The 44,269-nt window shown below is 45.1% G+C and carries 38 protein-coding genes and 1 pseudogene; 24 read left to right on the top strand and 15 right to left on the bottom strand.

The window, feature by feature from the left end; all coding sequences use genetic code 11:
• Positions 1 to 98: 98 nt before the first annotated feature.
• The gene (locus QUB11_RS20960) at positions 99 to 464 is read right to left on the bottom strand and encodes a helix-turn-helix domain-containing protein (protein WP_333205379.1); all 366 of its coding nucleotides are present in this window, start codon (positions 462 to 464) and stop codon (positions 99 to 101) included.
• A 711-nt stretch (positions 465 to 1,175) separates the two neighbouring features.
• Between QUB11_RS20960 and QUB11_RS20955 the strand changes: the two genes are divergently transcribed.
• From QUB11_RS20955 to QUB11_RS20925, 7 genes are all read left to right on the top strand, one after another.
• Entirely contained in the window at positions 1,176 to 3,134 is a 1,959-nt protein-coding gene (locus QUB11_RS20955) for a CHASE3 domain-containing protein (RefSeq protein ID WP_333205380.1), read from the top strand.
• Positions 3,097 to 3,558 (top strand): response regulator, encoded by a 462-nt coding sequence (locus tag QUB11_RS20950; RefSeq protein ID WP_333205381.1) that lies wholly within the window; start codon positions 3,097 to 3,099, stop codon positions 3,556 to 3,558. Before QUB11_RS20955 ends, QUB11_RS20950 begins: the two co-directional genes overlap by 38 nt.
• 248 nt (positions 3,559 to 3,806) lie before the next feature.
• Positions 3,807 to 4,034, top strand: coding sequence for a response regulator (locus tag QUB11_RS20945; protein ID WP_333205382.1), 228 nt, complete (start codon positions 3,807 to 3,809; stop codon positions 4,032 to 4,034).
• A 3-nt stretch (positions 4,035 to 4,037) separates the two neighbouring features.
• Positions 4,038 to 4,196, top strand: a complete 159-nt coding sequence (locus QUB11_RS20940) for a hypothetical protein (protein WP_333205383.1) — start codon at positions 4,038 to 4,040, stop codon at positions 4,194 to 4,196.
• A 108-nt stretch (positions 4,197 to 4,304) separates the two neighbouring features.
• A complete protein-coding gene (locus QUB11_RS20935; RefSeq protein WP_333205384.1) occupies positions 4,305 to 4,607 on the top strand; it encodes an ATP-binding protein in 303 nt (100 codons plus the stop codon).
• Positions 4,608 to 5,030: 423 nt separating this feature from the next.
• A complete protein-coding gene (locus QUB11_RS20930) occupies positions 5,031 to 7,949 on the top strand; it encodes a response regulator (RefSeq protein WP_333205385.1) in 2,919 nt (972 codons plus the stop codon).
• A 345-nt stretch (positions 7,950 to 8,294) separates the two neighbouring features.
• A complete protein-coding gene (locus QUB11_RS20925; protein ID WP_333205386.1) occupies positions 8,295 to 8,792 on the top strand; it encodes a hypothetical protein in 498 nt (165 codons plus the stop codon).
• A 66-nt stretch (positions 8,793 to 8,858) separates the two neighbouring features.
• Here QUB11_RS20925 and QUB11_RS20920 read toward each other — a convergent pair whose 3' ends face one another.
• From QUB11_RS20920 to QUB11_RS20910, 3 genes are all read right to left on the bottom strand, one after another.
• A complete protein-coding gene (locus QUB11_RS20920) occupies positions 8,859 to 9,224 on the bottom strand; it encodes a response regulator transcription factor (protein WP_039886668.1) in 366 nt (121 codons plus the stop codon).
• Between the two features lie 322 nt (positions 9,225 to 9,546).
• Complete coding sequence (locus tag QUB11_RS20915; protein ID WP_333205387.1) at positions 9,547 to 11,883, bottom strand: polysaccharide biosynthesis tyrosine autokinase; 2,337 nt, start codon at positions 11,881 to 11,883, stop codon at positions 9,547 to 9,549.
• A 135-nt stretch (positions 11,884 to 12,018) separates the two neighbouring features.
• Positions 12,019 to 13,491, bottom strand: coding sequence for a polysaccharide biosynthesis/export family protein (locus QUB11_RS20910; protein WP_333205388.1), 1,473 nt, complete (start codon positions 13,489 to 13,491; stop codon positions 12,019 to 12,021).
• A 343-nt stretch (positions 13,492 to 13,834) separates the two neighbouring features.
• Between QUB11_RS20910 and QUB11_RS20905 the strand changes: the two genes are divergently transcribed.
• The 3 genes from QUB11_RS20905 (at position 13,835) to QUB11_RS20895 (ending at position 17,779) form a co-directional block, all read left to right on the top strand.
• On the top strand, positions 13,835 to 15,118 hold the full coding sequence (locus tag QUB11_RS20905) for an O-antigen ligase family protein (protein ID WP_333391619.1): 1,284 nt from the start codon (positions 13,835 to 13,837) through the stop codon (positions 15,116 to 15,118).
• Positions 15,119 to 15,248: 130 nt separating this feature from the next.
• Positions 15,249 to 16,586, top strand: coding sequence for a flippase (locus QUB11_RS20900; RefSeq protein WP_333205390.1), 1,338 nt, complete (start codon positions 15,249 to 15,251; stop codon positions 16,584 to 16,586).
• A complete protein-coding gene (locus QUB11_RS20895) occupies positions 16,583 to 17,779 on the top strand; it encodes a hypothetical protein (protein WP_333205391.1) in 1,197 nt (398 codons plus the stop codon). The genes QUB11_RS20900 and QUB11_RS20895 overlap by 4 nt, the downstream gene beginning before the upstream one ends.
• Before the next feature lie 39 nt (positions 17,780 to 17,818).
• On the opposite strand, the gene QUB11_RS20890 is transcribed toward QUB11_RS20895, so the two are convergent.
• Positions 17,819 to 18,520 (bottom strand): CatB-related O-acetyltransferase, encoded by a 702-nt coding sequence (locus QUB11_RS20890; protein ID WP_333205392.1) that lies wholly within the window; start codon positions 18,518 to 18,520, stop codon positions 17,819 to 17,821.
• A 13-nt stretch (positions 18,521 to 18,533) separates the two neighbouring features.
• The gene (locus QUB11_RS20885; protein ID WP_333205393.1) at positions 18,534 to 19,478 is read right to left on the bottom strand and encodes a glycosyltransferase family 2 protein; all 945 of its coding nucleotides are present in this window, start codon (positions 19,476 to 19,478) and stop codon (positions 18,534 to 18,536) included.
• 390 nt (positions 19,479 to 19,868) lie between these two features.
• Between QUB11_RS20885 and QUB11_RS20880 the strand changes: the two genes are divergently transcribed.
• The 9 genes from QUB11_RS20880 (at position 19,869) to QUB11_RS20840 (ending at position 28,382) form a co-directional block, all read left to right on the top strand.
• Positions 19,869 to 20,285 (top strand): glycosyltransferase, encoded by a 417-nt coding sequence (locus tag QUB11_RS20880; protein WP_333205394.1) that lies wholly within the window; start codon positions 19,869 to 19,871, stop codon positions 20,283 to 20,285.
• Between the two features lie 92 nt (positions 20,286 to 20,377).
• Positions 20,378 to 21,313 (top strand): glycosyltransferase, encoded by a 936-nt coding sequence (locus QUB11_RS20875; protein ID WP_333257196.1) that lies wholly within the window; start codon positions 20,378 to 20,380, stop codon positions 21,311 to 21,313.
• Positions 21,202 to 21,660, top strand: coding sequence for a glycosyltransferase (locus QUB11_RS20870; protein WP_333205396.1), 459 nt, complete (start codon positions 21,202 to 21,204; stop codon positions 21,658 to 21,660). The genes QUB11_RS20875 and QUB11_RS20870 overlap by 112 nt, the downstream gene beginning before the upstream one ends.
• Before the next feature lie 335 nt (positions 21,661 to 21,995).
• Positions 21,996 to 22,883, top strand: a complete 888-nt coding sequence (locus tag QUB11_RS20865; protein WP_333205397.1) for a glycosyltransferase family 2 protein — start codon at positions 21,996 to 21,998, stop codon at positions 22,881 to 22,883.
• 141 nt (positions 22,884 to 23,024) lie between these two features.
• Positions 23,025 to 23,810 (top strand): FkbM family methyltransferase, encoded by a 786-nt coding sequence (locus QUB11_RS20860; RefSeq protein ID WP_333205398.1) that lies wholly within the window; start codon positions 23,025 to 23,027, stop codon positions 23,808 to 23,810.
• A gap of 24 nt (positions 23,811 to 23,834) precedes the next feature.
• Entirely contained in the window at positions 23,835 to 24,986 is a 1,152-nt protein-coding gene (locus QUB11_RS20855) for a glycosyltransferase family 4 protein (RefSeq protein ID WP_333205399.1), read from the top strand.
• 100 nt (positions 24,987 to 25,086) lie between these two features.
• Positions 25,087 to 26,316 carry a glycosyltransferase gene (locus QUB11_RS20850; protein ID WP_333205400.1) on the top strand — a complete coding sequence of 410 codons (1,230 nt, stop codon included), beginning with the start codon at positions 25,087 to 25,089 and terminating at the stop codon, positions 26,314 to 26,316.
• A 59-nt stretch (positions 26,317 to 26,375) separates the two neighbouring features.
• Positions 26,376 to 27,458 (top strand): NAD-dependent epimerase/dehydratase family protein, encoded by a 1,083-nt coding sequence (locus tag QUB11_RS20845; RefSeq protein ID WP_333205401.1) that lies wholly within the window; start codon positions 26,376 to 26,378, stop codon positions 27,456 to 27,458.
• Between the two features lie 78 nt (positions 27,459 to 27,536).
• Complete coding sequence (locus tag QUB11_RS20840; protein WP_333391617.1) at positions 27,537 to 28,382, top strand: WecB/TagA/CpsF family glycosyltransferase; 846 nt, start codon at positions 27,537 to 27,539, stop codon at positions 28,380 to 28,382.
• Positions 28,383 to 28,867: 485 nt separating this feature from the next.
• On the opposite strand, the gene QUB11_RS20835 is transcribed toward QUB11_RS20840, so the two are convergent.
• From QUB11_RS20835 to QUB11_RS20820, 4 genes are all read right to left on the bottom strand, one after another.
• Positions 28,868 to 29,806 carry a class I SAM-dependent methyltransferase gene (locus QUB11_RS20835; RefSeq protein WP_333391615.1) on the bottom strand — a complete coding sequence of 313 codons (939 nt, stop codon included), beginning with the start codon at positions 29,804 to 29,806 and terminating at the stop codon, positions 28,868 to 28,870.
• 632 nt (positions 29,807 to 30,438) lie between these two features.
• Positions 30,439 to 31,398, bottom strand: a complete 960-nt coding sequence (locus QUB11_RS20830) for a DUF362 domain-containing protein (protein ID WP_333391613.1) — start codon at positions 31,396 to 31,398, stop codon at positions 30,439 to 30,441.
• 125 nt (positions 31,399 to 31,523) lie between these two features.
• Entirely contained in the window at positions 31,524 to 31,850 is a 327-nt protein-coding gene (locus tag QUB11_RS20825; RefSeq protein WP_333391612.1) for a hypothetical protein, read from the bottom strand.
• A gap of 172 nt (positions 31,851 to 32,022) precedes the next feature.
• On the bottom strand, positions 32,023 to 33,447 hold the full coding sequence (locus QUB11_RS20820) for an aspartate ammonia-lyase (protein ID WP_333391611.1): 1,425 nt from the start codon (positions 33,445 to 33,447) through the stop codon (positions 32,023 to 32,025).
• Positions 33,448 to 33,823: 376 nt separating this feature from the next.
• On the opposite strand from QUB11_RS20820, the gene QUB11_RS20815 reads away from it, so the two are divergent.
• Positions 33,824 to 35,689, top strand: a complete 1,866-nt coding sequence (locus QUB11_RS20815) for a hypothetical protein (RefSeq protein WP_333391609.1) — start codon at positions 33,824 to 33,826, stop codon at positions 35,687 to 35,689.
• A gap of 428 nt (positions 35,690 to 36,117) precedes the next feature.
• On the top strand, positions 36,118 to 37,803 hold the full coding sequence (locus QUB11_RS20810; protein WP_333391607.1) for a DNA repair helicase XPB: 1,686 nt from the start codon (positions 36,118 to 36,120) through the stop codon (positions 37,801 to 37,803).
• Here the strand turns inward: QUB11_RS20810 and QUB11_RS20805 are convergent, their stop codons facing one another.
• The 4 genes from QUB11_RS20805 to QUB11_RS20790 form a co-directional block, all read right to left on the bottom strand.
• Positions 37,804 to 38,448, bottom strand: a complete 645-nt coding sequence (locus tag QUB11_RS20805) for a peptidase M15 (protein WP_333391606.1) — start codon at positions 38,446 to 38,448, stop codon at positions 37,804 to 37,806. It abuts the gene before it with no gap.
• Positions 38,449 to 38,638: 190 nt separating this feature from the next.
• Entirely contained in the window at positions 38,639 to 38,845 is a 207-nt protein-coding gene (locus QUB11_RS20800; RefSeq protein ID WP_006631417.1) for a hypothetical protein, read from the bottom strand.
• A 5-nt stretch (positions 38,846 to 38,850) separates the two neighbouring features.
• Entirely contained in the window at positions 38,851 to 39,270 is a 420-nt protein-coding gene (locus tag QUB11_RS20795; protein WP_333104206.1) for a GIY-YIG nuclease family protein, read from the bottom strand.
• Positions 39,271 to 39,485: 215 nt separating this feature from the next.
• Positions 39,486 to 40,262, bottom strand: a complete 777-nt coding sequence (locus QUB11_RS20790) for a GIY-YIG nuclease family protein (RefSeq protein WP_333205410.1) — start codon at positions 40,260 to 40,262, stop codon at positions 39,486 to 39,488.
• Positions 40,263 to 40,521: 259 nt separating this feature from the next.
• On the opposite strand from QUB11_RS20790, the gene QUB11_RS20785 reads away from it, so the two are divergent.
• The 3 genes from QUB11_RS20785 (at position 40,522) to QUB11_RS20775 (ending at position 43,402) form a co-directional block, all read left to right on the top strand.
• Positions 40,522 to 40,698, top strand: a complete 177-nt coding sequence (locus tag QUB11_RS20785; protein WP_333257200.1) for an element excision factor XisI family protein — start codon at positions 40,522 to 40,524, stop codon at positions 40,696 to 40,698.
• A gap of 274 nt (positions 40,699 to 40,972) precedes the next feature.
• A complete protein-coding gene (locus QUB11_RS20780; protein ID WP_333205411.1) occupies positions 40,973 to 42,118 on the top strand; it encodes an iron-containing alcohol dehydrogenase family protein in 1,146 nt (381 codons plus the stop codon).
• Positions 42,119 to 42,217: 99 nt separating this feature from the next.
• Positions 42,218 to 43,402, top strand: coding sequence for an aspartate aminotransferase (locus QUB11_RS20775; protein ID WP_333205412.1), 1,185 nt, complete (start codon positions 42,218 to 42,220; stop codon positions 43,400 to 43,402).
• A 160-nt stretch (positions 43,403 to 43,562) separates the two neighbouring features.
• On the opposite strand, the pseudogene QUB11_RS20770 reads toward QUB11_RS20775, so the two are convergent.
• A pseudogene (locus QUB11_RS20770) lies at positions 43,563 to 44,198 on the bottom strand (hypothetical protein); the annotation flags it as partial.
• Between the last annotated feature and the right edge of the window lie 71 nt (positions 44,199 to 44,269).

Raw genomic sequence — 44,269 nt, 5'->3', positions numbered from 1 at the left:
AGTCATGCCTGAGTCTGGCAGAAGGGACTTGCACCCTTATCAGACCGAGAGTTCAGCCTTGTGGCTGGAAACGTTATGTACGGACTGATTACCGTGATTCACGTTTCAACGAATCGCACTAAGATTCTCCTTACTTGGGTACTACTCAGCTCAATTCCTGTCTTCTCTTTTAAATGTATGGCAAGTCTAGCTGTTGTCCATCTCCCGAATTCATAGCCATATTTCTCAGGTTCTACTTCAATTGTCTCTAGAAGTAAATCAATGTATTCTTCTGTAGCTTTTCGGTAGTTACCCTTCATCCTATCATCTTTAAAACTCTCTAATCGATCCGGATCACCATGAATACTCCAATAAGCTACTTTTCTGAGAGAACATCCAATTAGTTCAGCAGTTTGAGCTTGTGTATTTCCGTTATTTAGTAACAAAAAAATTAAGGCTATGAAGCCGAATGTCTGGATGATCATGCTCTTTTAATACTTGTTGAAGAGTTTCCTTTGTCTCGGAACTTAGAAAATTTTTAGCAGGCATTTACTTTTTCTGAATATCATTATGTTATATTATACCAAGATGCGTTTTAAATGCACAACAGCTTACCCGATCGCTCGCATTTCTGATTTCTCATATTCTTCACCCGCTTCATCACCTCTATAAATTTCTCCCTGCCTCCCACAGATTATTTTTTAAATAAAATATTAAAAATTCGCCTTTTTTTTTGGGGTAAAAAGCTTGACTTTGCTAGATTGACAATGTATTATTTAATAATGGGAATAGTGACAAAATTAAAATTTATGTCACCACTCCCATTATCTAAAATATACCCCAAAAATCAACAGCAGTCAATAGGTAAAAACTCTTTTCTTTACGCCGCAATTTGAAACTGCCAAAGGAACAGGAACGATACAAAAATCCATGCAAAAAAAGGCGAATTAAGCTTTGCAGGTTATCCTAGATTGTCTGGTGTCTGCCTGAATCACGAGAGGCAAGAGATCGATTTATGCCATCTCCGACTTAAGGGGGATGCGAGGAGGAGCGAGGCTAAACTAGAAACAAGATCGATCGCACATTTGATCCTTAAATTTATAGGCTTTGGCGGTCGTATCGGCCCGCGCCAAAAATTCGAGTAGTGCGTATCCAGCTAAAATAAAAAAAAGCAGGATTCGCACCCCGACTATTTCATGAAACAATCGCTGACTCCCCAAATCACCGCAGGTATCGGAATGGTTGTGGCGCTGCTAATTTGGAATGTGGCCACTTCCTACCGCAACACTCTCAAGTTAGTCCAAAACGAACGCTGGGTGGGCCACACTCACCAAGTTTTAACCGAACTCGAAGCCACGCTTTCTACCTTAAAAGATGCTGAAACCGGACAGCGCGGTTATTTGCTGACGGGAGAAGAACGTTATTTAGAACCGTATCACAGCGCGATCGACCGCATCAACGAACAAGTAGTCGGATTGCAGCAGCTAACCGCCGACAATAACCGGCAGCAACAGCGCATTCGCGACTTGAAAATTGCGATCGACTCTAAATTAGCCGAACTTGAAGGAACCATCAATCTGCGCCGCAAACAAAACTTAGCAGCAGCCGTGCGGCAAGTAAAAACCGGTAGGGGAAAGCAAATCATGGGCGACATTCGGCAGCAGATAGCCGCCATGACTGCCGAAGAAACTCAGCTATTGCAGCAGCGCGCCCGAGAATCTAAAAAAAGCGCTACTTTGACAATCGTGACTTTTACCGTTGCTGCTTTAGTAAATTTCCTGTTGATGCTATTGGTTTACTATTTGGTGAAGCGCGATCGAACTGTGCGCGACAAGGCCGAAATCAAGCAAAATCAACTGTTAGAACAGCTAGAACACGATCGCCACTTCCTACAATTAAGCGAAGAACGTTTCCGTCGCGCCATTCTCAACGCACCGCTGCCAATTATGCTGCACGCTGAAAACGGAGAAGTTTTGCAAATTAACTGCGCTTGGACAGAACTATCAGGCTACGAATACTCAGAAATTCCCACAATTGAAGATTGGACAGAAAAAGCTTACCACAGTCGCCAATCGCTAGTGCAAGCAGATATCGATCGGCTGCACCAATTAAACGCGCGCATTGCTGAAGGCGAATATATGATTGCCACAGCCAGCGGCGAAACTCGAATTTGGGACTTTTATTCCGCACCTTTAGGCCAGCTTTCCGACGGCCGAAGTTTAGTAATTAGTACCGCCATTGACATGACTGCGCGCAAGCAAGCAGAAGCGGAAATTCGGATGCTCAACGCTACCTTAGAACGGCGAGTAGAACTCCGCACCAATCAACTTCAAGCAGCTAACGAAGAATTAGAAGCTTTCACCTATACCGTCGCCCACGATTTGCGTGCTCCCCTGCGGGGAATGCAGGGATTAGCTGAAGCTTTATTAGAAGATTACCACCACATCCTCGACGAACTTGGTCAAGAATACGCCCAGCAAATTGTTAACTCTGGACACCAATTAGAAGAATTAATCCAAGATTTGCTAGCTTACAGCCGCCTGAGCCGCACTGATTTATCGCTGCAAGTTTTAGACTTAGAATCAGTTGTGGCCGAGGCAATTGCTATGGTACAAGGTGACGCTAAATCCAGGCACGCTCACATCAGTGTTCGATCGCCATTGCCTGCGGTAATTGCCCACCGCGTTACTTTAGTTCAAGTAATCGCCAATCTGCTCACCAATGCTATAAAATTTGTGGAAGGCACACCACCCCAAGTGCATATCTGGGCGCAAGAAATTGAGCAGCCTCAAGAGGGAGAGACAGAGAGCAATACAGTGGGAGAATTGACAAGGGGGACAGTGGGACAGTGGGAGCATTCCCAGTTACTTATCGCCAGCCCTCTATTGCCAGTCCGCATAATCCGTCTGTGGGTAGAAGACAACGGCATCGGTATTGCTCTAGAACATCAAAAACGCATTTTTCGCGTCTTTGAACGGCTGCACGGTATCGAGTCTTACCCGGGAACTGGTATAGGATTAGCTATTGTAAAAAAAGGAGTCGATCGCATGGGCGGTCAAGTTGGAGTGGAATCTCAAGTAGGACAAGGCAGTCGATTTTGGATACAACTGAGGAAGCATGACCCAAACGCAGACGATTTTACTGGTGGAAGATAACCCCGTGGATATTCTATTAATGCAGCGGGCATTTCGCCATGAGACTTTTGCTAATACTTCGCTGCAAATTGTTCGAGATGGAGATGCAGCGGTTTTTTATTTAAATGGGGACGGAGAATACAGCGATCGCGATCGCTATCCTTTACCTGCGATAATTTTACTAGATTTGAAATTGCCCAGACGATCCGGTCACGAAGTTCTGGTTTGGCTGAGGCAGCAGCCGGAACTAAAACGCTTGCCGGTGGTTATGCTTACTTCTTCTAGGCAAACACTTGATGTCAAGCGCGCTTACGATTTAGGGGTAAATTCTTATTTGGTTAAACCGGTCGGGTTTGCTTCTTTATTGGAAATGATGCAGAGTTTTAGCGAGTATTGGCTCAACTATAGCGAACTGCCGGAACCTAGCGAATTTTCGGGTTTGTAGTAGCGGTTTCCCGGTTTTTATTGCTTGTTTCCTCGTTACCAGGCTCTTTCGGGTAACGAGGAAATTAAGTTTCTAGTGAGTAAGCCCGTCCTGTATCATCTTAAAGGGGCGATTTCCCACATTTTTATGATGATCGATTGCCACTCTAGCTAAGCTGAAGTGCATTTAAATTGTATAGTAAAATTTAAGAAAAGTCTTGTGGGGAGTAGGGGTTGGGCCTAAGATCCTGCCCAAAAAATACAATTTAGATGCCCAACAGCTTAATAGCAAAATTATTAATTGTTACAGTGGTACACATTCTGGTAATGGACGACAACCTAACAGATAGGCTGCTGGTCAAACGCGAATTAGAGCGGCAATTCTCGCAATTGCAAATAACGGAAATTTTTGACGATAGATTATTCGGAAAAGCACGGAATCGAGGCAGATTCCATCTGGTAATTACTGATTACCAACTACGCTGGACGAACGGTTGAGTTGTGCTTAAAACTATTAAAGCCAGTTATCCAGAATGCCCGATTGTAATGTTTACAAATACTTTGATCGAAAACTTGCTAGAGTACAGCCACCTCAGCAAAGCTAACTTCGCACTAAAAGCAGTTTCTCTTCATTTAATTGTAGCTCGATCGCGCAACTAGATGCGGAAATTGCCCGAAAAAAAGCTCGGATAACGGTTGTCGAACCGCTACCTGCGGTGTTGGCACATCCTCCTACGCTGCTGCAAGTCTTGGTTAACTTGCTCTCCAATGCTCCACCAGTTCGTGCAGCCTGGGATAGCTCCCCAGGTGCGAGTTTATTCAGAAGCTGAGGAGGAATATATCTATCTTTGGGTAGAAGACAACGGCATTGGTATTGCACAAAGATTTCAAGAGAGGATTTTTGGGTTGTTCGATCGCCTGCACGGTCAAGAAGTGTATCGGGGGACGGGAATGGCGCTGGCGATAGCGAACAAAGGAGTCGATCGGATGGGGGGTGCGATCGGGCTGAAATCGACTCGGGGAATGGGTACCCGCTTCTGGGTAAAATTATTACGCAATTGCGAGAGTTGAGGAAGCAAGTTCGGCAACGCGCAGTGAATCGGGATTTAAAAGATGAGGTTCTAGGGAAGAAAGTTTTAACAGCAATATTCTGCTGTAGCTCAAAGAATCAATCAACCCGCTTGTTCACCCCCGAAGACAGAATAAACAATTAGTATAGTTATAGTTCACTACTCTCTTGCACCGTTTCCGCCTGAGCAGGCTTTCTGCTCTGTTTTAGAACAACTTACTTAATTAATTTGCTTGTGGGCACGCCCCTAAACGGCTGGTTGAAAATATTACAAGCTGTAAAATATAATAAAATACAAGCAAATACAATAAATTTATGGGCAAGTCTAATTAACCCACCAAGTAAATATTCAAATTATCGAGGTTGCTTAATAACAAATTTTTAGATTAAAGAATGTTTGCGCCAATACCAAAAGTAAAAGCCCAATGCTGTCTATTCTGTTAATCGACGACAACCCGAACGATCGCCTGATGATCGAGCGAGAACTGAGAAAAACTTTTCCAGATTTAGAAATTAAGTCCGTTATTGATATCCAAAGTCTCGAACAAATCCTGACTGCCGGGGGTTTTGATATAGTAATTACAGACTACCAACTTCACTGGAACGACGGATTAACTATTCTCCACAAAGTTCACAGTCGCTACCCCAATTGTCCGGTAATTATGTGTACTGACAGCGGCAGCGAACAAGTGGCAGTCGAAGCAATGAAAGCCGGCTTAAGCGATTACGTCTTCAAGGGGCGACACTTAAAGCGGCTGGCGGGGGCTGTGGCCGAAAGCTTGAAAAATCAGCAGTTGCGTGAGAACTACGCGAAAACGTCGGCGCAGTTGGCAATTTCAGAGGAAAGGCTGAGGTTGGCGATCGAAGCCTCGAAAATGGGAACTTGGGATTGGAATTTATTAAATGGCCAGGTCGTTTGGTCGGAGGGACACGAACAGTTATTCGGGCTGGAAAAAGGCAGTTTTGCGGGAACTTACGAAGCGTTTTTTAGCTGCATTCACCCGGATGACCAGGCCTCGATCGCCCGGGCTGTTACCTTGGCTTTAGAAAACAAAATAGAATACCAATACGAATTTAGAGTCATTTGGCCTGACGGCAGCTTGCACTGGATCGCGAGTAGGGGCAAGTTTTTTGATGATGATACGGGTAAATCGGTGCGATCGAGCGGGGTGGTTTGGGATATTACCGATCGTAAATTATCGGAAGCCAGGGTGCAAGAAAGCGAGGAAAACTTGCGCTTTGCCCTAGAAGCAGCTAATACGATCGCTTTTAGCTGGGATGTGGCATCGGGGGAAGTCCGCCGTTCGTCCAATGCCGAAACACAGAGGGGTTTGGGCCCAGACAGCACCTTTGGTACTTTTGAGCAAAAAAAGAATGCGGTGCATCCAGAAGACCGCGAAAGCTTTTTGGCAGATTTGGATGCCGCACTCAGCGGGACGGGAGTCTACGAGTCGGAATACCGCCAACTGACCCCCGACGGCTCAGTGATTTGGCTTCACGACAAAGGGCGGGTGGTTTTTGACGCATCCGGCACACCCCTTCGGCTGTTCGGGGTGGCGATCGACATTACGGATCGCAAACAATTAGAATACGATCGCTCCCGCGCCTTGGCCCGCGAGCGGTCGTATTTGCACCGCCTGCAAAAGTTAACCTCCGCGTCAGTAGCTATCAACTCCACCCTGTCGGTGGCAGAAATACTTCAGTTAGCGGCAGATAGCGCCCGCCAAATTCTGGAAGTTCACCAGGTAGCGGTGAACCTCAACCCGGCGGCAAACTGGGATGCGGGAATTAGCAAGTTTTCCATGTCAGAAAAATACGCCGCCTGGCAAGATTACTGCGAACAACCAGACGGTACGGGCATTTACCAACAAGTTTGCCAGCACCAACAGGCGATGCGAATGACTCAAAGCGAGTTAGAGGCTCACCCGGCCTGGCGGGGGTTCGGCAAGGCTGCGGGCAAGCACCCGCCGATGCGGGGCTGGCTGGCTGTACCGCTGACGGCTAGGGACGGCAGAAATCTCGGATTGATTCAGTTGTCGGACAAGTATGAGGGGGAGTTTGCCGAAGATGATGAAACTATTTTAATGCAGTTGGCTCAGGCGGTGTCGGGGGCGATCGACAATGCCCGACTTTACGAGGAATCTCAGCAAGCAAATCGCATGAAAGATGAGTTTTTGGCAACTCTTTCTCATGAGTTGCGATCGCCCTTAAACGCGATTTTGGGCTGGGCGCAACTGCTGCAGCAACGCAATTTCAATCCGGCTGCTACTGGGCGGGCTTTATCCACTATTGAGCGAAATGCTAAATTGCAAACTCAATTGATTGATGATTTGCTGGATATTTCGAGAATTATTCGCGGCAAGTTGACTTTGAATCCTTGTGCGGTAAATTTGATTTCGATGGTGGAAGCAGCGGTGAATACGGTGCGGTTGGCCGCCGATGCTAAGTCGATCGATTTACGGTTTGCAATTGTAGATTTGGGCTGGGAGACGGCAGAGTTTTCCGAAACCGGGGAGATTTCTGGCAATCCTGAATCTCAGTTAAATCCGAAATTTTGGGTATCAGGAGACCCCGGCCGCTTGCAGCAAGTAATTTGGAATTTGCTGACGAATGCGATTAAGTTTACGCCGCGCGGGGGGCGAGTTGAAATCCGACTTTCGAGAGTTGATTCGGAGGTTGAGCTGGCTGTTACCGACACGGGAATTGGGATTGCTCCGAATTTTTTGCCTTACGTGTTTGACTCTTTCCGCCAAGCGGATGCTACGATTACTCGCAATTATAGCGGTTTGGGGCTGGGTCTGGCGATCGTCCGGCAGTTGGTGGAACTCCACGGTGGCACGGTTTGGGCGAGCAGTCCGGGACTGGATATGGGATCGACTTTTACTTTCCGTCTCCCTGCGATGCAGGTAAATTCGCTCGCAAGCGAGGAAGCGCAGGTTTTGGCTGGCGCTGGTAATTTACTGGGAGTTAAGGTTTTGCTGGTTGATGACGAGATTGATTCGCGGGAATTTATGAGGTTTGTCTTGGCAGATTCCGGGGCCGCTGTCAGGGCCGCATCGTCTGCTGCTGAGGCGTTTGAGGTGGCTTCGCAGTTTGGGCCGGATGTTGTGGTCAGCGATATCGGAATGCCGGAGGAAGACGGCTATTCGCTGCTACGAAGGCTGCGTTCTTTGAACACGCAGACAGGGAAATTTTGGGCGATCGCTCTGACGGCTTATGCTAGGGATGAAGACCGCGATCGTGCTTTTGCTGCAGGTTTCGATCGGCATCTGTCTAAACCTGTGCAACCCGATGTGTTGGTAGAGACTATAGTCAAGTTGAGGCAGCAAGGGCTAACAACTTAAAAATTTGTCTTAATAATTGGGAATTGGTAAGGGAAAAGTGGTAAATAGGAATTGGGAATTGTGCTTGTAGTGACGACTTTAATCCTCGTAAAACTCGCTGGTACTTGCATTCCTCACTACCAATCTATAATGCTGATTTTACCGACACGACCTGATTAACCCCACTGGATATCGACGGAAATCGCTCAACTGAAAAATATAAAAATTTGTATTTTTCAAACTATTCAACTTCTGCTTGTGGGGCTTTGCTTCTCGCCCGCCTAAAATATGCAATTTCTATGCCGATTAGGTGATTGGTTTGTGTTAATATGCTAAAATATTAAACAACCACGCGGTAATAATTAGGTGGACAAACTTCAGACAGATATAGAGGCAATTTACTCTCAAATAGAGGAATTGCGCCTGGAACGCCAGCAGCTTAGTATTGCCGATGTTGTCCCAGCAGGTGATTCGCCCCAAGCGATCGCCGATGCTTATCGTCGTCACGCGAGGGAAACAGCACAAGTGTCGGCAGAAGTCAAGGGGATTGATGATGCGATCGCGGCTCTGTCTGCTCAACTGAGTCAGAAACAGCAGCAGTCGGTAAAGTTGCAAAGAATCACTCCGATGGAGGAGCAAGTTGAAGAAGGAAGAGTGCTCGCTCACGGACACGCGGAACGGATTAATGAACTGGCGGCGGAGCTGGCGGCGGAAGTGAAGGGACTCAAAGCCATCGCCGACCAAATTAGTCCTAGCTACTGGCAGGTTTATTACAAGCCTTTTATTACTGGTTTTAAGAGTATTTCTGTTCCCTACGTGCGATCGGACGGGGATGTTTGGACTATTGTCAATCGAGTAGTTTAGAGAGGCTGCGGGAGCAGAAATAATCAGCGCTCAAGACAATTTTTTTCCTGTCCCTATTCCTCTACCTCAACCTCGCAGCAATTGCTTAATAGTGCCGACCAATTCTTGAGGGTGAAATGGCTTGGCGATGTAAGCGTCGGCTCCTTGTTTCATTCCCCAATAGCGATCAAACTCTTCGCTTTTGCTAGAGCACATTACCACCGGCAAATTTTGGGTTTTAGGGTCGCTTTTGAGCCTGCGACAGACTTCGTAGCCGTTCATCCGGGGCATCACGATATCCAGAACCACTAAATCTGGGCGGTTAGCCTTGATTTGCTCTAGAGCTTCTACGCCATCACTCGCTACCGTGACGTTGAGTCCTCTACCTTTGAGCAAGTCGGCGATCATCTCCCGCAGAGTGACGCTATCATCAACAACCATAACTGTACTCATAGAATAATCCCTACCAAGTTTCTGGGTTGAAACGTTCACATTAACGTTTACACTAACGTTCACCTTCAAAGGTGTCTTTTCCTGATTGAGATTGCGCTCTGCTAAATGTAGTTTACCCACTTTTGCTGATTTCTCAATCATTTTCTGAGTAATTACAGCAAAATTTAAAGATCCGCGCAACCTCGGTTGACACACGAGGCTATGTCCGTTAGTCTATCATTTTCTTTCTCAAATGGTACTATTATCAAAAAATCAGGGTATAGCTTGGTTATGCGTTTCCCGTTGAGGACGGCGGCGCTCGGCCACCTGCATCAACATTTCTCTAATTAGGATTTTTCGTACCTAAAGCGGATAGTTTTTGGTCGTAGAGCGTGTCTAAAACGACCGGGCGCTGGCGGTAGCTGTGACCGGTGTTTTTGCAGCCATTAGCAACGATTCCCAAGACGGAAGCTCCAGAAATTTTTAATTCTTCTAAAACTTTGCGAACTTGCGATCGGTCTGTTTGCCCAATTTGGACGACCATAATCGTAGCGTCTGTGCGAGCTGCGATCAAGTGGGTGTCTGCCAAGCCTGCTAATGGCGGGGTGTCATAAATTACTAAGTCAAAAAATGCTTGAAATTGCTCCATCAGATACTGCATTTTTTTGGAAGAAAGAAGCTTGATGGGATCGGGGGGAATTTGACCTGCGGTGAGTACGAACAAATTTTCTTGGTTCGGGACTCGTTGAATCGCGTCGTTGAGGCTGAGATCTGTGGAGATGGCATCGCCCAGGCCACGCACGTTTGGCAGTCCTAACTTAGCGTGCAGTTGCGGGCAGCGCAAATCTGCATCTACTAACAATACTCGCTGTCCGACTGCTGCTGCTGTGGCGGCCAGGTACAAAGCTACTGTAGATTTGCCGTCTCCGGCTACGGCTGAGCCGACTAAGAGCGATCGAATTGCCGTGCCTGCACTCAGTAAGTGAATGTTCGTGTAGAGCGATCGAAATGCTTCTAAAAATTGATAGTCCAAGTCGCTCAAAATACTTGGGCCCCCGCTCATAGAACCAGTATGTCTAGCTTCGCCCGGTTCGACTACTTCGACTTTCGAGTTCGATCGAGCCGATGTTAGTTTCCTCTGTCTGGCTGGCGGTCTGCGCTTGACTTTTTTGGTAAACGGAATTACCCCGAGTATTGGCAATCTTGTGGCCATTCTCAGTGATTCAGGAGTGTGGAACACAGTATTTAGTACCTCTACCAGCAAGCCGACTGCTATGCCCAGCAGACTGCTTAAAATTACTGCCAGCGCTAACTGTTTTCTGGTTTGTTTGACGGTAGCTGTTAGAGGGTTGCCGAATTTGTCTCGCGGAATTTCCGGAGGATTTATCAGCACCCAGGGGATTTGCTCCTGAGCTGCATCAATCCGCAAGGCTTCTCGTTTTGCCAAGAAGTCCGAAAAACTCTTAGTAACTACTTGCAGTTCCCGCTGTAAATTGTCGTATTGTCGGGTTGTGACAGAAAAGTTTCTAATTTTTTGGTTGAGAGCATTTTGCAAAGCTGTCATTTCGCGATCGCGCGCTTCAACTTCTTTAATTTGGCTCTCTAAATTTCCCATCACCACTTCTCTTGCTTGTTTAGTGGCAGTTAAAATCAGTTCTTCCCGACTTTTTCGCAGCGCTAAAACTGGCAAACTGTCTTCTCTGTACTGAGCTAATTTTAATGACAATTCCGAGTCTATTCTCTGAATTTGACCTAATAGTCCGCCGTAAGCTTGCCCTTGGGTCATCAGCACCCCCTGGGGATTATTTTCGTTGAGTAGTTTTTCATAGCTTTGGTAGAGGTTTCGCATCCCTTTTAGCTGAACTCTAATTTCTACTTGCTTGCCCCGAAGGCTTTGAACTTGTTCAGACAGAGATTTTCCCTCTATCTGGGGTTCAAACAAGTTGCTCTGCTGCCGCAATCTTTGGACTTGCAGTTGCAGAACTTCCACTCTTTCTCGGAGCTTTGGCAGCTCCGTATCTATAAATTTAATACCTTGATTAATGCCCATCAGCCGTTGCTGCAAGCTGTAATCTAGATAAGCTTTAGAAATTTTGTCCAATACGCGGTAAATTTTTTTTCTGTTTGAATCTTTGTAGCGAACTTGTAAAATTTTTGTGCCTTGCTGTTTGCCATCTTTCGTGTAGCTGACTCGCTGGATAGACATTTTTGAGATCAGTTCGCTATAGTTCATTTTGGGATACGAAGCCCGCAATTCCTCAATTATTGGCTGCATCATTTTGGGACTTCGCAAAATCCTAATTTGGGTTTCGTAGTCTAGTAGGCTAATTCCTTCTATATTAATTCTTGCTAAGTCGGCAGCTTGGGTGTTGTTTAATTGTTTGGATTGCAAACCTTCAGCCGTGGCTGGTTCTACCAACAAGGAAAAGGAGCCTTCATACTCGATCGTAATCTGTTTAGACGTGAGGACGATCGCTGTTCCTGCCAGGGCGCTCAAAGCAATGGTGGCTGCTGCCATGACCAGGAAGCGACGGCGCACGACGCCTAACAGCCAGGACAAGTCTAGCTTTTCTTCTTCTCTCTCCTCTACGAAGTGATCTCTGTAGTTCTGAGCAGATAACTCCGGCAGTTTGCCGTTCGATTTGGGTGTGAAGGGTTGGTAATCTTGTCTGCTATCCATATTCAGCCAGGGTATTTTTGAGGTTGATATTTTTGAGGTTGATATTTTTGAAGTGGCCTGGTCGCGGCTGGGTAATCTTATTGTTTAGTTTATTCTAGCCTTTGCCAGGAATTATCCACCTCACCCGCCGCCTTCTTACCTGAATAAAAATCGGAGAACGTTTATAAAATTTAACACTCCCGTAGCTGGCCCGACAGGTCCGATGACAGCGTTCATGCGATCGACAAAATTGACGAGACCCCTGCGAGATACGATAATCATGTCGTTGTTGCGAAGTTGAGGATTGGTTTCTTCGTTAATTCCTTGAGTTAAATTGACTTCGATCGTCCGTTTAGTAGCTGTACCGTCGTTATTGAGGCGGACTAGCTCAACTTTATCTCTTCTAGCTCTGGTATTCTCGTAGCCAAAAAATCCTCTGGAAATTAAAGCTTGATTCAGTGTGGCATTAGCTGGGAGCCTCAAGGGATCGAGGGATGTTCTGAGTTCTCCTACTACAAAAACGTTAATGCCGACAGGGGCAAAGTTAGTGCTCGCGAGTACGCCAGCTTCTGCAGGGTTGACGATCGTAGCTTTGGGCACGATGATCGTGTCTCCCTCCTGGAGGATGGTATCTTGGGCGCCGTCCCCGGACTCTAGGAACTGCCACAGGTTGACTGGGATAATTTGTTCGCCTCTTCTGGTGACGCGCCGCACTTGGATTTGCCGGATGTCGGCATCCGAGGTGATGCCGCCAGCTAGCTGAATGGCCCGGATGACGGTGGGGAAACCTTCGCGGCTGAGGTCGTTTGTGGTGTTGCCGCCGATCACGACGTAAGCCCCGGGGCGGGTGACTTGACCAACGATGGAGATCGATCGAGGTTTTTCTGGGGGTGGCGAAAAGTTGGCCGTCGCAAATTGACGAGCTTCAGCTTGGTTGAAGTTGGCGACTGTGGGAATCACGATTGTGTCTCTGTCTTGCAAAATGATGTCTTGAGAGATGTCTCCTTCTTGCAAGAATTTCCACAGGTTGACGCTGAGCACTTGATCGGGGCCGTCTCGTTGGGGACGGCGGACGCGGATGTTGCGGATGTCGGCGACACCCGTGACGCCTTCTGCGAGTCTGATCGCTTGGGTGACGGTGGGGTACTGGACACTCGGCGTGGCTCCCGGACCAGGAGTTAGGGTAATGGTGAAGTTTCCGGGCCTGGTGACTTCTCCGATGACGCCGACGTTGAGGGGGCGGGCGGCGACGAGGCTGACTGTGACTAGGGGGTCTTTGAGGACGCGGCGGTAGGCGTTGCGGATGATGTTGGTGGCTTCTACTAAGGTGCGGCCACGGACGGAGACCAAGCCGATCTGGGGCAGGTTGACTGAACCGTCGGAAAGAACTTCGTAGCCGCGGCTGAGTTCGGGTACTTCGAGTATTTCTACTTGGATGCGATCGCCGCCGCCGAGTTTATAGCTTTCCGGCGATCTCCTAACGGGCGCAACATTCTGGGCTTGGTCTGCGCCTAGCGGGATGGGCAGTTGGGCCGGGGTGCTTCTGGCGTCAGCGAGGACACTGGAAGCAAACAAGACAACACCCACAACCGACCGGGCTATCTGTCCTGGAAAATGGGTGTTAACCATACACCACCTAATTTTATTGACTATGATTTATATAAGTGTAGCCTTTTTAGTGCTGGGCAAAAAGCTCATTATTTTAAGCGATCGCCGAAAAAAGGATGCTGTATTTTTGCTTTATCCCTAATTTCTGTGTTAGCGTGGTTGCGGGTTGACGGCTATATTTTATATCTAGATAATTTGCTCTTATTTCGGATAAAGGAAAGCAATTATGACTGAACCAGTGTCTCTACCAAATATGCTGAAAGAGCTAATTTTAGGTAGTTATTCATTGAGATGGATGCTACTTGCTATAGTCGCGATCGCCACTCTACTATTATTTCAATTCGCTAGCTATAAAAAAATAGGTTTGGCTTTAGAAAAAAGCTTTGCTGGTCTTTATATTTTTATTTCTCCCTTCCTGACACAGCCTCCTTTTAATTACTTACATTTTGTGAATCTTAAAGATCCCGAAGGTGGCATATTAAAACTCATACCTTATTTTTTTTACCCCTGGGTAGTATTAATTTTAACTTCAAGGGTTAAAATTTTTAGTAGCAATTTTATAGAAACTTTTGCTAAAATATTGATAATGAATCCTTTCTTTTTACTTTATACATTACTTCCATTACTGTCTACCTTATGGTCTATAGTTCCTGAAGAAACGCTAAGAGCAGCCCTAGCTTTTTCAGGATTTACTGCTTTCGGGTTTTACATTGCAGCCCAATATAAATGGGAGGATTTATCTCGTTTTTGGCGGTGGGGATACACGGCAATCGGTTTGGCAAGTTTTGTAATGAAACCCCCTGGAGCAGGCGAGTTTGTCGGCTTAACCCAATCAAAAAATTCTTTGGGGGGAGTCTTAGCTCTCTGTACGGCATTTTGGTATTTGCATTATTCTCAAGGAGCTAAAACTCAGAAAGAGCGCTGGATTGCTTTGGGAATGATGTTCTTTTCATTTTACCTAGTAAGGGCTAATAAATCAGGAGCGGCTCTAGTGATTACTATCATATTAATAATTGCAGTGTCTTCACTAAATCTTCTAAAAAAATTAAGTTTTCAGTGGGCTTTTACTGCGATTATATGTTTCCTGGTGCTCAGCATAATTATGACTGTTTTTATAGTAGACAACCTAGAGGATATTATTGTAGGTGGGTTAGGCAAGGACTTGACTCTAACTGGGCGGACAGAATTCTGGCCGCAGTTAATGGCTGCGGTCAATCAGCGCCCCTGGTTTGGCTACGGATACGATGGATTTTTTCAACAAGATAAGTTAGGCGCCGCTACTCCTGCTTATTTTATTTATACTCCTAATGGATTTCAACCTAAAAATCCTCACAATGGGGCGATCGGGATCTTGTTAGCCTTCGGGTGGCCGGGATTAATTTTAATGATGACTTCCTTGCTGCTCAATTTAGCTTACGCAGTTCGGTATTTGAGTCGTAGCACTCTGGAAGAAGCGGGAATACCTATTTGTTTTCTAGTCTCTATTATTATAAGCAACATCACAGAAAGTTATATTATAGAGATAGCAAATCCTTGGCTGAGTTACGCAATGTTGACGGTTCGACTTGCGATAGATAATGCTAACAATAGTTCTAACAGTAGCACCAGTAACGCTCAAAGGCGTTCTTTAGCTCGCACTGTCCATTGAAGTAACCTTTATTGGGCGGAGCGTGGAGCCAGTTGTGGTATGTTGTTATAGGATCAACCAGTCTAATTTTGCGAGATTGCCGACCCTGCTAGAACCGCGTTTGTGTTTTGTAAAGATTTAAAATATTCTGATGCTAGATAAGTTAACTGCGGTCAGTCAAAAGCTCGGCCCTAATCTGCGCCAGGTACTCAGCAACATAGCTTGGCTGTTCACTGACCAAATCTTGCAGATGGGTCTAGGTCTGTTTGTAGGCCTTTGGGTGGCTCGCTATCTTGGTCCGACACAATTTGGATTGCTCAACTACGCGCTCGCCTTTGTGTCGCTGTTTAGTTCGGTAGCAACTATGGGCTTGGGTACTCTGGTAGTGAGGAATATCGCTCGCGACCCAGAATGCAAAAATGAGACCCTGGGAACTGCCTTCGGACTGCAATTTACTGGTGGCTGCATCACTTTGGTGTTAACTGTCACCGTGATTGCGTTACTCAAGCCCAACGACACTCTGACTCGGTGGCTGGTAGGTATCATCGCAGCAGGAACTATCTTTAATGCTTTTGAAGCAATCAATTTTTGGTTTCAGTCCCAAATCCAGTCAAAATATACAGTGTTGGCTAAAAATTCAGTATGTTTTTTAGTTGCTGCTGTCAGAATTGGGTTAGTAACAATTAAAGCCCCCCTGCTTGCCTTCGCCTGGGTTCGATTGGCAGAGGTGGCATTGGTAGGAATGGCTTATGTATATTTTTATCAGCTTACGGGGAATAAAATTAAGGATTGGCATTTTAGTTGGAAACGGTGTAAGGAACTGCTATCGGAGAGTTGGCCGATAATTTTGTCGGGATTGGCAATTTATGTGTACTCAAAGACCGATCAGATAATGCTCGGTGCGATGAATCAAAATGCTCAACTGGGCTATTATGCTGCTGCTGTTAAAATTTCGGAAATCTGCGATTTTTTGCCGATGATCATATCCAGCTCTATTTTTCCCAAATTAGCGAATTTGAGAAAGACAAATTATGAAGAATATCTAAATAAATTTCAAATTTACTCGGATATTATGATATTTTTATGGTTGGGAGTTGCCATACCGATATCATTACTTTCTCCCTGGATAGTGCATCTACTTTACGGTGAAAAATATGCACAGTCAGCAGCGGTGCTTGGAATCTATGTTTGGGCGCAATTTGGCAGTAACTTTGGAGTAGCAAGGAGTACATATTTGAACATAGAAGGTCAGTTGCGCTACGGTCTTTACTTGACTGTAGTCGGCTCTATTTTTAATGTAGGGTTAAACTTTTTGCTAATTCCTAAGTATGGAGCTTTTGGAGCAACGGTGGCTACTCTGATAACTTATTTTTACGTGATTATATTAGTCAATTTCTTGATTAAGGAATTGCGCCCATTCGGAAATTTAATCTGGCGATCCCTTAACTTATACAAGGCCGCTTGTAGAATCAGAGGATTAGTAAAATGATTCAAATTAAACCTAAAATCGAACAGCGCTCGAATTGCCCCTATTGTGGAACAGAACTTAATCCAAAAAATGTTCTGTGGCAGGGTATCCACATTGTTCTAGACTCTAAGTGCGAGGGATGCGGCAGCGAGATAATCGACGATTTGAGAGTAGGTCATGGAGTGAAAAACTACATCCAAGTTAATTTAATAAAAGGAGAAATTTTTGCAGCCGATGCTTACAAGAAGGAATGGTTAGGCAAACCCTTACTTAATTCACTCCAAAATCCTCAACCGGAAAAAGTTGAGATTGTAAAAGAAATTTTTAAACACTGCAATCGGGTAATTATCTTAAACTGTATAGATCATCTTTATGGTCACTCCCTGCTCAAGTTGCTCAATGCACAAAGGCACTTAGAATGCAACTCTGACTACGGGTTAGTTGTGATAGTTCCTAAGTTCTTAAGGTGGATGGTTCCCGATGAAGTTGCAGAAATCTGGGCAGTACCTATTTCTTTAAAAAATGGTCAGAATTACTATCCCAGTTTCGCCGAGTTTGTTGAAGAAGAAAGTAAACGCTTTGATGAAATTTATGTCAGCGAAGCCCATTCTCATCCTAGCCAGTTTGACATCACGCGCTTTACTAGAGTTCCCAAACACAAATTTGATGAACCCGAAACAAGAATTACTTTTATTTGGCGGGAAGATCGTTTATTAGTTAACAGTGGGCTGTTCCGAATTCTGAAAAAGCTCAATCAACGAGAAAGGGCATTGCCCTTGCAAAATTTAAAAATTCAGCAGTTATTTGAGAAGATCAGGTTGCAAGTACCAGAAGCAAAATTTGCAGTGGCTGGTCTGGGGACAAAAACTAAGTTCCCAGAATGGATTGAAGATTACAGGGTGGATAGTTTTAATGAAAAAATTGAAAAGGAGATTTGCCACCTTTATTCAGAGAGCCGCTTAATAATTGGTCTTCACGGCTCTAATATGCTGCTACCCTCTGCTCATGCTGGTATGACAATTGATTTGATAGATGAAAGGTGGCGAAACTTTGCCCAAGATATTTTATACCAAGAAAGCGACCCGAGAATGGCGACTTTTCGCTATAGATTTTTGCCGTATCAGACTAGCAATGATACACTGGCATTCATCGCGGCTGTGATGGTTCTGAATTGGTCTAAGTTTAAATCCCAGATGACTGCTGATCTTATATAAAATCGGGCTAATTAGACATACTACAGAACCCGCGATCGTTCAACTATTTTCCGTGTTATAAATATGGATGAACTTGTCAATGTTGTGAAAGTCTTTGACATTTTTTCTTAACCATTGTTCCTCCTGGTCCCACCACTTAAACTTCAGCAGAAAATCAATTTTTTGTTCATCAAACCTATAGCGAATAAGTTTTGCCGGAATTCCTCCATATATAGCATAAGGTGGCACATCTTTTGTGACCACGGCTCCGGCTGCGATAATGGCTCCATCACCAATAGTTACACCATCTACAACAATAACATTTGAGCCAATCCAAACATCATTGCCGATATGGACTGTTTTTTCCTCTTCCTCAAAATATTTTTGGTCTACAAAGGTTGTCCCTACTAGCATCTTTGGCGAATAAAATATCGGATGGCTTGAAACAAAATTTCCCACAGGATGTAAGCCTAAGCGAATGATGCAGTTTGGCCCTATCGAACAAAAATTGCCGACAACACCATTGAAAATTCGCGTATTATCGCGCACATAAGTGTAAGAACCAATGACAGAACCTTCTATGGCTACACGACTAGACACACTAACATGGTGACTGATAGTGGAATTTGTAACCAAAGCCATATAGTCTTGATAAAAATTATTATATTTAAACTTGTTTTTCCACCAATTGACTAAAAATCGCAGATATTCAGTGATGGGATTTTTGAGTATAGAGCTGAGAAATGTTGAGATTTTAGACATGGTTACTAATTACTTAGTGAAGGTTAAATATTGTGTTACCCCATAACTTATTTATTTTTTTCTTAATACGCCTGATTAATGGGGGATGATAATCATAAAATGTATCTTGAGTGAATTGATCGGCTACAAAATTTCGGATCGCGTGGTTGGGATGCCTTAAAGGAAAGGTCATTGCTTCCGTTGGCATATTACTGTATATACTATCTTCTCCTGAAGTATGGGTGGCTTGACTGCCAAATCCAATATTAGAAATTAAATTGTTTTCGGGAATAATAGCAAGTCCATTTTGAACCCAACAAGTAAAAAGCCATCTAAAAAACCAATTGTTGACAGTTCCATCATAGGAAACCTGAAAAGCACTATCCCAAACTTTGACAGATTGAGGATTAGCTAATAAATTTTCGAGAAAACCTGCTTCCCGAAGTTGAGGCCATAACTTCATGTCAACATCATAGTATTGCCATGCTCTGCGCCAAGTCGCCCATCCCCAACAGTTACTAAAACGGGAAAAATAGTAACTGTCTTCTGTTCTTTTTCTCCCCAATTGTAAATTTACACCAGCGATTGACATAATCCGTTTGTCATCTCGATAATGCTCTAATAACTGCTCACAAAAAGGGAAGAAGTTCGGGTGTGGCAAACAGTCATCTTCGAGAATAATTGCTTCCTCTACGGTCTTAAATACCCAGTCGAAACCGCTAGAAATGCGATCCTTGCAACCAAAATTAATCTCTGAATAATTTTTCATAACTTCACAGTCCCAATCGACCCGATCGATAATTGCACGTACAGCGGCGCACTTTTCAGCTTCCCCAGGTTTGTTGGCACGAGGGCCGTCAGCAATTACTAACAGCTTAGGGGGTTTAACTTGTCGAATCGCCTCGAAGACTTTTTCAGTAGTATCCACTCGATTGAAAACCACAAAAACAATGGGAGTTTTTGTATGATAATGTGGCATTTAAACTGTTCAACTCCTACGAGTATAAATATTTTTGCTTAGTAGAACTCATCAATATTGTGAATGTGCTAGGAAGCTTGCAGGCTTCGCTTGTTAACTTAAGTTCTAAATTCCAATTTATCACCAAAAAGTTCGCGGGTCAACTATAATACAGCAATAGTTTACCCAGACAGACTTTTAGGACTGACGCTCTTAAACTCTAAAACCTTGATACCCCGCCCCGTTGCCCAAGTGGGGAACTCTTAAAGCTCCCTTGTGCAAGGGTGGGAGCGACTGCGTAAGCCCTAATTTCATTTTTGTAGCGACGGTTGCAACCGCCGAGCGAGTGGGTAAATAAAACACTGTTACTTTTAGCCTTACCTATCGTTAAAAACCGCAATACAGGGAAGAATGAACCGTACTAATATCGCCGTCCTTTTAACTTGCTTCAACCGCAAACAGAAAACATTAGCTTGCTTAGAGGCTCTTTTTAACCAGGCACTTCCAGCCAATGTAGATATTTCCACCTATATAGTCGATGATGCCAGTACCGACGGTACCAGCGAAGCAGTCCGTCAAACCTATCCTCAAGTCAAGATTTTTTCCGGCGATGGGAACCTATTATCGAACGGGGGAATGCGTGGGGCTTTCAGCGAAGCAATGAAAGATGATCCCGACTACTACCTTTGGTTAAATGATGATACTATTATTTATCCAGAAACAGTAAGTGTCTGGCTAGACACCAGTCACAAGTTATCAGAAAAAGGAGAAACAAAAGCAATCGTTGGCGGTTCTACCTGCGACCCCGAAACAGGTCAAACAACATAAGGCGGTGTCCTGCGAAATAACCCTTTGCACCCCGCGCCGCTTATAGACTTCACCAAGGTTTGCAGGGGATTGGCGTGTCTTCGCAAATGCTGGTGAAAAACAAGAAAAGTGGCGAGCCGAATGTCATCATGTCACAGAATGGCATTGCGAATAAGTTTGATAAGATTATTTCAACTATATCAAACTCGCCATTGCGACTTTACCCTGAGAGAAATCGCGGTATATTTTCTCCGGAATGGCTGCCGGACTCCCTGGCTGCTAAAGTGGCAAAAATGCAACCAGATATTATTAACCTGCACTGGGTTTGTGGGGGTTATATGCAAGTAGAAAGTGTTCCGAAGTTTAATAAACCCCTAGTATGGACGCTCCACGATATGTGGCCTTTTACAGGTGGATGCCACTACAGCGAAGAGTGCGATCGCTACACTAAATCTTGCGGTAGCTGCCCGCAACTGCACAGCACCAAAGAGTCGGATCTGTCGCGGTGGGTCTGGCAGCGGAAAGCTAAAGCTTGGAAAAATATTCACCTAACTCTGGTTAGCCCTAGTGCTTGGTTGGCTAAATGCGCTAGTTCTAGTTCTGTGTTCAAAGATTATCGAGTTGAGGTAATTCCTTACGGCATCGATATTCAAAAGTACAAGCCCATCAATAGTCAATGGGCGCGAGAAATCCTGAATTTACCTAAAGATAAACAAATTGTACTCTTTGGAATAGCAGGTGGAACTAGCAACCGCTGGAAAGGGTTTAATCTGCTAGTATCGGCTTTGCAAAGCCTGAGCAAGTCGGGCTGGAAAGATCGGATAGAGCTGCTAGTTTTTGGTTCTTCTCAACCGGAAAATGCCGTTGAAATCGGTTTTAAAGCTCACTATTTGGGTAATCTAGCAGATGATATAGCGGTTCTCAAGCGTGGTGAGGTATGCCCACGGAGGCCACGGAGGCCACGGAGGCCACGGAGGCCACGGAGGCCACGGAGGCCACGGAGGCCAGTCGTACCTCATATGAGAGCTCGAAAGGCTATATCTCCCTAGCAACAGTTTATGCAGCAGCAGATGTCTTCGTCGCCCCTTCTGTTTACGATAATTTGCCAAACACGGTGATGGAAGCTGGAGCCTGCGGCATCCCCAGCGTCGCATTCAATATCGGGGGACTGCCGGATATGATCGAACACTGCTCAAATGGCTATTTAGCTAAACCTTATGAAACAGAAGACTTAGGGCGAGGAATTGCTTGGGTTTTAGAAGATCCCGATCGGCACCAAAAACTCTGTCGCAGCGCTCGCCTCAAAGTTGAAGAGAAATTTACACTACAAGTCCAAGCTCGCGCGTACAAAAATTTATATGAAGAAATCTTGCAAGCAGCTAATGGTGTTGATTGAAGAAAGCAAGGATGAGTGGTATATTTGCTGAAAAAGCGAGGTGCTGATTTATACAACGAGGTAGACGCAATTATGCTCGGGGCAAAGTAGGGAAATCACAAAACAAATTAGCAAATTGGGTTGATGAGCGAATATAATAGCCGGGCACTGAGTGATGAAGAATACAGTTAGTAACGCTTCTGATGGTGGCCGGGTTTTAAAATAAATAAATTTATAATTAAATCTCTTGATAGTGTGGTCAAGTTAAGTTAGTAATTGAAGAGGACTCGAACTCGATCAGTATTGCCGATCGTCCGAGGACAAGTTTTTACTCGTCAGCCCAATGTTTTAGATAAATGGAGTACACCAGTATAGCAGTCCTGATGACTTGTCACAACCGCAAGTTAAAGACGTTAGTCACTCTAGAGTCGCTGTTTAACCAAACACTAACAAGTGAAATTGCGCTCAGCGTTTATCTGGTAGATGATGGCAGCACTGATGGCACGTCCGAAGGAGTACAGCAAAAATATCCTCAAGTCAAGCTTTTTTCGGGAGATGGCAATTTATTTTGGAATGGAGGAATGCGGATAGCTTTCAGCGAAGCCATGAAAGACGAGCCCGATTACTACCTCTGGCTCAACGACGATACGGTACTGGCTCCAGAGGCTTTAAATACGCTGCTGGCAACCAGTCGCGAGTTATTTGAACAAGGAGAAAAAAAGGCGATCGTTGCCGGCTCTACTTGTGATCCGGATACTGGTGTTTTCACTTACGGAGGAATGGTGCAGAGCAGGTGGTGGCACCCGATTTATTTGCGAGCGGTAGAACCGAGCGATCGCCCGCAGCCTTGTGATACTATGAACGGGAATTTTGTTTTAATTCCTAAAGAAGTAGTTCGAGCCGTCGGCAATTTAGACCCGGCTTTCGTTCACTACGCAGCCGACTATGACTACGGGTGGCGGGCAAAACAGCAAGGATGTAATGTTTGGATCGCTCCCGGTTATATCGGCACTTGCGCTCTCAATCCCAAACCTACAGAAACGCCCGCTCAGCCTTTAAGCGACCAACTGCAAAAAGTTAGCCAACCCAAAGGTTTAGCGCTGCAAGATGTAACGCTTCAACCTCTACAAGAATGGAAAGTTTACAGTCAGCGGTACGGGGGTTGGCTGTGGCCGATATATTGGCTGTTGCCATACCGCAGGTTGATTTGGATGTCTTTCATTGCTAAGTTAAAAGGAGCGTGAAAGATTTTCTTGCTTGAAGAATACAGGGTGGCGGGCGGATTTAACCAACTATAACAACTGACAATGATGCAATCAAATTCTCGTTATTTCACAACAAAATGGAACTATCTAAGAAATCACAGAGCTTTTAAAAAAGCTCCTTTGACAGCTATTTTTCGCACGATATATTGGGCCGTACTTTGCCAGTTGGGGATTCCGGCGACTGTGGAAATTCCGAAGTGGAAGTGCCGTTTTTTCTTGCCTGCTAAGTTCAAACAAGCCGGCTCGACAGGCATTTTTGTACTGCGCGAAGATTACGAGCCGGAACTGTATTATTTAGAGCGCTCACTCTCTCCTGGTTCGGTATTTGTAGACGCGGGAGCAAACACGGGAATTTATACGGTTTTAGCAGCGAAATTAGTAGGAGATGGGGGTAAAGTTCTTTCCTTCGAGCCGGGAGAAGAGAGTTATCAAAATCTCGATCGCAACGTAAAACTCAACAATTTGACTCAAGTCAAACTCTTTAAATCAGCTCTTTCAGATACAGAAGGAACAGCGAAATTCTACCATATTGACAACGCTCCCAACAGTTATTCACTAGGAGGCGATGGCAGCGAAAATACGACCTACGAAGAAGTAGCTACCACTACTATAGATAGCGTTCTGAACCGCGAAGGAATTGAAGGGGTAGATTTCATCAAAATGGACGTAGAAGGTGCAGAAGAATACGTATTGCAGGGTGCGAAGTCGCTGTTTAGCAAAATGCGACCGACAGTGCTCTTTGAAATTAACGAAAAAGCAATTGACAGATTCAAGCTCTCCGATGCCGGAGCCTGGAATTTTCTGAAAAACTTGGGTTACGAGTTTTTTACTGTTAAAGATACGGGAGAGCTGCAAAGCGTAAGCGCTCCGCAGGAAGGGAATATCCTGGCAATTCCTAAAGCTTAAAAACGAAATCGAGGGAAACATTACATGGATGATTTGCGCGTCGCTTGGCTGGTTCCCGAAGTAGAATTGGGTGCATATTGGCAGCCAGTATTGAGAGAATTTACAAAAGTATTTAAAAATACTGTTTTCTACACAGGTCGCGTTTGGCCGGGGTTCGATCCCACCCTGCCGGGAGCATCGGCAATTCAGTTGGTAGGGGAGACTAAATTTGTCGAGACGGAAAAGATAGAAACAGGATACGATCGCGGATTCATTGTAGTATCGCCTAGTATTATCGGCTATTTGCTAAAATTTAAACCTCATGTTGTGTTTCCCCAAGCTTTCTCTTTATGGACTGTAATTGTGGCGTTTTTAAAACCGCTACTGAGGTGGAAAATTGCCATTATTTACGATGGTAGTTCCCCAAATACAGACTTTCGAGATTCCAGTTTTCGGACATTTGTGCGCCGCATCCTTGTGCGGTTTGCCGATGCTTTTGTTGCCAATAGCAATGCGGGTAAAAAATATCTGATGGAAGTTCTAAATGTACCGGAGGATAAAATTTTTACCAGAACCTATCTCGTACCTGATGCGGGAGCTTTGCTGAAACGATTAGATCAAACTCAGCCTCCAAAATTGCAGTTGAAACGCCCGATTTTTCTGTATGTAGGGCGCATCACGGCTAGAAAGGGAATTAAAACGCTTTTAGAAGCTTGCGCTATTCTTAAAAATCTAGGTTATGTTGATTATTCGCTGTTGATTATTGGCAAGGGAGATCAGCGGGAAGAACTGGAAGCATTTATTAAAGATTGCGATTTTGAAGAGCAAGTAACGTGGGCTGGATGGGTAGAATATGGAAATTTAGGTGCTTATTTTCAGCAAGCTGATATTTTTGTGTTTCCTACTTTTGAGGATGTCTGGGGTATGGTTGTACCCGAAGCGATGGTTTTGGGAAAAGCAGTATTGTGTTCAAATGGTGCAGCTTCCTGTGAGTTAATTATGTCAGGCGAGAACGGTTATATTTTCGACCCTAGCAGTGCTCAAGAGTTAGCGGATCAAATGCAAATTTTTCTAGATAATCCTGATTTGATTGAGTCGATGGGAGAGCGTTCACGACAGATAATTTCTCAAAAAACGCCAGAAACAGCAGCTAAAGCTTACGTCGAAGTTACATCTTTTTTGAGGGAGAATAGGTAAACCAAGTTACGCAACGGATGAGTGTAAAGGATTTAACGGAGAGATGGAAGAGGGAAGAGGGAAAATTTAGTAATTACCAATTAGCAATTACCACTTAGTGATGAAAGTTTTATTATCTGCGTTTGCTTGCGAACCGAATCTCGGCTCCGAAGAGGGAGTAGGATGGAATACTGTTATCCAATCTGCTAAACATCACGAAAGTTGGGTATTTACTCGCACGTTTTGTCGATCGTACATTGAAGCAGAACTAGAGCGGAACCCAGTGCAAAACCTGCACTTTGTTTATTTTGATCCGTTTGGGTGGAGCGAAGATTGGAAGGGGAAACAAGGGTTGCTGCAACTTCACTACTATCTGTGGCAAATCTGGGCTTATTTTATCGCTCGGAAGCTCGATCGCGAAATTGGTTTTGACGTAGTACATCACGTAACTTATGTCAAGCATTGGTCTCCAAGTTTCCTGGCGCTGTTGCCACATCCTTTTATTTGGGGGCCGGTGGGGGGTGCAGAAGCAGCACCAAAGCCTTTTTGGCAAGATTTTAGTCGCCGGGGCAAAATTTACGAAACGCTGCGGGCATTGGCTCAAAGCGTAGGAGAACGCGATCCGTTTGTGGGTCTGACGGCGCGCCGCAGTGCGGTGGCGCTGGCAACTACGGAAGAAACCGCAGCCAGACTGCGATTTCTCAAAGCAAAAAACGTGAAGATTTTCTCGCAAGTCGGTTTATCGCAGCCGGAAATTCAAGAACTAGAGAAATTTTCTCCCCCGCCTGAGCAACCAATTAGATTCATTAGTGTTGGTCGTCTCTTACATTGGAAAGGGGTGCACTTGGGACTCCGTGCATTTGCGGAGGCGAAGCTGGAACAATCGGAATACTGGATTGTCGGAGACGGGCCCGAAAGGCAGCGCTTGGAAGCTTTGGCAAGAGAATTGGGACTGGCAAATAAAGTATTTTTTTGGGGAACTTTATCTCGCACTGAAACTCTTTTTAAAATGGGGGAGTCTCATGTTCTCCTCCATCCGAGTTTGCATGACTCTGGTGGTTTTGTGTGCACGGAAATGATGGGGGTTGGTCGTCCCACAATTTGTTTGGATTTGGGGGGCCCTGCTACTCAAGTGACGGCTCAAACGGGGATTAAAGTGGCTGCTACTGACCCCGATCGCGCTGTGCAAGGTCTAGCAGAAGCTATAGTGTGTTTAGCGCAAGATCGTGAATTGCGAGAGCGCTTGGGTCGATCGGGTCAAACGCGCGTCAGGGAAATCTATGATTGGGATGTTAAGGGTCTATTCTTTGCCCAATTGTGCGAAGATGTATTCGATGGAAAATCAGGATAACTTCTGATGGGTTCGATCGGGCAAAACACAAAAAACTATATTTTTTCAGGCGGTGAAACGTGGGCGTTGCAATCATTACTGGCTCGGCGGGTTTAATTGGCTCTGAGGCGTGTCAGTTCTTTGCCAAACAAGGCTTAGATATAGTTGGCATCGACAATAATATGCGCCAGTTCTTTTTTGGTGCTGATGGTTCTACAAACTGGAACCGCCAACTGCTCGAAAAGTCTTTGGGTACCAAGTATTATCACTTAGATGTGGACATTCGCGACTATGAAGCGATTACCAATATCTTTCAGCGGTACGGCGAGTCGATCGAATTAGTAATTCACACAGCAGCCCAGCCCAGCCATGATTGGGCTTCCCGTGCTCCGAAAATAGACTTTACCGTCAATGCCAACGGCACTCTCAATCTTCTAGAAGTAACTCGCTTGTACTGTCCGAAAGCGGTTTTCATTTTCACTTCTACCAATAAAGTATACGGGGATACGCCTAACAGTTTGCCTTTAATTGAATTAGAACACAGGTGGGAAATTGAACCCGGCCATACTTACGAAACCGGCATTCGGGAAGATATGTCAATCGATCAGTGCCTGCACAGTTTGTTTGGTGCTTCTAAGGTAGCTGCTGATGTTTTAGTTCAAGAATACGGTCGATATTTTGATATGAACACCGCTTGTTTTCGCGGCGGCTGTTTGACGGGTCCAAATCACTCGGGAGCTCAATTGCACGGCTTCCTCGCCTACTTGATGAAGTGTGCTGTCACTGGAACTCCTTACACCGTGTTTGGCTACAAAGGCAAGCAAGTTCGCGATAACATTCATAGCGCTGATTTAATTTCGGCATTTTATGAATTTTATAAAGCTCCCAAAAGCGCCCAAGTTTATAATACAGGAGGAGGCAGGTACAGCAATTGCTCGATGTTAGAAGCTATCCAGATGTGCGAGGCAATTGCGGAACGCAAGTTTAATTGGACTTATGCTGAAGGGAATCGCATTGGCGATCACATTTGGTGGATTAGCGACAATTCAAAATTTTCCAGTCACTATCCCAACTGGAAAATGAAATATAACGTTAAACAAATCCTACAGGAGATTTATGAATGTAACCGCGAGCGTTGGCTGAAAGAAGATTCCAATGAGTGATCGGTGCAAAAAGAGTGTGCTGGGAATTTCGGTAAACGATTGAAGAATACAAGGTTAAACAAATCTTAGGGGAGATTTATGAGTGTAACCGCGAGCGTTGACTTAAAGAGGTGCTCCATGATTGATAAAGGGAAAAAGAATGTACTGGGCATATTAGTAAATGCCATTAATTATGAAGCGGCTGTGAGCAAAATTATTGCGGCAGCCAGCGCCGGAAAACCAATGTCAGTTTCAGCTCTCGCGGTTCACGGGGTAATGACTGGGGTTCTCGACAGCACTCATCGTTATCGGATTAATCACATGGACTTAGTATTGCCAGACGGACAGCCGGTCAGGTGGGCGTTAAATTTCCTCTACCATACGGAATTGCCCGATCGAGTTTGCGGGCCGAATGCGATGTTACAAATCTGCGAACGTGCGGCAGAAGAAGGATTACCTATCTATTTGTACGGCTCTCAAGCTTCTGTACTGAAAGCTTTATCTCGCAATCTCTGCCAGCGTTTTCCCAAGTTAATTATTGCGGGAACTCAGCCTTCTAAATTTAGGCACGTTTCGCCCCAAGAGAAACAAGAAATTGCACAGCAAATTCGCAACAGCGGTGCAGCAATTACTTTTGTCGGTTTAGGGTGTCCACGGCAAGAAGTCTGGGCTTACGAATACCGGGACGACTTATCAATGCCGTTGATTGCTGTAGGTGCTGCTTACGATTTTCATGCGGGTAATTTGGCTAAATCTCCTGACTTTTTATCTAAAATAGGTTTGGAATGGCTGTTTCGGATGATGAAGGAACCTCGGCGCCTTTGGCAGCGGTATGTTTTTTTGAATCCGCTTTATATCTGGTTGTTTTTGCTACAAGCTTTGAAAATCAAACAGTTCGACCCCACAGACGCCACGCAGCCTGTAGAAGAAGTATTATATGGTTGAAATTTAAAAGTTTCTGGTGAATTATGGGTGATCAGAAGAAAAAAGTAAAAAAGCAAACACATCGTAACTAATCGTTGTGAGGTGCAACTGCGATCGCATATTCAATAAAATTTATATCAAATCCGGTGGCATCCTAATTAGAGTGGGAGCTTAAGAGAGCGCGATTTGGGTAGCGATATCTTAAGCTCCCACTAACATGATCCAAATATATTATTCTGATGCCACCGGAAACGATCTTACGCCAGAAAACAAATTTTACATTCTCTATGTGTTAAGCAGCAAACTGCACACATTACATACAAAGTTTGTGCGTCAGTCTCGATCGAGTCAGGTGGATTGCTGGGTCAATAGTCGCATTTGGTTTGACTGTAATCCTGCCATGGGCGATGCTGCTCAGTTACTACAGCGGCGATCGCAAAAGTATGGTGAGTGTGTAACCAAACTGGACACAAAACCAAAAGTTTATTGCCCTTCCCTCGATCTTGCTATGGCTTTTGTGCCACAATGCGGATCGAATCGTACTTGTTTTCATCAGCAGCAAAAATTGTTTTCAGTAGTAGCTTCCAAGCTTGGACTTTACTGTTTTCTTTGGGCTTTACTATCTGATGAGATGCCATTGAATCGAACACACTCAAAATTTTTCTTTCATCATTGATCCAAGTGTTGGCAAATTGGCGATAGTAGCCATTAAACTCAGTAGAAATTATCTCAAATCCCACTTTTTCACAGATAGCGCGGAAGCTCTGCGGTGTGAAGAAATACAAATGCCTTGGTACATCTAGATGCATCCATGCAATCCCTGATGACTTCAGCCCAATACAAGAGTTATTTGGTACTTCCATTACCAATTTGCCGCCATCCACGAGCAACTGCATGGCATTGCGGAGTGCAAGTAAAGGATCTCTGGTATGTTCGAGTACGTGGTTCATCACAATCATGTCGTACTGTCTAGACGTGACTTCCGGGGGCAAAGATTCAGCAGAACCATAAAATACATCAAGACCTCGCTGCTCGGCCAAAACCAAAGCTTGTCGATCGGGTTCTACGCCCCAGACTTTGTGACCATCTGCTTGCAGTTTTTGCAGCATTTGGCCGTTGGCGCAACCGATTTCTAATATCGAGCAGGAAGCAGTCCCGAACTGTTGCTTCCACCATTGACTTGTGACATCTACTCCGCGATCGAAACGCCAAGCTAGATGCGTGCGTAATTTATCCCAGAAGGAAATAGAAGAGGAAGAGTCGGAACCTGTAGAGTCTATATGATGAGTATAGTAGTCGTCAATCTCGTAGAAACTGGCGATTTTGTTGAGTTCGGGTAAAGGATGAATGCATCCAAGTTGTGACTTTTCGCACCAGTACAATTGAAAGGATTCTTTGTTTCCAGGTCTGCGCCAATCACCGGGTATCAATAGCCACGGTTTCATACTCTGTCCCGATATCGGACAGACGACGGTAGGACTTAAGCAATTTTGACTTGGCATTTTAGTTTTCATTATTTAGGTACTTGATGTACTAATAACCACTGATGTTGGATTTCAAATCCGGAAATAAATTATGTGCCAGTGACAATTGCCGAATCTGAAATACAGCGGATGACTGCCCCAAAATTATTAGGTTTCAGAAACAGGATTGCTGCGGCGTGGTTTTCAGCTTACATCGAACTTTAAGCTAACGCATTTAACTTGTTTTGTCACGTGTAATAAAAAACTACACATTCCGCGATCGGGCTGTGAGTAAGTTTTCCTATATTTAGGAATTCAGCAATAATTAAAGTATAAATTAAGTTATAAAACTGGGTAGCGATGTCGGCTGCGATCGAGACCAATAAAAACTTTCTTGCATTTGTACCTCAATAATATTGCTGAAATCTTTGGCGAAAGCGAAGTATAAAATTTGCCATTTCATATATCGGTGGGCGCAAATGTTGCGCCCGCTACTGTTCCTTGATCTGAAAATTTAGCTCCCAATTGAGTTGGGAAGCCAAACTTTTCTTTAATCTTCAGCACAAGAGCTGATTGACAAGCGGGCATTTTTATGGATTTGTAGCGAATGCCTCCTATCGATCGGCGTAAGCCCCCATCCGTTCTTTGATAAACCGGATATAAAAATGCCTGAAAGTAGACTTAATCACGCGGGGCATACCAAAGTCGATCGGCATCATATTTTCCGGCAACTTCCAATCCAAAACCTTGAGACTTTCCGGCTGCAAAAGCGGAAAATCAATTTCCTCTAAATTCGAGCAAAGTCCCAATCTCATCGCCGCAGCTACAGTGGGAACCGCCGCCGGATCAGCATTAATAATTTCAACTAAAGTTCTGTCCAAAGCAAACACATCATCAGACGCGGCCAAAATTCCCAAAAATTTAGGTTCGCCGCCGCTTGGCCCGTTACCTTCGTGACCGATAATGCCATCCAAAATCGTCAAATTTGGGTTAATTGCCCGGGCAGTTTCTACCAGCATTTCACCGAATCTGGCGCTATCTTTGCCAGCTTCCATATGCCACCAAGCCTTCATTTTGCCGGGGACGCAGCCGAACAAGTTTTTCACGCCCATGGTCACGGTTAATTGAACGTGAGATTTGAGTTTGGGCAAATTAATCACTACATCCGCTTCCATTGCTTCTTTGCAAATTCGCAGATGGTTGAAATCTTCGCTGACAGTTTCGTAGCGTTTTCCTTGAAACTCAACTACTGGCAAATTCAGTTCTTCCAACAGTGGCAAATAACCGTTTGCTTTGGCTACACCCATAGCGCTACCAAAAGCCGGACTATCACCTAAAAATGGTTTTCCTCCCGCTTCAATGACCATTTTAGCCACACAGTAAACCAATTCTGGGCGGGTGACACATTCTTTTGTAGGGCGAGAACCGGTGAGGAGATTGGGTTTGAGTAAAACCCGATCGCCCTTTTTGACAAAAGCCGAGATTCCGCCCAAGGGTGCCAGCAAACTTTCTAAAGATGCTTGCAAGATTTGGCGATCGTATGAATTGGCACGAATTAAACTAACAGCCGACATAATTATGAATTAATTTGTAATTGGTGCTCGATCGGGAATAATCTCAATGTAACGCACGCGCGGAACACCCTAAGCAGGGTTATCTGCGCGTGCGTTACCAAGAATCATCTCAATACAAACGAACCCTAACTATTCATCGGCAATCTACCAACAGCAGCCCGCTGCATGGTACTAACTCGTAGCGAGTTAGAGAATATTCCTTGACCTTGCAGTTCAGGTATAGCAGGTTTTACTTCTACTTTTACCACCCTGGCTGTGCAGATAAAAACCGTTTGATCGGCTAAATGGAAAGTCAACCAAGGTTGATTTAACAAATGCAGCACTTCCTCTTGGAATTCTTGTGCAGGCATCGGAATAGTGAAAGTTTCAGCCTGACCTTCCACATAATGAAATGTCACTTGAGTTGTGTTCTCTTTATCTTGAGTTAATTTGGCAAAAGAACCTGCGCGCATAAATTTTGCTCCCCAACTTTAGACTATAAAAAAATCAGAATTAAATGTAAAAAAAATTAATTCTGAATTGTTTAACTTTAACCTGTGACAGCGATCGGACAGAACTCAGAAGGCAGAAGGCAGAATTAAATCGAGTTCAGCCTTCTAGTTTCTAGCTGATTCCTGCGATCGCCTATACGTTAGCAGAAGATGTTGGCATCGCACTCATTTTCTCTAAATCTAGAACTTTTGCCAAGTCTTCTGCACTCATTAAACCCCGTTCTAGCACAATTTGCCGCAAAGATTTGCCAGTTTCTAGAGATTCTTTGGCGACAGCGGCGGCGTTGAGATAGCCGATGTGAGTGTTGAGGGCGGTAACGAGGGCGAGACTACCTTCAGCATAAGCGAGACACCGATCGCCCTTAGCTTCAATTTTGGCGAGGCATTGTGTAGTCAAAGCGCTGATGGTATTGCCCAAAATTTCGATGCTGTGAATGAGATTGTAGGCAATCAGGGGCATCATCACGTTCAATTCTAATTGTCCCGCTTGGGCGGCAAGGGCGATCGCGCTATCGTAACCCATAACTTGAAAACACACCATCGATGTCATTTCTGCCATCACAGGATTGTATTTTCCCGGCATAATGGACGAGCCAGGTTGCACAGGAGGCAGTTGAATTTCTTTCAAACCCGTTTTCGGCCCGGAGTCCATCAAACGCAAGTCGTGGGACATTTTAACGCAATCTTGAGCGAGATTTCGCAGTGCACCGGACACATTTACAAATGGTGCCATACTCTGCATAGCAGCCATTAAATGCTTTGCTGGTTTCAGGGGGTGGTCGATTAATTCTGAGAGAATATCAGCAACTTTTTGACAGTATTCAGGGTGAGTATTTAACCCTGTTCCTGCCGCACTTCCCCCCAATCCCAGGGATGTCAAATCATCGGATGCCCTGTCAATTCTCAAGGTATGTTCTTTCAGAATTTGCGCCCAAGCGCCGAAGGTGTCGCCGAGTCGAACAGGTACGGCATCTTGTAGGTGAGTGCGGCCGGATTTAACAATATTTTTGAATTCTTCTGCTTTGTTTTCAAGGGCAACTACGGCCTCCGACAAAGCCGGAAACAGAGTTTTTTCTAACGCCAACAATCCGCCGATCCGAATCGCCGTCGGAATCACATCATTTGTCGATTGACCGTAGTTTACATGATCGTTAGGACTGACGCGCTTGTAGTTGCCTTTTTCATCGCCCATAATTTCCAAAGCGCGATTTGAAAGAACTTCATTAACATTCATGTGGTGAGAAGTTCCGGCGCCGGCTTGGTAGACATCAACTACAAATTGATCGCGCAATTTGCCAGCTAGGATTTCATCTGCTGCTTGGACAATTGCTTGACTGATGTCTTGGGGAATGCAGCCGAGTTCGCCATTGGCGATCGCCGTTGCTTTTTTAATTAAAACACAAGCATCAACGTATGTTGATAAAGGCTTAATGCCGCTAATCGGGAAATTTTCAATAGCCCTTAGAGTTTGGATGCCATAATAGACATTAGATGGGATTTGTTTGTCTCCCATCGAGTCGCTTTCGGTGCGATAGGTTGCGGTTGGCTTTTGAGTCATATCGTCTGGTTTGTGAGAATTAGGAATTGGGACTTTTTTTTAATAATGCTGACTGCCACTCCTGTTTTGCTGCACCCGCCGGGGGTGCAGTAAAACACAAGTCACGATTGTAAATAATTATCTCACACTCCGAGTTAAATCTCAAAGCTCAAATCTTAATTTAAGATTTTTCCCTCAATTTGTGAATAGTCATTGTGTAATTCGGAGTTTTTTAGTTTGCCTAATTTTGTACTTTATTAGATAATATTAGCCTGTTTAACAATAAATATTAAACCAGGCTTCTGATTTTTGTAACAAAAATTCAAATTACAAATCGGGGAAAGTTGTTATATTTGGTAGCACAAACAATTTTGCAGCAGGCGAATTGCCAAAAATTATGCCGCGTTACCAAACCCTAGATGATGTTCCTACCCTCCAAGAGGCACTCGAAGGAATAATTGTTGAAGATCTAAAAAAGCTGAATGCACTGTTGCCGGGCCATCGTAAATTAACCCGCAAAGCTGACCTGGTTGCTGGGATTAAACAGCAAATGCAGGGAGAAAAACTTAAGCAAGTTTGGGCGCAATTAGACGATTTGCAAAAAGCGGCCGTAGCGGAAGTTATACATGGGTCAAGTGGTGGCTATGATGCCGATGTATTTATGGCGAAATACGGACAACAACCAGACTGGGGAAAGAGCGATCGCTATGGATACAACCGAGAACCCTCCCTACTATCCTTGTTCTTCTACGGCACTGCGATACCCTACGATCTGGAAGAAAAATTGCTGAAGTTTGTGCCAAAACCTCAAGGAATTTCCTTAAATCTGGTTGGCGATGTACTGCCAGAGAATTTTATGGTTCGTGTAGAAAAACATAACTTTCGTACATATCAAAAAGAGGTATCCGAGTACGAACTTCCTTTGACAATTTTTGAAATGGAACGGGCTGCCCCAAAGGATTTGGAAGCTGTTTTGCGTCTGATTCAGTCGGGCAAAGTTGCCGTTAGTGAGAAAACCGCATTACCTGGTGCCACAACTCAGAAAGCGATCGCCGCCGTATTGCAAGGTGGTGATTTTTATAACGACGAACAGCGCCAATCTACCTTGGAAAAGGGCGATATATTCTACGAGGTTGGTAACATCAAATCCTTTGCTTGGGCCGCGATCGCCCAAGCGAGCAAATTCGCCGAACTATCGGGCAAAAAGCTAGTCTTGACCAAAGCGGGACAGAAAGCTTTGCAGGAATCACCTAGCACAGGATTACAGACAGCATGGAAGCGCTGGTTAAAAACAAACACTTTTGATGAATTTCGCCGCATTGATGCGATTAAAGGACAAACCGGCAAGGGCGCGCGCGGCATGACAGCGGTGGCGGGGCGGAGAGAGGCGATCGCCTCAAGGCTAGCAGAATGTCCCGTCGGTAAATGGGTTCTGTTTAGCGAATTTAGCAGGTATATGTTGGCAACGGGCAATCGGTTTGAAGTAACGCGCGATCCCGACAATCTGTATATTTCTGAATTTGGGTATGGTAACTTAGGATATTCGGGCAGTCACGATTGGCATATTCTGCAAGAAAGATATATGCGTTGCCTGTTGTTTGAGTATGTTGCTACCCTGGGAATAATTGATGTTGCCTATGCCGATCCGTCCCTCGTACCCAGCGATTTTGAGGATCTTTGGGGAACGGACGATTTGAGATTTCTCAGTCGCTACGACGGCTTAATCTCTTTTCGCCTGACAGCTTTGGGGGCTTACTGTTTGGGATTGACTCAAAATTACACCCCGCCAGCAATTGAGTTCCGTCAAACACTCCGCGTACTGCCCAATTTAGATATTGTTGTAGCAGGAGAAGCCATCGCGACATCAGATGCGATCGTCCTCGATCTCTATGCTAAAAAAGTTTCAGATGTCGTCTGGCAACTCGATCGACAAAAGCTATTTACCGCCATTGAAGCCGGATACCCGCTAGCAGAATTTAAAGAAGTTTTAGAGACAAGAAGTATCGAACCGCTACCCGAAACCGTACAGCAATTTCTGACGGATATTACAGAACGATCGAATAGTTTGCAAGATGCAGGAACTGTCAAGTTAATCGAATGTACTAACGCCCATTTAGCATTGTTGATTGCCAATGATTCCCGTACCAAAAAATTCTGTCAGCTAGCGGGCGCTAGCACTTTAGCAGTTCCATTATCCCAGGAAACTAAATTTCGCAACGCCCTGCGGCAGATCGGCTACGTCTTACCCCAGCGGGATAAATAGTAATACCATTTCTCTAAAATCGTGCAACACTCTTTGACCCCCCCTAGCCCCCCCGCTGCATTGCGGGGGGGACAAGAATGCGGGATAAATAGTAATACCATTTCTCTAAAATCGTGCAACACTCTTTGACCCCCCCTAGCCCCCCCTTGCCCCCCCGCTGCATTGCGGGGGGGACAAGAATACTGTTATTTCGTTTAAAAGTGGTATAAAATCCTGTCCGATGGTATCGATCGCACTCGCGCCAGAGTGCAGCAGCCCGATACAAATCCTGAAATTTATTGCAGGGACAATCGCCCGACTGCTTCACCCCTACAAGTATCTAAAATAGTTTCCTTCTTCCCGATCGCATTTGAGACAAGCCTAATAATTAATCCGTGTATCCGTGTTAATCCGTGTAGTGCATTCCTTCTTCCCTCTTCCTTCTTCTTATGAATTATGTTCCCGAAAATGCTTTGATCGTGCAAAGCGATCGATCGATCTTACTAGAAGTTCACGCCCCCACAGCACAACAGGCGCGAGAAGCGATCGCCCCCTTTGCCGAATTAATCAAAAGTCCCGAACACATCCACACCTATCGCATCACGCCCCTCAGCGTGTGGAATGCGCGGGCGGCGGGAATGCCAGTTGAAGACGCGATCGCAGCTTTGCGAAAGTATGCCAAGTATGCCATTCCTGAGTCCGTAGCGCAGGAAATTGAACTGTTGGGGGCGCGGTATGGATTAACTGTAATTGAAAGAATCGATGCGGCTAGCCCCGATTTACAACTGCGAATTGCCGATTTGCCCCTAGCGGAATTGCTGGTACGGGACGATCGCGTCAAACCAATGTTGGGCAAGCGCATCTCGGATCTTTGTTTTCAAGTCGATGCCGGGAATCGCGGCGTACTCAAGCAAGCTTTACTAGCGGTTGGCTATCCGGCAGAAGATTTGGCTGGATATGTGGAGGGTGCCGAATTAGGGATTTCTTTGCGCGATCGTACTCTAACAGATTTGCCCTTTAACTTGCGTACTTATCAACAAGAAGCTGCAGAGGCATTCTATCAGGACGGGGAGGTAAAAGGTGGAAGTGGGACGATCGTCCTACCGTGCGGGGCTGGTAAAACCATAGTCGGGATGTTAGCGATGAGTTTGATAAAGCAAAAGACACTCATCCTCACCAGCAGTTTAACTTCTGTGCACCAGTGGCGCAGGGAAATATTAGACAAAACGAGTTTAACGGAGGATGCGATCGCTGAGTACAGCAGTGTCACCAAACAGACGGCTGCTGTCACCCTATCGACTTACCAAATGCTAAGTTATCGATCGAATAAAGATGATGAATTCCCGCATTTCGAGTTGTTTAACGCCGAATCGTGGGGACTGATTATTTATGATGAAGTCCATCTATTACCTGCACCGATATTTCGGATCACTGCTGAATTACAAGCACGACGCAGGTTAGGTTTAACGGCGACATTGATTCGCGAAGACGGGAAAGAAGGCGATGTATTCACGTTGATTGGGCCCAAGCGCTATGACGTACCTTGGCGCGAATTGGAAGGACAGGGATTTATTGCCACTGCCAATTGTACGGAAATCCGCGTCGCCCAAAATGAGGCGGAAAAAATGGAATATGCCCTAGCGCCCCGCCGCAGCCAGTTTCGGATTGCTGCGGAAAATCCGGGTAAGTTGGATGTGGTGCAAGGTTTATTGCAAAAAGAGGCGGGACACCGTATTTTAATTATTGGTGAGTATCTCGAACAGTTGGATGCGATCGCCAACATTACCCAATTGCCTCTGATTACGGGGAAGACAAAACAGGCAGAGCGCGATCGGTTATACGAAGCATTCCGTCACAAAGAGATTCCCGGATTAATTCTATCTCGCGTGGGCAATTTTGCCGTCGATTTACCCGATGCCGATGTGTTGATTCAAGTATCGGGAAAGTATGGATCTCGCCAAGAAGAAGCGCAGCGCCTCGGACGAATTCTCCGCCCCAAACCCGACGGACACAATGCCAGCTTTTATACATTAGTATCGCTACAAACTTGCGAGGAAGATTTTGCCCGACACCGCCAACTATTCCTCACCGAACAGGGCTACAACTATCGCATAGAAGTTCAAGGCGATGCTTAGTCAGCGATCGATAAATTCTTGGTAAAACTGCTCATGCAAACCTAAGAAATTATCCATCCCCTGCTTTGTCAGATACCCGCTCTTCTTACCAGTGTGCGGGTTTTCTACGTAGCTATAAATTACTTTTGAAACATTAGGATTCTCGCGCCAACTAATGTTGAACGCTGCATAGTTTGGGAAAAAGGTCATTTCTGCATAAGCATCAATGTGGTCATGTATCCACCATGCCAGTGCTGTCCAATCTTGAGTGCGTTCATAGTAAGGGATGAATGATGTAACAATAATACATACTGTTGCTCCCATATACCCCTCTGAATCTTTTACGTCCCAGATATGTTCTGCATAGTTGGCCTCATTACTGGCACAGTTGTACTGATTTTTATTCTCTGCTCCTTTGGCGTTCACCGCACAAGAACGATAGGCTGAGCGGATACTAATCCGACCAAGCGCATCTTGAATTGGTTCAAGCACCCTCTCACACAAATTCTTTCCTGCTGCGATCGCCAAGTCAGGATCGCTAGGAATGTTAGGGATACCTTCAATTTGAGAGATTTCTGAATAAAGAAACTCACGCATGAAAAAACTCTTAGAGAGTTGAACCCGTCCTAGGTCTTCCAAAGCTTTAACAGTTTGTGGCTTTCTCATAGATTGAACTCCAGTAATTAGAGGTGAATAGCTTAATGTTAAACACTGGCAGATAATTTAGAAGCATTGTTGCACCCAAAAGCAACGTTCCGGTTGAGTGGCTAGAAATAACTTTTGCATCACCACCAATATCTTTCGGTAGTCCGCTCCAACCGGGTTGTTAGATCGCGGCGATCGCCACTTGACGCTGTTATTGTCCGCGTCCTGGTTTGCAATCTGCAAAACCTAATGCCTCTGTGTCAAGGAAACTAGCGATCGCCATCTCAATGACTGCTTCGATTGGGTATTCAATTTCAGCAGCACGAGCAATTAGGGCAGCACGAATTCGTTCAGGAAAACGTCCTAAAATAACTTCGGCATCAGCGAGGGAAAGTTGCTCTTGAAGTTTGGCTTGCATGGCATTTACATCTCAGTTGGAATTTGGACGTTGTAAGGGGGTTCAGTAGCTCTTAGAATGATGGCTTCTAGCTCCAATAGTAACGCAGGGTTCTGCCAGTGAGAAATTGTCTGTACTGCAATCCGTATGTCTTCATCGCTATATTTATCGAGCCATGCCCACAAAAAAGCTTTGTGCCCACCACTGAAGCGACCTCGTAAGCTCTTGGTTTTACCGATGTAGAGCAATCCATCAGTTCTGTGCCTGATTGCATAAATGCCAGGACGCGCAGGAATGCTCTCAAACCCACGGGTCAAGGGTTGACATTGCTCAAAAGGAATGAAAGCGATCGCGTCTAGAATTCTTCGCGCTTGGATTTGTAGGTCAGAATCATTCGTTGGCATGAAGGCAAGAAGGCTGATTGCACAGAAATCATAATCCCACAAATTCTGTTACAACCATCATCCACTAGGGATCGTTTCCTGCGCGATCGCACAGAGAAGGCGATCGCGCACGAGCTGATTTGAGCCTTGGCCGTGGCTGTGTTTTTCTAGGATATGGGAAACGGGCGATCGATCGAGGGAAGTTGCGGGCGATCGGGTTTCACCTGTCGGGAAAAATGTAAAGTTCCTGTTGAGCGACTAAAGACGTTATGTCATCCTCAGACATAATTTGGATCGAGGGTTTCGACCTCGTAACCTTCTACACTTGGTATTCGAGCATCTTCTAAAATCAACTCGTCATAGCCTGAATTGGTTACGTCTGGCTCATCTCTACAACTTTGGGAGTCAAGCACTATATTGTAGCCAACCTCATATTTATAGGATTTAATAACTAAACTATGTACAATACCGGGCTGATTACGCCATAAAACACGTGTATTGGGAGGATAGTAGACTATATTGTCTAGTGGTGGAACCTGCATTATAAAATCCTTGTTTTCTAAAATTTTAATGAGCTCTTCTAGCTTTTCAGGTGGCAACTCAAACCACTCGCCTCCTACTCGATACTCGTGAAAAGCTTCATGTAAACTACTTTCAAATTTAGGTGCATTTTCAAAAAAAGAAGAGCAAACAAATAAATGTTTAACTGGATCACCTGTTTGCAGTTCCCGCATCCTTTTTGCAACTTCCTTAGAAATGCCTATTTTGTAATATTTGTTCGACTTTAGAACATAAATAAATTTATCGTCATCAGTTACTTTCTCAGCGGATTGAGTGAAGAAGGGTAAATGGCCCCAAAACCATCGCTCTCCCTTCTCATCTGGAGGAAATTGGTCAAAGTATGTACCTAAAGCTTTCGCACATTTTCCCCAATGTGCACACACTAATGTACTAGGATATACACCTCTGGCAAAAATACCACCTGTTCCTTTTATCCAATAAGTTCCTTTGTTATCCTCAATCCGTTTTTTACAGACATGGCAAGTAGGTTTCAATCACTTACTCCTTTGTTGCTGGCTTAAATTTTAAGTTGCAATTTGGCATATTTTAGCTAACCCAACACAAATCTGTCGAGACTGGTATCCAATAAACAAGCTTGCGGCTATTTCCTACTGGTAACTCTGCAGTCGAACGTATAATTGTGTCGCAGACATTGTACAATACATACATCATATAACCACACAATACCCCAAGTTGCTCATGTATGTCAAACCCTTCTTACTCCCCGTCAGACTCTCCTTTTCTTAATGAAGCATTGACAAGATTCTGTTTCATGCTCGTTTAGTCGATAATCAAGTTATAATTGAAGAGGATAACTTCGAGAAAGGTTTAAGCCAATTATTGATTAAGGCTGGTATAAAAGCAGAGCATATCGTGACTAGCTCCTTCCTGGACAACAGCGATCAACAAAGAACCTATCAAACACTGTAAAGCCCTTCGATCGACAATTGTTATGCTGAAACAAAGCATCTGTCCTTTCAGCACTATGCAACATAAATCATTAAAACGATCGAATTGGAAGCCTACAATTGGGTGAATACTCGCGATCGCCCCTCAACTCCCCCCTCCCATCCCCCAACCCCGCACAATACTTAATAAAAACTTTACAAAACTTACCCGATCGCCCAACATAGGTTAGAGTTATCCTAGAAAATCCAGCAATCCTGCAAAGCGTCAACCTTCTCGTCACTTATCCAGTGGTTCGATGACTCAAACCCAAAGCACTAAAACCGCCACCCCAACTGCAATTTATTCCTTGACAATTGCTCCCGCCTGTGTATTGCGAGGTCGATCGGCCTTAGCACAAGCCGGAGATGCGATCGCCCGTTTCGGAAAGCGGCCGCTAATCGTCGGCGGCAGCAACTCCCTCGCCGCCGCCCAACCGTACCTGCAACCAATCCTCGAACAGCAGCAGTTAAAATCCGCCGAAACAGCATACGGCAAGGATTGCAGCGAAACCAGCCTCGAATCCCTCCGCGAAGCAGCCCAAACCCATCAAGCCGACTTCATCATCGGTGTCGGCGGCGGCAAAGCCTTAGACGCAGCCAAACTCGTCGCCCATCAGTGCAAAATCCCGATCGTCACAATACCCACATCAGCAGCAACCTGTGCCGCTTGGACAGCCCTTTCTAACATTTATTCAGAACAAGGTGCATTCCAATACGATGTCACATTAGCCAGATGTCCCGACTTATTAATACTCGACTACGGCTTAATTCAAACCGCACCACAGCGGACATTAGTAGCAGGAATTGGAGATGCGATCGCCAAATGGTACGAAGCATCAGTCAGCAGCGGACACTCCGAACAAACCCTGATCATTTCCGCCGTTCAACAAGCTAGAATACTACGCGATATTTTATTCCAAAAATCAGCCGCCGCCCTCAAAGAACCCGGTAGCGAAACCTGGCAAGAAGTCACAGATGCAGCCGTATTGCTAGCAGGAGTAATCGGCGGAATTGGCGGCGCCCAATGTCGCACCGTCGCCGCCCACGCCGTCCACAACGGCCTAACTCATCTATTAGCAAGTCACGGCACATTGCACGGCGAAAAAGTCGCCTACGGCATTTTAGTACAACTGCGACTAGAAGAAATGCTGCAAAACAATCAACTCGCCGCTAGCGCCAGACAGCAACTGCTAAAATTCTACGCCGAGATTGGATTACCCCAAACTTTAGACAACCTCGGACTCGGAGACATTACCATAGCAGAATTACAGCGCGCCGCCGACATAGCCTGCAATCCCAATTCCGACATCCACCGACTGCCTTTTAAAGTTGTTCCCCAACAATTAATGGCAGCGATGGTTTCTACCACCGCACCTGTGGGAGAATTAAAGATTAAGAATTAAAACAGTTTGTAGTAAGGACTAAAGTCCTGAAAAGGCTGTGCTAGCAAGGACGAAAGTCCTTACTACAAACCAGGAAAACTGACAACTGACAAAAAATAAATGACCTTGGATTGGATTACCCCTGCTGACAGGTTGCAAAAACTACCGCCCTACGTATTTGCCCGTCTCGACGAACTCAAAGCCCGCGCCCGCGAACAAGGACTCGATTTAATAGACTTAGGAATGGGAAACCCCGACGGTGCCACTCCTCAACCAGTAGTAGAAGCCGCCGTCGCAGCCATCCAAAATTCTGCAAATCACGGCTATCCACCCTTTGAAGGAACTGCCAGTTTTCGCCGTACTATTACTAAATGGTACAGCCGTCGCTACAATGTTGAACTCGATCCAGAAAGCGAAGCATTGCCTCTGTTGGGTTCTAAAGAAGGTTTAGCACATTTTGCGATCGCCTATATCAATCCAGGGGACTTAATATTAGTACCGAGTCCTGCTTATCCCGTATTATTTCGCGGGCCAATCATCGCTGGTGCAAAAGTTCACAACATCATCCTCAAACCAGAAAATGACTGGGTAATTGACTTAGCCGACATTCCCGACAGCGTAGCCGAACAAGCCAAAATACTTTATTTCAATTATCCCAGCAATCCGACTGGAGCAACTGCACCCCGCGAATTTTACAAAGATATTGTGGCTTTCGCACACAAACATCAAATTTTGCTAGTTCACGATTTGTGTTATGCGGAATTAGCCTTTGACGGCTATCAACCAACAAGTTTATTAGAAATTCCCGGCGGTAAAGAAATCGGTGTCGAATTTCACACCATGTCCAAAACCTACAATATGGCCGGCTGGCGCGTCGGTTTTGTAGTAGGAAATAGCAAAATTATTCAAGGTTTGCGGACATTAAAAACTAACCTAGATTACGGTATATTTTCCGCATTGCAAACAGCAGCAGAAACAGCACTGCAATTGCCCGATAGTTACTTGCACGAAGTGCAGAATCGTTACAGGACTCGCCGGGATTTCATGGTGGAAGGATTGGCAGAATTAGGGTGGAATATTCCTAAACCTTTGGCTGCAATGTATCTTTGGGTTCCCTGCACTCGCGGCATGAGTTCGACTGATTTTGCCCTGAATGTTTTGCAGCAAACGGGTGTTGTGGTGACTCCTGGTAATGCTTTTGGGCCGGGCGGCGAAGGATATGTGAGAATTAGTTTAATTGCAGATTGCGATCGACTGGGAGAAGCATTGCGGCGTTTGAAACAAGCAAACATTCGCTATCAATAGTCATTGGTCATTAGTCATTAGCCAGTTGTTACTTGTTAGTGGTTAGTTGTTATTGGTTATTTGTGGGTTGTTAGTTGTTATTTGTTATTTGTTATTTGTTGGCGATCGTAACCAATTATTAACTACCCAGGACTAATGACTAATGACTACTGACTACTGACTATAACGTTTTAATTTGCTCAATCACCCAGTCAAAAGTTTCCATAACTTGCTTGAGGGCAGATTCGTCTTGCAAAGTAAACAAAGCCAGACTCGGCGACCTTCTCTCGCCCGGTTCTATAGGTAGCGACAGACCGATCGCACTCAGCTTACTTCTCAATTCCAGCCAATTTTGTTCCGCATTAAACGGTGGCTGAGAACCGTAATTATCAGCAGAAATTTCCATTCGACCAGCAATATCTACAGTGAATAACTGATAGGGTTTTCTTCCCTTTTGAGGCAATTGAGCCGCGAAACCGCCGTAGGCGTCCCCCGTTCCCCACTGGATTTGAACTTCGGGTTCTTGACTTTTTGCCCAAAGGTAAATTGCTTTTGCCATTTGCGCCTCGTCCGCGCCTCGTCTAGCTTTGATTTCCGCAAAAAATGAAGATTCATCCCACCGCCTTCTTTCGCGCGTTGCGCTGGATTTTTTCTGCTGTGCTTCCGCTGTCTGACCGATGACTCTGGGAACCAGCGTTTTTAAACCATCTTCACTTACATACTGCTTAATTTCCAGGGCCAAAACTTCAACCGGGTCCATTTGTTCGTTGAGAAATTCCACAACTCGGCGCATTTCAGCGGAAATCTCGTCAGCTATAGCCTTTCTCTGAAAGATGAGGTATCATGTTACTGACACTCACTCGTGAGGGTCAAACAGAGAAAATCAGC

The organism is Microcoleus sp. B6-A1, assembly GCF_036705085.1.
Classification (GTDB): Bacteria; Cyanobacteriota; Cyanobacteriia; order Cyanobacteriales; family Microcoleaceae; genus Microcoleus.
Note: the sequence above shows the minus strand (reverse complement) of the source record. Positions and strands in the feature narration are given on the sequence as shown.

Excerpts from the sequence above, each read along its gene's own strand:
- QUB11_RS20865 (WP_333205397.1), top strand. The coding sequence starts at position 21,996 with ATGGAGTACACCAGTATAGCAGTCCTGATGACTTGTCACAACCGCAAG.
- QUB11_RS20825 (WP_333391612.1), bottom strand. The coding sequence starts at position 31,850 with ATGCGCGCAGGTTCTTTTGCCAAATTAACTCAAGATAAAGAGAACACA.
- QUB11_RS20815 (WP_333391609.1), top strand. The coding sequence starts at position 33,824 with ATGCCGCGTTACCAAACCCTAGATGATGTTCCTACCCTCCAAGAGGCA.
- QUB11_RS20895 (WP_333205391.1), top strand. The coding sequence starts at position 16,583 with ATGATTCAAATTAAACCTAAAATCGAACAGCGCTCGAATTGCCCCTAT.
- QUB11_RS20780 (WP_333205411.1), top strand. The coding sequence starts at position 40,973 with ATGACTCAAACCCAAAGCACTAAAACCGCCACCCCAACTGCAATTTAT.
- QUB11_RS20830 (WP_333391613.1), bottom strand. The coding sequence starts at position 31,398 with ATGTCGGCTGTTAGTTTAATTCGTGCCAATTCATACGATCGCCAAATC.
- QUB11_RS20820 (WP_333391611.1), bottom strand. The coding sequence starts at position 33,447 with ATGACTCAAAAGCCAACCGCAACCTATCGCACCGAAAGCGACTCGATG.
- QUB11_RS20840 (WP_333391617.1), top strand. The coding sequence starts at position 27,537 with ATGAGTGTAACCGCGAGCGTTGACTTAAAGAGGTGCTCCATGATTGAT.
- QUB11_RS20890 (WP_333205392.1), bottom strand. The coding sequence starts at position 18,520 with ATGTCTAAAATCTCAACATTTCTCAGCTCTATACTCAAAAATCCCATC.
- QUB11_RS20810 (WP_333391607.1), top strand. The coding sequence starts at position 36,118 with ATGAATTATGTTCCCGAAAATGCTTTGATCGTGCAAAGCGATCGATCG.
- QUB11_RS20835 (WP_333391615.1), bottom strand. The coding sequence starts at position 29,806 with ATGAAACCGTGGCTATTGATACCCGGTGATTGGCGCAGACCTGGAAAC.
- QUB11_RS20885 (WP_333205393.1), bottom strand. The coding sequence starts at position 19,478 with ATGCCACATTATCATACAAAAACTCCCATTGTTTTTGTGGTTTTCAAT.
- QUB11_RS20930 (WP_333205385.1), top strand. The coding sequence starts at position 5,031 with ATGCTGTCTATTCTGTTAATCGACGACAACCCGAACGATCGCCTGATG.
- QUB11_RS20870 (WP_333205396.1), top strand. The coding sequence starts at position 21,202 with ATGCCCACGGAGGCCACGGAGGCCACGGAGGCCACGGAGGCCACGGAG.
- QUB11_RS20950 (WP_333205381.1), top strand. The coding sequence starts at position 3,097 with ATGACCCAAACGCAGACGATTTTACTGGTGGAAGATAACCCCGTGGAT.
- QUB11_RS20880 (WP_333205394.1), top strand. The coding sequence starts at position 19,869 with ATGAACCGTACTAATATCGCCGTCCTTTTAACTTGCTTCAACCGCAAA.
- QUB11_RS20900 (WP_333205390.1), top strand. The coding sequence starts at position 15,249 with ATGCTAGATAAGTTAACTGCGGTCAGTCAAAAGCTCGGCCCTAATCTG.
- QUB11_RS20945 (WP_333205382.1), top strand. The coding sequence starts at position 3,807 with ATGCCCAACAGCTTAATAGCAAAATTATTAATTGTTACAGTGGTACAC.
- QUB11_RS20935 (WP_333205384.1), top strand. The coding sequence starts at position 4,305 with ATGCTCCACCAGTTCGTGCAGCCTGGGATAGCTCCCCAGGTGCGAGTT.
- QUB11_RS20775 (WP_333205412.1), top strand. The coding sequence starts at position 42,218 with ATGACCTTGGATTGGATTACCCCTGCTGACAGGTTGCAAAAACTACCG.
- QUB11_RS20910 (WP_333205388.1), bottom strand. The coding sequence starts at position 13,491 with ATGGTTAACACCCATTTTCCAGGACAGATAGCCCGGTCGGTTGTGGGT.
- QUB11_RS20800 (WP_006631417.1), bottom strand. The coding sequence starts at position 38,845 with ATGCAAGCCAAACTTCAAGAGCAACTTTCCCTCGCTGATGCCGAAGTT.
- QUB11_RS20915 (WP_333205387.1), bottom strand. The coding sequence starts at position 11,883 with ATGGATAGCAGACAAGATTACCAACCCTTCACACCCAAATCGAACGGC.
- QUB11_RS20850 (WP_333205400.1), top strand. The coding sequence starts at position 25,087 with ATGAAAGTTTTATTATCTGCGTTTGCTTGCGAACCGAATCTCGGCTCC.
- QUB11_RS20920 (WP_039886668.1), bottom strand. The coding sequence starts at position 9,224 with ATGAGTACAGTTATGGTTGTTGATGATAGCGTCACTCTGCGGGAGATG.
- QUB11_RS20960 (WP_333205379.1), bottom strand. The coding sequence starts at position 464 with ATGATCATCCAGACATTCGGCTTCATAGCCTTAATTTTTTTGTTACTA.
- QUB11_RS20855 (WP_333205399.1), top strand. The coding sequence starts at position 23,835 with ATGGATGATTTGCGCGTCGCTTGGCTGGTTCCCGAAGTAGAATTGGGT.
- QUB11_RS20805 (WP_333391606.1), bottom strand. The coding sequence starts at position 38,448 with ATGAGAAAGCCACAAACTGTTAAAGCTTTGGAAGACCTAGGACGGGTT.
- QUB11_RS20955 (WP_333205380.1), top strand. The coding sequence starts at position 1,176 with ATGAAACAATCGCTGACTCCCCAAATCACCGCAGGTATCGGAATGGTT.